This window comes from Actinokineospora sp. UTMC 2448, from assembly GCF_024760565.1.
GTDB lineage: Bacteria > Actinomycetota > Actinomycetes > Mycobacteriales > Pseudonocardiaceae > Actinokineospora > Actinokineospora fastidiosa.
Window position 1 is genome coordinate 4403668 of the sequence record NZ_CP031087.1, and the last position, 56259, is coordinate 4459926.

Below are 56259 nucleotides of genomic sequence, written 5' to 3' on the forward strand. Positions count from 1 at the left end.
ACTCCAGCACGGGCCGCAGCAGATCGAGCTCCACCGGGAACAGTGACGTCCCCGCCCGGGCCTCGGCGAGCAGTTCGGCGTACTCGCGCACGTGCTTGCGGGAGGCGATCTCCCACGCGGCCCGGTTGTCCATCACGCCAGGTGGGCGCCGAGGCGGGTCAGGCCGTCGACGATCTTCTCCTCGGACAGGCCGGAGAAGTTGAGCCGGGCGTGGTTGTGCTCGGGCTCCCCCGCGAAGAACGACGCCCCCGGCACGTACGTCACCCGCGCCTTGGGCAGCGCCGTGTCGCGCATGAACGCCGTGGTGTCGAAGCCCTCCGGGAAGGTCAGCCAGGTGAACAGCCCGCCGGTCGGGGTGGTGAAGCGGGTGGTGTCGGGGAACGCGTCGGCCAGGGTCTTCAGCATGAGGTCGCGCTTGTCGCGGTACACCGCGCGGACCGAGGCGATGTGCGCGTCGATGTCGTACCGGTCCAGGTACAGCGACACCGCGGCCATGTTGAGCGTGCCGCACTGGGTGTCGGCGGCGAGCTTCAGCAGGGTGAGCTTGTCCAGGATCTCCGGGCTCGCGACCGCCCAGCCCAGGCGCATGCCGGGCGCGAGGATCTTGGAGAAGCTGCCCAGGTGCAGCACCCGGCCCTCGGTGTCCAGGCTTTTCAAGGTGGGCAAAGCCTCGCCGTCGTACCGCAGCGCGCGGTAGGGGGTGTCCTCGACGACCAGCAGGTCGTACCGGTTGGCGAGGTCGATCAGCGCGCGCCTGCGCTCCAGGCTCATCGTCACGCCGGTCGGGTTCTGGAAGTCCGGGACGGTGTAGAGGAGCCTGGCGCGCGGCGACTCCGCCAGCACCCGTTCCAGGTCCGCCGGGTCCATGCCGTCGTCGTCGGTGCGCACGGGCGCGTACGTTGGCTCGAGCGGGTTGAACGCGATCAGCGCGCCCAGGAACGTCGGGTTCTCCGTGACCACGGTGTCGCCCGGATTGAGCACGAGCTTCCCCGCGAGGTCCAGGCCCTGCTGCGCGCCCTGGATGATCAGCACGTCGTCGGCGCCGCACGCGATCCCGTCGCGCGCGAGCCGCCGGGCGACGTGCTCGCGCAGCGAGGACAGCCCGTTGGACGGGCAGTACTGCAACGCCGACGGGTCGCCCGCGAGCAGTTCGTCGTAGACGGCGCGCAGGTCGTCGGTCGGGAACAGCGCGGGATCGGGGTAGCCGCCGCCGAAGGAGATGATCGCCGGGTCGGCCCCGTGCCGCAGCAGGTCGCGGATCGCGGAGGGACCCACCCGACTCATCCGGTCTGCGTACCGCACCGACCCTCCTCGCAATCGCATGGTCCGCCATGCCTTGTGGCTTACGTTCGCCAGTCCTATAGTGCCGATCGACATGGCAAATGACAAGCACGAGCCGGTACCCCGGCTCGACGACACGGACGTGGCCATCCTCAAGTACCTCGCCGAGGACGCCCGGCTCTCCCAGCGCGCGATCGCCCGCGGGGTGGGCATGTCCCCGCCCGCGGTCGCCGACCGCATCGCCAGACTGGAGTCGCTGGGGGTCATCGAGGGCTACCGGGCCCGGATCAACTACGGCCTGCTCGGGCGCGCCCTGACCGTCGTCGTGGGCGTGGCCTCCGAGCGCAGCGACAACCAGCGCGAACTGGCCCAGCAGGTGGTGGAGATCCCCGAGGTCGAGAGCGTCGACCTGGTGACCGGCGCGCTGGACCTGCAGGTGCGGCTGCGCGTGCGCGACCAGGCCCACTTCAACGAGGTCTATTTCGACCGGCTGCTCGCCCTGCCCGGCATCCGCCACACCGAGACCGCGCTCGTGCTCTACGCCTACACCCCCGACAACTTCGCCGACCGCGTCCTGACCAGCCTCACCCCACCGGAGGAACCGTGACCGAGCACTTCAGCACCGAGGCCAAGGGGACGCCGACCGCGCCCGGCCGGTACGTGACCGTCGGCGACATCGACCCGGTCGAGTTCGTCGAGGGCCTGGCGTTCCGGCCCGTGCTCGGCCAGAGCGCCATGGCCAACTTCGTCAGCTTCGAGCCCAACACGACCGCGCCGTTGCACGTCCACGAGGAGGAGCAGATCACGATCGTGGTCGAGGGGGAGTTCGAGTTCACATTGGACGGTGAGACGCGGACCATGCGCGCGGGTGACGTCGCCGTCATCCCGCCGTGGGTCCCGCACGGCGCGCACACGAAGGACACCACGTGCAGGCAGATCGACGTGTTCACCCCGCCGCGCACGTCGCTGCTCGACCACGCCCGCAAGCAGGCCGAGAGCTGACGATGCGCGCGATCCAGGTCAGCCGGTTCGGCGCCGAGGACGTGCTCGTCCCCACCGACCTGCCCCTGCCCGAGCCCGCGGCGGGGCAGGTGCGCGTGCGCCTGCACGCCGCGGGCGTCAACCCGGCGGACACCTACGTCCGCACCGGGCAGTACGCCTTCTTCACCCCGCCGCTGCCCTACACGCCCGGCTTCGACGGGGCGGGCGTGGTCGACGCGGTCGGCCCCGGCGTCACCTCGGCGGCGCCGGGCGACCGCGTGTTCGTCAGCGCGCTCGGCCGCTCGACGGGGACCTACGCCGAGTACGTCGTCGCCGACGAGCCCGACGTGCAGCCCCTGCCGGACTCGCTGTCCTACGCCCAGGGCGCCGCCGTCGGCGTCCCCTGCGCCACGGCGTGGCGGGCGCTGTTCCAGAAGGCCGTCCTGCAGCCCGGCGAGACCGTGCTGATCCACGGCGCCAGCGGCGGCGTCGGCATCCCCGCCACCCAGCTCGCCCGCGACGCTGGCGCCACCGTCATCGGCACGGCGGGCACCTGCGCGGGCGCGGACCTCGTGCTGGCCGCGGGCGCGCACCACGTCCTCGACCACACCTCCCCCGGCTACCTCGACAAGCTCGCCGCGCTCGCCCCCGCGGTGGTCGTCGAGATGCTCGCCGACGTGAACCTGGCCAAGGACCTGGAGATCATCGCCCCGCGCGGGCGGATCGTCGTGGTGGGCAGCCGCGGCAGCCTGGACTTCACGCCGCGGCTGACCATGCGCAAGGAGGCGACGATCCACGGCACCGCGCTCTGGAACGCCACCGCCGAGGAGTCCGCCACCGCCCTGCGCGCCATCGGCGCCAAGCTCCGCTCGGGCGTCCTGCACCCCATGGTCGGCACCGAACTCCCCCTCGACGCCGCCCAGGAAGCCCACCGCCGCGTCCTCGCGCCGGGATCACTGGGCAAGATGGTGCTGAACACCGCCTAGCCAGCGAGGTGGTCGCGGAGGCGGGCGTGCCGGAACTGGTAGACCCCGCCCGCCTGCCGCAGGACACCCCTGCGGTGGGCGTCGACCAGGAAGCCCATCACCGGCCAGGGCAGCTTCCCGGTGAGCGACAGCCACGTCCGCGCCACCAGCCACGGGCCCCAGACGGTGACGAACAGCATCCAGATCAGCAGTCCGAGCACCGCCATGGTGGCGATGCCGAGCACCCAGAGGCCGCCGGGGAAGACGACCGCGAACGGCGTGCCGAACGCGGGCTCCATGGCCAGCCGGAGCATCAGCCAGAACACCGCCGAGCCGCCCACGCCCACCGCGAGCCCCTGGCGCAGCGCCGTGCGCCGGTCGGTGCGCAGCAGGTCGGCCGGGCTCGTGGTCTCGGTGGGGGTGACCGGGACGCCGAGCGCGCGGACGAAGGAGACCACGAACCACAGCGCCGCGCCGCAGAACAGCCCGGCGGCCAGACCGACCAGCAGCACCCCGCCGTCCCGCCCGGACAGCGACGCCACCACGCCGAAGAGGAGCCCGCCGACGGTCCAGACCGCGAACCAGGCCAGGTTGCGCCAGGTGGTCAGGCTCCGCAGGAGCCGCGCGCCGATCTGGCGCGCCCGGCCCCGCATCCGGAGTCGGACGCGGGCGGGGGTGAGCCGGATGCCGCGGCCCTGGCCCACGATCAGCCCGCCCGCGATCCCGGTGGCCGCGCCCGCGATCAGGGTGGCGACCAGCCACGCCTGCCTGCCGCCGCCGTCGGGCCAGTGCCCGGCCCAGCCGGGGAACCCCGCGCCGAGCCAGGTGGCCGCGGTGATCACCAGGCCCGCCACCGCGCCCACGACGGTCCTCGGCACGGCGGTGACGAGCCGCCACCAGGCGATGTCCTGGGTGCGCAGCCGGAGGGAGTGCCTGGCCAGGAAGGCGAGGTGCCGCCGCGCCCTGACCGCGGTCGCCTCCGTCAGGTCGTCGGAGTAGACCGCGGGCACGAACCCCGCGAGCAGGCGGTCCTCGATCAGTTCCCGCGTGGTCCGGGTGTCCGGGCTGGACACGGCCAGCAGCTGGGCGGGATCGGCGGCGGTGTCGCTGAACACGGCCCGGGCGAGCGCGACCATCAGCGGGGTCGACAGCACCTCGGACAACGCGCTGTCGATGCCGGACCGCCGGGCGTGCGCGAGCACCGGATGCCACTTCGTCCTGGTGTCGCGGCCTTTGCGGGTGGTCAGCGGCAGGTAGCCAGCGACGTCGTCGATCGTGAGCCGGTCGAGGCGCACGACCGCGGCCGAGGCGAGCGGGTCGGCGGCGGCGACGGCGGCGCGGAACTCGTCCGGCCTGCTGGTCAGCAGGAACCGGTCGCCCGGCAGCACGCCCCGGTTGATCCGGGTGACGACCGCCCCCCGGATGCCCTCGGGCACCTCGTCGAGCCCGTCGAGCACCGGGAGGACCAGGCGGTCGGCGAGCAACCGGGCGGCGAGCGTGCCGCCGCTGTCGTCGGCCGCGCTCAGCATCGGGTAGTCGGCGATGAGCTGCTCGGCGAGCCAGTCCCGCAGGGAAGCGCTCATCGGGTCCCACGAGCCCAGCGGGAAGATCACCGGCACCGGATCGCCAGGGGCGCGCTGGTCGAGCAGGGTCAGGGTGAACCGGGACGCCAGGATCGTCTTGCCCGCCCCGGCCGCGCCGAGCACCACCAGCCGACCGGACGGCACGCGCCCGAACACCGCGACGATGTCGTCGCGGCCCGCCAGGTCCAGCGGCGAGTCGTCATCGTGCGCGCGGTTGATGTTCTGCCAGTGGTCGGTGGTGTCGTCGTCGACGACCGACCAGCGGAACGGCAGCGGGAACGGGTCGTGGACCCGGCGGATGCGCTCCTCGGTCTCCCACTGGGCGCGCACGGCGTTCGCCAGGACGTCGGCGACGGCCCCCGGCGCCACCGGCCGCCTCTCCTGCGGCGGGGCCGAGATCAGCATGGCGACCAGGGTGACGCAGGCGGTCACCATGCTGATGACGCTGGCGACCTTGTCGCCCCGGTCCAGCTCGCCGTCGGGAAGGAGCAGCAGCAGGATCGCGGCCACCGCGACGCAGAACACCACGACGCTGACGACGCGCACCTTCCGCCACACCGCTGACCGCCGCACCCGTCCGCCTCCGCTCCGGCATCCGGTGATCATCATGCCGGACGCGACGCCGAGGGCGGGCGCGATCAGGTGGAGGCGCCGCCGCCCGGGACGACCAGGCCGGTCTCGTAGGCGAGGACGACGGCCTGGGCGCGGTCGCGCAGCGCCAGCTTCGCGAAGATGCGCGCCACGTGCGTCTTGACCGTGGCCTCGCTGAGGGTCAGGTCGGCGGCGAGTTCGGCGTTGGAGCGGCCGCGGCCCACCAGCGTCAGCACCTCCCGCTCCCGGGGCGTCAGCACGGCCAGGTCGGCGGGCACCGAGGGCGGCTCGGCGGCGGCGAAGCGCTCGACGAGCCTGCGGGTGATCGTCGGGGCCAGCAGCGCGTCGCCGGTGTTGACCAGGCGGACGGCGGCGACGAGGTGTTCGGGGGTGACGTCCTTCAGCAGGAAGCCGCTCGCCCCGGCGGCGAGCGCGGAGTAGACGTAGCGGTCGAGGTCGAACGTGGTCAGCATGAGCACGCGGCAGTCAGGGGCCGTGGCCAGCACCTGCCGGGTGGCCGCCAGCCCGTCGAGGTTGGGCATGCGGATGTCCATCAGGACGACGTCCGGGCGCAGGTCGCGGACCAGCGACACCGCCTCGACGCCGTCGGCGGCCTCGCCGACGACGTCGATGCCGCCGGAGGCCAGGATCATCCGGAAGCCGGTGCGCACGAGGGCCTGGTCGTCGGCGATCACCACGCGGGTCACGGGCGCTCCAGCGGTATCCGCGCCCGCACCCGGAACCCGCCGCCGACGCGCCGCCGCGCGTCGAGGTCGCCGCCGAAGACCCGCACGCGCTGCCGCAGGCCGAGCAGGCCGCGGCCCTCGTCGGACTCCGGACCGGGGGCCCGGCCGCCGGAGAGCGCGCTGGGGCCGCTGTTCAGCACTTCCACGCGCAGGTAGTTGTCCGCGTACCGCACCGACACCTCGGCCTTCGCCCCGTCGCCGTGCTTCAGCGCGTTGGTCAGCGCCTCCTGGATGATCCGGTAGGCGGTCAGGTCCACCCCGGACGGCAGCGGCCGGGGCTCGCCGGAGACCCGGACCTCCACCGGCAGCCCGGCGAAGGCGATCCGGTCGACCAGCGGGCCGAGCCCGCTCAGTCCGGGCTGCGGCGACAGGTCGGCGGGCTCGGAGCCGTCCGCAGGCGGGGCGAGCACGCCGAGCAGGTGGCGCAGCTCGGTCATCGTGTCCCGGCCCGCGGCCTCGACGGCCAGCAGCGCGGCCGCGGCCGACGACGGCTCGGCGTCGAGCACCCGGCGGGCCGCGCCCGCCTGCACCAGCATGACGCTGACGTTGTGGCTGACGATGTCGTGCAGCTCCCGCGCGATGCGGGCGCGCTCGGCGTCGACAGCGCCGCGCGCGGCGCTCTCCCGCTCCCGCTCCAGCAGCCAGCCGCGCTCGCCCATCGCCTCGGCGAAGGCCCGGCGGGCGCGGACGAGCCGCACCGCCAGCACGGCGGCGACCAGCACCGCCGCCCCGGCGACGACCCATCCGCTCCCCACCGGGCCGACTCTGCCACCGGGGCCGTCGCCTCCGCGTCAACCCGGCGCGTACATCCTGGGGATGACCCGTCGGCCGGGTTACCCCCGCCGACCGATGCCCGACCCGCCCCGCCGAGCCCAGGATTGCCGATCGTGACCAGTGATGACAGCGCCGTCGTGGAACTGACCGACGTGCGCAAGGAATACAGCGACTCCGTCGCGCTGGACGGCCTCTCGCTCACCATCCGCGCCGGGGAGGCCGTCGCGGTGATGGGCCCGTCGGGCAGCGGCAAGTCGACCCTGCTGAACATGGTGGCCGGGCTGGACCGGCCCACATCGGGGTCGGTGGTCGTCAACGGGGAGGACCTGGGCAGGCTGAGCGAGACCGGGCTGGCCCTGTACCGCCGCAGGCGCATCGGCATGATCTTCCAGTTCTTCAACCTGCTCGACGACCTCCCCGCCCTCGACAACGTCGCCCTGGCCGCGCAGCTGACCGGGACCTCGCCCGCGCAGGCCCGCAGGCGGGCCCTGGAACTGCTCGACGAGCTCGGCATCGCGGGCAGGCGCAACGTCTACCCGGCGCGGCTCAGCGGCGGCGAGCGGCAGCGGGTCGCCGTCGCCCGCGCGCTGATGAACCGCCCCGCCCTGCTGCTGGCCGACGAGCCGACCGGCGCGCTGGACAGCCGGGCGGGCGAGCAGGTGATGGACCTGCTGCTCGACCTCAACCAGATCGGTCAGACGCTGCTGCTGGTGACCCACGACGAGGGCCTGGCCACCCGGTGCGCGAGCAGGCTCGTCGAGGTCGTCGACGGCCGCGTCGCCCGCGAGTCGCGCCTGGAGCGCACGCCGTGAGCGCCGTGTGGCGGGTCGCGCGGGCCGCGGCGCGGCGGCGCAGGCTGCAGACGATCGTGATCGGGGTCGTGGTCGGCGTCTCGACCGCGACGATGGTGCTGGCCCTCGGGCTGCTGACCTCGGCGTCGGCCCCGTTCGACCGGGCGCACCAGCAGCAGAGCGGCGCGCACCTGGTCGCCGTGTTCGACGGCCCGGGCGACGGGCTCGCCGAGACCGCGGGGCGTCCGGCGGTGGCGGCGGCCGCCGGGCCGTTCGCCCAGGTCACCGTGGACGTCGCGATGACCAGCCGGATCGGCATGCCGCTGACCGTCGCGGGCCGGGCCGACCCCGGCGGCGCGGTGGACCGGCTGACCGTGTGGCAGGGCCGGTGGGCGGACGCGCCGGGCGAGATCGTGCTGAACGAACCTCCCGGCGAGCACGGGCCGTGGTCGCTGGGCGAGCGCGTCGACGTCGCGGGTGGCCGGACGTTCACCGTCGTCGGATTCGCCTACTCGGTGAGCCGCTCCGCCGACGCCTGGGTGACGCCCGCCCAGATGACGGCGCTGAACCCGGACAGCGCGCAGATGCTCTACCGCTTCACGGCCGCGGGCACGGCGGAGGAGATCGCCGCGGCCGAGACGGCGGTGACGGCCGGGCTGCCGCTGCTGGGCACGCAGTCCTACCTGACGCTGAAGCAGGAGGTCGCCGCGGAGACGGCCGTCTACATCCCGCTGCTGATCGTCTTCGGCGTCCTCGGCATGGCGGTGGCCGTGCTGATCGTGGCCAACGTGATCAGCGGCGCCGTCGTGGCCGGTTACCGGCACATCGGCGTGCTCAAGGCGCTGGGCTTCACCTCGAACCAGGTGCTGGCCGTCTACCTGCTGATGGTCACCGTCCCGGCCGTCGTCGGCTGCGTGCTCGGCGCGGTGCTCGGCCACGTCACGGCGGTGCCGCTGCTGGCCGACGCGTTCGCGGGCTTCGGCACGACGGAGATCGCGATCGACGCGTGGGTGTACGCCCTGGCCGCGCTGGGGATGCCCGCGGTGGTCGTCGTGACGGCCCTGCTCGCGGCGCTGCGGGCGCGCGGGCTCTCGGCCGCCCAGGCGATCAGCGCGGGCAGCGCGCCCTCGGTCGGCCGGGCGCTGGCGGTCCAGCGCGTGCTCAGCGGGGCGCGGCTGCCGCGCTCGGTCAGCCTCGGCCTCGGCGTGCCGTTCGCCCGGCCCGCGCGCAGCGCGCTGACCCTGGCGGCGATCGTCCTCGGCGTCATGACGGTGACGCTGGCGAGCGGGGTGACCACGTCCGTCACCTCCTACCGCGCCGCCGTCGAGCCGCCGACCGAGAACCGGGTCGAACTGCTCGCCGCGCCCCCGCGCGGATTCCCGGGGCCGCAGCGGCTGCCCGAGCCGACCCTGAGCGACGCCGAGGACGAGGCCCTGCTGCGCTCGCTGCCCGGCGCGGCCGCCGTCGCCGCGGTGGCCCGGCTGCCGGTCGGGGTGGTCGGCGGGGACCCGGCCGAGGTCTACTTCCACCGCGGCGACCGCGACCTCGGCCCGGTGGTCCTGTCCGGACACTGGCCCGCCGCGCCCGACGAGGTGGCCGTCCCGTCCCGGTTCCTCAACCAGCGCGGGCTGTCCCTCGGCGACGCGATCACGGTGGAGTTCGACGGCGACCGCACCCGGCTGCGCGTCGTCGGCGTCGTGCTGACCAACCCCGCCGACGAGGTCTACGCGTCCTGGTCGGCCCTGACGGCGCTGGCCCCCGGCACCCGCGCCCACTCCTACCTGGTCGAGCTGCGGCCCGGCGCCGACCGGCAGGCCTACGTCGACGCGGCCGCCGATGGCGACCCCGGCCTGACGCCGATCCCGCCGGACGAGGGCGGGTCGAGCCAGGCGGTGGTCCTGATCGGCTTCGCCACCCTCATGACGCTCGTGCTGGCCGCGGTCTCGGCGCTCGGCGTGTTCAACACCGTCGTCCTGATCAGCCGCGAGCGCCGCAGGGACCTGGGCATGCTCAAGTCGATCGGGATGACCCCGCGCCAGGTCACGGTGATGATGGTGACCTCGATGGGCGTGCTGGGCGTCGTCGGCGGCCTGATCGGCCTGCCCCTCGGCGTCGCGGCGCACGCGCTCATCGCCCCGGCCATGATGCGCGCTGCCCAGGCCGACGTCCTCGACATCGTCATGGACGTCTACCACGCGCCGCTGCTGGCCCTGCTGGCGCTGGCGGGCGTCGTGATCGCGGTGCTGGGCGCCTACCTCCCGGCCCGGGGCGCGGGCCGGGCGACGATCGCGGAGGTCCTGCACACCGAGTGACGCGTCACAGCAGCCGGACGGCGTAGGGCTCCAGTCCGCCCCAGCGGACCGGGGCCACCCGGACCCGCGAGCCGCTGTACGGGGCCTCCACCATCTGCCCGTCGCCGAGGTAGAGGGCCACGTGGTGGATGCGGCCGCGGGTGGACCAGAACAGCATGTCGCCGGGGCGCATGGCCGACAGCGGGACCTTGCGGCCGTAGGTCGCCTGGTAGCCGGAGTAGTGCGGGAGCCGGATGCCCACGCCAGCGAAGGCGTAGATCATCAGGCCGCTGCAGTCGAAGCCGATCTTGTTGTAGTCGCCGTGGGAGTCGGCCACGCCGCCGTCGCGGATGCCGCGGGTCGGGCCGTGGGCGTTGCCGCCGCCCCACGCGTACGGCACGCCGAGCTGGGACAGGGCGCGGTCGATGACCACCTGCACCGAGCCGCTGGCGGGCGCGCTCGGCGGGGCCTGCACGGAGACGGGGCGGGGGGCGTTGGCCGCGGCCTCCTCCCGCCGCTTCGCGGCCAGCCACTCGTTGTAGCGCTCGCGCTGGGCCTCCAGGCCGCCGACCTTGGCCTGGGCGGCCACGAGCTGGCGCTCGTAGTCGGCCCTGGCGGCCTCCAGCTCGGCGGTCCTGGCCTCGGCGTCGCGGCGGGCCTGCTGAGCGCTGGCCATCGCCGAGTCCGCTGCGGCCTTGGCCAGCTCGGCGTCGGCCTCGGCGCGCTCGGCCTCGGCGAGGGCGGCCCTGGCCAGGGAGTCCTTGTTGGCCTGGACGGTGCGGGCGCGCTCCATCCGCTCCAGCGCGTCGAGGCCGCTGCCGCCGACGGCGTTGAGCAGCTGGGCGCGGGCCAGCAGGTCCTCCGGGCTGGACGCGCCGATGTAGGCCGAGATGGAGCCGACCGTGCTGCCCTGCTTGAAGCTGCCCGCGGCGAAGTCGTCCAGCGCCTGCCGGGCGTCGGTGACGGCGCGCGCGGCGCCCTCGGCCTCGCGCGCGGCTGCCTCGGCGTCGGCCCGGGCCTCGCGCGCGGCGTCCTGGGCGGTCTGCAGGTCGACGAGGGCCTTGTTGGCCTCCTCCATCCGGGCCTCGACCTCGGCGTGCAGGTCCATCAGCCGGGCCTCGGCGCGGGCGAGCTGGTTGGTCAGCCGCCCGACCTCGCCCGCCTTGTCCCGCGCCTCGCGGCGGCCCGCGTCGATGTCGGACTGGCTGGGGTTCGGCGGTGGCGGCGGGACGGCGACCGCGGCGACCGCGGTCGCGAACACCAGCAGCAGCGCGACGATCACGCTCCGCACGACCCACCTCCTCCGTCCTCAGGGGACTTTCCGACTGTGCCACTTCGGACACATCCTGACCAGTCGTAACAGCGGGAACACGCGTCGCTCCGGCCACTTTGTCCCCGAATCACACGGTCAGTAGTCCCCGGGTCCGGCGCCCGGCGACCACCGTTCACCCGAAAGCGGTAACGCCGGACGACCGGACCTGCGAGGATGGTCGCCGTGCCCAACCCACGCGCCATCGCCGCCATCGGCATCGCGGGCCTGCTGACGGCGATCGTCGGCATGTGCCTGCCGTGGCTGCGCTCCGGCGCGGTCCTGCGCGACAGCTTCGAGTTCGCCGGGGTGATCCAGACCCTGGGTTTCCTGCGCGGCCAGGCGCTGGAGTGGCTGCTGATGGTGTGGTACGGGCTGATCCCGGCGATGGTCCTCGGCGTCGGCCTCTACCTGGTCTCCCGCCGGGCGGCCGCAACGTTCCTACTGCTCGTGGCGATAATCCTCGGAACCATCGCGGGCGTCGCGCGCGTCGAAGCGGGCAGTGGCCCGGTCGGCGTCGCCGAGGTGGGCCCGACGGTCACGGTGATCGGGGCCGCGCTGGTCATGGCAGCAGCGCTGGGCACGCTATTCGGCGGGCGCGGACGCGCACGCGAGAACGCAGGAGGGGAACGGTGACGTATCCAGGCCAGGGCGGGCAGTGGCCGCCGAACGACCCGTACGGGCAGGGTCAGGGGCAGCCGCAGGGCTACCCGCAGCAGGGGGGCTACCCGCAGCAGGGCTACCCGCAGACCGGGCCGCAGCCCGCTCAGCCGGGCTACCCGCAGACCGGACCGCAGCCGACCCAGCAGTACGGCTACCCGCAGCAGCAGTACGGCGGGGCGTACGGACACCAGGAGCCCCCGCGCAAGTCGCGCAAGGGCGTCATCATCGGCGTCGTCGTCGCGGTGGTCCTCGCCGCGGCGGGCGTCGGCGGGGCGGTCTTCTTCCTGAACCGGGGCAGCAGCGTCGCCGCGGGCGCGCAGGACCCGACCAGCGCGGCGACCAACCTGGTCACCGCGATCGGCCAGGGCGACGTGGCCGGGGTGCTCACCGGGCTGGCCCCGGCCGAGCGGGACCTGATGTCCGCGCTGAACTCCCAGACCACCGAGGAACTGGTGCGCCTGGAGATCTACAAGCCCGGTGTCGACCCCAACAAGATGACCGGCTTCGAGCTCAAGGCCGAGAACCTCAAGTTCGACGACGCCGCCGCGGAGAAGGTCAACGACCGCATCACGATCACCAAGCTGATCGGCGGCACGGTCACGATCACCTCGGACATGAGCCAGCTGCCCTACACCGAGGAGTTCATCGAGGCCGCGTTCCCGCGCGGGATGGACGCCCGGCCGCAGACCGAGACGGTCGACATCGCCAAGGAGGTCGCCGACAACGGCGGCGAGCCCATCCGCATCGCGACGGTCAACGTGGACGGCGAGTGGTACCCGTCGCTGTTCTACACGCTGGCCGACTACGCGCTGCTGGCGGAGAACCTGGAGTGGCCGAAGCAGGCCATCCCGGCCAACGGCGCCGACAGCCCGGGCGACGCGGTGCGCCAGCTCGCCGACGCGGCCATGGCCGCCGACCTCGAGCGCGTGATCGAGCTGCTGCCGCCGGACGAGATGGGCGTGCTGCACGACGTGGGCCCGGTGCTGGTCGAGCAGGCTGGCCAGCTGGACCCGGCCCCGGCGCGGATCGTCAACCTCGTGACCGAGACCGCCGACGTCGACGGCGGCACCAAGGTGCTGCTCAAGGAGCTCGAGGTCGAGGCCGACGGCCAGACGGTCAGGATCACCAAGGACGGCGAGTGCTACGCCGCCGAGGTGCAGGGCGAGCGCCAGCAGCTCTGCGCGGACGACCTCGCCGCCGAGATCGGCGGCCAGGGCATGCCGCCGGAGGTCGAGAAGGCGCTGACCGGCCTGGTCAAGGGCATGATGGCCAACACCGGCGTCGTGACCGTCGAGGTCGACGGCAAGTGGTACGTCAGCCCGATCCGGTCGCTGACCGACGTCATGGTCACCGCGCTGCAGAGCCTGGAGGCCGAGGACGTGCGGGCGCTGCTGGAGATGGCGAACGGCTAGTCCGACGAGCCCAGCGCGAGGACCCCCGGGGTGCGCCCCGGGGGTCCTCGCGCGTCCTGGATCACACTCCCGGCCCGGCGTGGCGGCTTGAAACGTAATACAGGACAAGCGTACTGTTTGGGGCAGCAGGGGGTTGCTGCGGGCCGCGGCCGGGTACGCGAGACTCACCCCCGTCGATCCGAACCGACATGCGCCGCCACTGGAGTTGGACGTGACTACACCGAGCAAGGACAGCTTCGGCGCCCGCGCCACGCTGAAGGTCGGGGATGCCTCCTACGAGGTCTTCCGCCTGGACGCGGTCAAGGGAGCCGAGCGCCTGCCGTACAGCCTGAAGATCCTGCTGGAGAACCTCCTGCGCACCGAGGACGGCGCGAACATCACCGCCGACCACGTCCGCGCGCTGGCCGAGTGGGACCCGGCGGCCGAGCCGTCGACGGAGATCCAGTTCACCCCCGGCCGGGTGGTCATGCAGGACTTCACCGGCGTGCCGTGCATCGTCGACCTGGCGACCATGCGCGAGGCCGTGACCCAGCTCGGCGGCGACCCGGCCAGGGTCAACCCGCTGGCCCCGGCCGAGCTCGTCATCGACCACTCGGTGATCGCCGACATCTTCGGCCGCCCCGACGCCTTCGAGCTCAACGTCGACCTGGAGTACGAGCGCAACAAGGAGCGCTACCAGTTCCTGCGCTGGGGCCAGACCGCCTTCGACGAGTTCAAGGTCGTGCCGCCGGGCACGGGCATCGTCCACCAGGTCAACATCGAGCACCTGGCGCGCGTGGTCATGGTCCGCAACGGGCAGGCCTACCCCGACACGCTGGTCGGCACCGACTCGCACACGACCATGGTCAACGGCCTGGGCGTGCTCGGCTGGGGCGTCGGCGGCATCGAGGCCGAGGCCGCCATGCTGGGCCAGCCGGTGTCGATGCTGATCCCGCGCGTGGTCGGCTTCAAGCTGCACGGCGAGCTGCCCGCGGGCGCCACCGCGACCGACCTGGTGCTGACGATCACCGAGATGCTGCGCAAGCAGGGCGTGGTCGGCAAGTTCGTCGAGTTCTACGGCTCCGGCGTCGGCGCTGTCCCGCTGGCCAACCGGGCCACCATCGGCAACATGAGCCCGGAGTTCGGCTCCACCGCGGCGATCTTCCCGATCGACGACGAGACCATCGAGTACCTGCGCTTCACCGGCCGCTCGGCCGAGCAGGTCGCGCTGGTCGAGGCGTACGCCAAGGAGCAGGGCCTCTGGCACGACCCGGCGGTTGAGCCGGTCTACTCCGAGACGCTGGAGCTGGACCTGGCCACCGTCGTGCCGTCCATCGCGGGCCCGAAGCGCCCGCAGGACCGCATCGAGCTGACCGACGCCAAGAGCGCGTTCCGCGCCGCGCTGGGCAGCTACGCCACCGCGGGCCCGGAGTCCGGTGTGGACGAGGCGGGCAAGGAGTCCTTCCCGGCCAGCGACTCCCCCGCCGTGTTCGACGGCGACGGCGGCGAGGGCGCGCCGTTCGACTACCACTCGGCCGCGCGGGGCGCGCAGGGCCGCGTCTCCAAGCCGACGCGGGTCACCGTGGACGGCGCGGAGTTCGAGCTCGACCACGGCGCGGTCGCCATCGCGGCGATCACCTCGTGCACCAACACGTCCAACCCGTCGGTCATGATCGGCGCGGCGCTGCTGGCCAAGAAGGCCGTGGAGCGCGGGCTGGAGCGCAAGCCGTGGGTGAAGACCACGCTGGCGCCGGGCTCGAAGGTCGTCATGGACTACTACGAGCGCGCGGGCCTGATGCCGTACCTGGAGAAGCTGGGCTTCCACCTGGTCGGCTACGGCTGCACCACCTGCATCGGCAACTCCGGCCCGCTGCAGGAGGAGATCTCCGCCGCGGTGCAGGAGTCGGACCTGGCAGTGGTGTCCGTGCTGTCGGGCAACCGCAACTTCGAGGGCCGGATCAACCCGGACGTGAAGATGAACTACCTGGCCTCGCCGCCGCTGGTGGTGGCCTACGCGCTGGCCGGGTCGATGGACATCGACATCACGACCGAGCCGCTGGGCACCGGGTCGGACGGGCAGCCGGTCATGCTGTCGGACATCTGGCCGTCGCCGCAGGAGATCTCCGAGGTCATCGCCTCGGCGATGTCGGCGGAGGGCTTCGCCTCCAGCTACTCCGACGTGTTCGCGGGCGACCAGCGCTGGCAGTCCCTGCCGACGCCGACCGGCAACACCTTCGAGTGGGACGCGGAGTCGACGTACGTGCGCAAGCCCCCGTACTTCGACGGGATGCAGATGGAGCCCGCCCCGGTGGTCGACATCGCGGGCGCCCGCGTCCTCGCCCTGCTGGGCGACTCGGTCACCACCGACCACATCTCCCCGGCCGGTGCGATCAAGCAGGACTCGCCCGCGGGCAAGTACCTGACCGAGCACGGCGTGGAGCGCAAGGACTTCAACTCCTACGGCTCCCGGCGCGGCAACCACGAGGTGATGATCCGCGGCACGTTCGCCAACATTCGGCTGCGCAACCTGCTGCTGGACGACGTCCAGGGCGGCTACACCCGCGACTTCACCGCGGGCGGCGAGCAGGCGTTCATCTACGACGCCGCGCAGAACTACGCCGCCGCGGGCATCCCGCTGGTGGTCCTGGCGGGCAAGGAGTACGGCTCCGGCTCCTCCCGCGACTGGGCGGCCAAGGGCACCTCGCTGCTGGGCGTGCGCGCGGTGATCGCCGAGTCCTTCGAGCGCATCCACCGCTCGAACCTGATCGGCATGGGCGTCCTCCCGCTGCAGTTCCCGGCCGGTCAGACGGCGGAGTCCCTGGGCCTGGACGGCACCGAGACCTACGACATCACGGGCATCACGGCGTTGAACGACGGCGCCACCCCGCGCACGGTCAAGGTCACCGCCACGAAGGCCGACGGCTCCACTGTGGACTTCGACGCGGACGTCCGCATCGACACCCCGGGTGAGGCCGACTACTACCGCAACGGCGGCATCATGCAGTACGTCCTGCGGAAGATGGTCTCCAACTAAAGACGCGCCATGACGTCGGGGCCGCTCCTCCTGGGGGCGGCCCCGGTGTCATTCGTCCTCCATCGGCAGATCGGCAAGACGATCACGCAGGTCGGTGGCGCGGTAATCGCAGAACGAGTCGTAGATGCGCAGCGCCTCCGACCAGTGGGCCCGGGCGCTACGCACGTCCCCGAGACTCCGCTGAGCTGTGCCCAGCGTGTCGAGGGTGGCCGCGATGTCCGGAAGGTAGGCATAGTCCGCCGAGATCGCGAGGGCGTCCTCACACGCGCTGATCGCCCCGGTGTGATCGCCCAGGCACGACCGGACGCGGGCCAACTGGTTGAGCGTGAAGACCTCGCCCTCGCGGTCGCCCGCCTGGCGCCGCAGACGCAGACTGCGCTCCGCGTGGCTCAGGGCCTGGCGGTGGCGGCCCAGTCCCATCAAGGCGCTGCTGACGTTGCAGTGCACAAACGCCTCTTGACGCCCGGTGTCGGTTCCCCGGCTCAGGGAGACGGCAGGGAGCAGGTAGTCCAATGCGTCGGCGAAACGATTCCGCCGTAGGGACACCATTCCTAGATCATTGCGCGCGTACGCCTCCAGGTAGGGGTCTCCGACTTCGCGAGCCAAGGCCAGCGCGCCGAGCAGGTCGCCGAGCGCGTCCTGCCAACCTGACCGCTGCAGACGTGCCCAGCCGGAGCGGGTCAAGAACCAGGCGTGGCTGGCGGGATCACCCGTCCGCCCCGCGGCGGCGATCCCCAAGGAGAGCATCTCGAACAACTCGTCCCAGTACGCGTGATGGTAGAAGAACGTCTCGACGGCGTGTACCAGAGACAACACCAGGACATCCCGCTCGTGGGCGCTGGCGTGGCGGACTACTGCCATGAGGTTCTGCCGTTCCATGGTCAACCACGCCGTGGCGGCGCCCCGGTCGGCCAACGGGATCAGCTCCACCGAAGAGTTCCCCGGGTGTGCGCGCCAGCGAACGTACGCGGGATAGAGAAGCCGGTCTGCCATGGCGGCCATCCGGGCATACCACGACAGGACGCGGCCGATCGCCTCGTCACATGCACCGGGCGGATCATCGTGGCGCGCGCGGTCGCGCGCGTACTCGCGAAGCAAGTCATGCAACTCGTAGCGATCTCGCGCGCGCTGTTCGACCAGATTGACCGCGGCCAGATCGTCCAGGAGTCGCCGCGCCTGGCCGGTCGACACGCCGCCGATCGCGGCGGCCGCGTGCAGGCTGATCCCGGGCCCGGGATGCAGGCCGAGGCCGCGGAACATGGCCGCCTGCTCTGCGGTAAGCCGCCGATACGACCACCCGAAAACCGCGGACACGTCTGAGGCCTCGTCGGTCGGCGTGCGCAACACACCGAGCCTGTCGACCCTCATCTCGTCCACCACATCCGCAACCCGGAGATGAGGGCGGCCTGCGATGCGGCTACCCGCGATGCGCAGGGCCACCGGCAGTAGGCCGCAGAGCCCGGCGAGTTCGGCCACCGCCGGGGCCTCGGCCGCGGCGCGGCGCCGACCGATGGCCAGACTGATCAGCTCTGCGGCCTCCGTCGGCGTCAGCGGCGCCAAGGTGAGGCGGTGCGCGTGCTGCCCGCTCACCAGGCCGGTGAGACTGTCCCGGCTCGTCACCAGGACCAGGCTGCCGGGGCTTCCTGGCAGCAGCGGTCTAACCTGTCCAGCCGAGTTGGCGTTGTCCAGAACTACCAACACGTTGCGTTCGGCCAGTAGTGACCGGTACAGCCCGGCCCGGGCCTCCACAGTCGTCGGGATCTGCTCAGGTCGTGTGCCCAGCGCCCGGAGGAACCCGTCCAACACCTCGCCGGGGCGTGCCGGTCGCCCCGGGCCGTATCCGCGGAGGTCGGTATACAGCGTTCCGTCGGGGAAGGCGGCCTGCACCTGATGTGCCCAGCACAGCGCCAAGGCGGTCTTGCCGACACCGGGTAAGCCCTCGACCGCGGAGATCACCATCGTCCGGCCGTCGCGGCCGCCCGCCGTCGCGAACAGGGCGTCGAGCTTCGCCACCTGTTCTGACCGGCCCACCAGGTCCGGTACGGCCATCGGCAGCTGTCGAGGCACTGGCAGGTGGTCGTGGGTCAAGACCAGGTTGTGAATCGAGCCCGTCTGCACCACGGGTCCGATGACTGAGCCGACCACCTCGTTGCGAACACCAGGTTCAGGCACGGACGCGAGTCTGCCGGCGGTCTCTATCCCTCGGAGGGTTATCGCACTCGCCGATTCGACCATGCCTGCCGTTGCAGTCGGGTCAGGCGTGGGGCCACCGACTCAATCCGCGGCGTCCTGAGGTGGAGCGGGTTTGACGTCGATCAGCGTTTCGATGGCGATGCCGCGCTGCGCCAGGCAGTGGCGCATCCATCGCTGTCCGGCGGCGCCTCTGGTCTGCCACGTCCACTGGAGTGCGGACACGAGGTCGTCGCCGGGGACGAGGGTGTCGCAGAGGTCGGCCAGGAGCCGGATCTGTTCCAGGTAATCCGCGTCGGGGAAGGAGTCGTGGCAGTGGGCCTCACGGCGGTAGGCCATCGCGCGGATGTGCAGGATCGCTTGGTGGGTGATCCACTTTCTCGCCTGCTCCGCCCGCTTGCGTCTTCGCACGTCACCACGCTTCCGCTACGTAGGTGTCGAAGTCCTTGGGGGCGCGGCCGGTGACGCGGTGGACGGTGTCGGTGGGGGTGCCGTCGCCTTGGGCCTGGAGGGCGGTGAAGGCGGTGATCTCCTGGTCGATCTGCTCGGCTGGCAGGCCGAGGGCGGACATGGCCGTGCGGTAGGCGTCTGGGGTGTCGTGGAAGGTGATGGTGCGGCCGGTGGCCTTGCCGATGCGTTCCAGGGCGTCGGCGAAGGACAGGGCCTCAGGGCCGGTGATCTCGTAGGTGTGGCCAGCGTGGCCGTCCTCGGCGAGGGCGGTCACGGCGACGGCGGCGATGTCGTCGGCGTCGATGAAGGGGAAGCGGGTGTCGCCGAGGGGGACGGCCAAGGCGCCCGCGTCGACGGCCGGGCGGAAGACGCCCTCGTCGAAGTTCTGGTTGAACCAGTCCGGGCGGATGATGGTCCACTCCGCGCCCGAGTCGCGCACTGTGCGTTCGGCGGCCTGGAGACGCTCGTCGCCCATGACCTCGATGGCCCGGCTCGACAGCAGCACGATCCGCTCGACGCCCTGGTCGACGGCCTGGCGGACGAAGGCAGGGTCGACGGGCAGTTCGTGCGGGGCCATCAGGTACAGCCGGGACGCCCCGGCGAGCGCGGGCTCCCAGGTGGCGGGGTCGGACCAGTCGAAGCGCACCGCGCCGGACCGCGACGCGGGGCGGACGGGGAGGGCGCGGGCACGCAGGCCCGCCACGACGCGGCGGCCGGTGGTGCCGCTGGCGCCGAGGACCAGGATGTCGTTCTTCGCCATGCCCGCCACCCCATCACAGGGCACCGACAATCGCCCGACCACGCCGCTGTCCCACCGCACGCGGCGACGCCTCCAGGGCCTACGGGCTGACGACCGGGATCACCGGCCGTCCCGCCCACACCGCAACACCTCCAGCACCACGCCGTGCCGACCGGAACCACCCACACACCGCAATACCTCCAGCACCACGCCGCGCCGACCGGAACCACCCATCACCCCGCCAACACCTACACCACGCCGACCAGGACTATCCGCCCGCAACGCCTCCGGCGCCTACTCCGTAACGACCGGAACCGCCCGCCGCCCCACCCACACACCGCAACACCCCCGGCAACTACGCCGCGCCGACCGGAACCACCCATCACCCCGCCAACACACCGCAACACCTCCAGCACCTACGCCGTGCCGACCAGAGTCGCCCGCCGTCTCGCCCACACCCGCAACACCCCCGGCGCCCTACCTCGTAAACGACCAGAACTACCCACCGCCCCACCGACCGCACCTACACCGTGCCGATCAGAACCACCCGCCGTCTCACCCACACTCGGCGGTGGCGGGCAGCAGGGCGACGTCGGCGTCCCCACTCCTCCACGGTCACGCCGGTCGGGCGCACGACGGCCGGAAGGAGGCGCGCGCCACATCCCCGGCTCGCGCGCATGCCCGCCCCCGTACGTTGGGGCCGGAGGTCTCATGTCCTGGACGGTTATCGCACTCGCGGGGTCGATCATGCTGGCCGCCGCGGTGGTGCAAGGCGCGGTGGGCTACGGGCTCAACCTGATCTCCGGGCCGCTGCTCGCGCTGCTGGACCCCGTGTTCGTGCCCGTCCCCATCCTCTTCGTCGCCTGCGTGCTCGCCGCCGCGCTCAGCCTGCGGGAGCGGCGGGCGATCGACTGGCGCGGGGTCGGGTGGGCGATGGTGGGCAGGCTGCCGGGCAACCTGCTGGGCCTGCTGGCCCTGGTCCTGCTCCCGGTGACCGGGTTCAACCTGGTCATCGGCCTCACCGTGCTCGCGTGCGTCGTGCTGTCCGTGGTCACCTGGCGGCCCAGGGTGACCCCGCCGGGGCTGGTCGTGGCGGGCACGGCGTCGGGGGTGTTCGGCACGGTGAGCGCGATCGGCGGGCCGCCGATGGCGCTGCTCTACCAGAACCAGGCGGGCCCGACGGTCCGCGCGACGCTCAACGCGTTCTTCCTGCTCGCCGCCGTCTCGTCGGTCGCCACGCTCGCGTTCGCCGGGCAGGTGCGCGGCGAGCACCTGGTGGCCGCCGCGGCGCTGGTCCCGTTCATCGTCGTGGGGTTCCTGATCTCCGGACCGGCGCGCAGGCTCGTCGCCGGGCCGCGGCTGCGGGTGGCCGTGCTGGCGATCGCGGCGGCCAGCGCCGTGCTGCTGATCATCCGCAGCGTCGTCTGAGCCCGGCGCGGGAGCGGGCGGCGGGCCGCCCGCTCCCGTGTGGACTACTCCGCCCGGGACAGCGACAGGGCGAACCGGTTCTCCGCGTCGGTCCACCAGCGGTGCACGGTGAAGCCCGCGGTGGCCAGTTCCTCGGTGATGCCGTCGCGGCGGAACTTCGCGGAGGTCTCGGTGCGCAGCTCCTCCCCCTCGGCGAAGTCCACGGTCATGCCCAGCTCGGCGATCTCCACCCGCTGCGCGCGCACGGACCGCAGGCGCATCTCGATCCACTCCTGCTCGGCGTCCCACACCGCGACGTGCTCGAACGCCTCGACGTCGAAGTCCGCGCGCAGTTCCCGGTTCAGCACCCGCAGGACGTTGCGGTTGAAGTCGGCGGTCACGCCCGCGCCGTCGTCGTAGGCCCGCACGAGCGTGTCGCGGTCCTTGACCAGGTCCGTGCCCAGCAGCAGCCACTCCCCCGGCAGCAGCGTCCCGCGCAGCGCGCCGAGGAACTTGGCGCGCTCGTCGGGCAGCAGGTTGCCGATCGTGCTGCCCAGGAACGCCACCATGCGCGGCGGCTCGCCCGGGACCAGCGCCAGGTGCTCGGTGAAGTCGCCGACCACGCCGCGCACCTCGGCCAGCGGGTACTCCTGGCTCAGCGCCGCCGTCGCCTCGCGCAGCGCCGACTCCGACACGTCCAGCGCGACGATGCTGCGCAGGGAACCGGCGTCGCGCAGCGCGGTGAGCAGCAGGCGGGTCTTCTCCGACGAGCCCGAGCCCAGCTCCACCAGCGTGTGCGCGCCGGTCGTCGCGGCGATGTCGGCGGCGTGCGCGCGCAGGATCTCGGCCTCGGCGCGGGTCGGGTAGTACTCGGGCAGGCGGGTGATGGCGTCGAACAGCTCGCTGCCCCTGGCGTCGTAGAACCACTTGGGCGGCAGCGACTTCGGGGACGCCGCCAGCCCGGAGCGCACGTCCGCGGCCAGGGCGCGGGCGGCGTGGTCGGCGGGCAGGTGGATCTCCACGGTGGGGGACACGCGGTGGCCTTCCGGCTCGGGCAGTGCGGTGATCCGCACGTCGGGATGGGGGTCGAGGGTGGCCGTCACCAGCATGCGGTCCGCGACGGGCGTCCACAGCGGCGAGTCGTCCCCCGGCTCCGAGGCGATCACGACGGCGTCGTCGGCGCGGAGCACGGACAGGGAGTGCCACCAGGTCGTCGCGGCCATCGTGCGGCCGTCGGTCAGCAGGAGGTTGAGGCGGGAATCGGGGGCGCGGGCGATGACGTCCGCGACCACCGAGGACAGCGCGTCGGCGAGCGTCGCCCCGGCGCGCAAGCGGTTGCGCACCAGGACCCAGAGGAACGCGCTGTCCGTGGGCGCGTCCATGGTCATCAGGTCGACGGCGGGCAGGGTCGAGGCGAGATCGGCGACGCTGTCCGGCCAGCCCGCGACGACGCCGTTGTGGCTGAACAGCCAGTCGCCCTCGGTGAACGGCGCGCACGCGGTCTCCACGACCGGCATGCCCACCGTCGCCGAGCGGGCGGCGGCGAGCACGGACCCGCTCGACGTGGCCGCGGCTAGCGACGCAAACGAGGTGTCCGTCCACATCGGAACCGCGCGGCGGTAGCGCACGACGCCCGACGGCGTGTGCCAGCCGACGCCGAAGCCGTCGGCGTTCACCGTGCCGCCGCGCCGCATGTCCGTCGGGGCCCAGGTCTGGCGCAGCAGCCCCGACGGCGGGTCGAGCAGCAGGCTGGACAAGGGCACGGCGGGGCCGAGGTACCCCAGGTGGCGGCACATGATCAGGGCCGTTCCGCGTCGCGGGCGCAGCGGAACCCGGCGAAGATCTGCCGCCGGATCGGGTGGTCCCAGTTGCGGAACGTGCCGCGCACGGCCGCCGCGTCCGTGCCGAACGAGCCGCCGCGCAGCATCTTGTAGTCGCCGCGGAAGAACACCTCGGAGTACTCCTTGTACGGGAACGCCCGGAAACCGGGGTACGGCAGGAAGTCCGAGTCGCACCACTCCCAGACGTCGCCGATCAGCTGCCGCACGCCCAGCGGGGACTCCCCCGCCGGGTACGCGCCGACCGGCGCGGGCCGCAGGTGCCGCTGGCCCAGGTTCGCGTGCTGCGGCCCGGGATCATCGTCACCCCACGGGTACCGGCGGGAGCGCCCGGACGCCGGGTCCCAGCGCGCGGCCTTCTCCCACTCGGCCTCCGTCGGCAGCCGCTTGCCCGCCCACTTCGCGTAGGCGGCGGCCTCGTGGAAGCACACGTGCACCACCGGCTCGTCGAGCGGGACCGGCTCCACGACGCCGAAGCGGGTGCGCACCCAGCGGTCGCCGTCGCGCTCCCAGAACCGCGGCGCGCTCAGCGACGCCTTCATCCGGTGCGCCCAGCCGCTCTCCGACCACCAGCGCGGGTCGTCGTAGCCGCCCGCGTCGATGAACGCCAGGTAGTCGCCGTTGCTCACCGGCACCGTGTCGATCCAGTACGGCGCGAGGTCCACGCCGAACGCGGGCCGCTCGTTGTCCAGCGCCCACGGCTCGGCCGACGTGCCCATGGTGAACGGTCCACCCGGGACGAGCACCTCGCGCGCGGGCAGCGGCGCGGCGGGCGGCGGCGGCTCGGCGTGCAGCACCGGCGTGCCCTTGCGGAGCTGGTGGGTGGCCAGCATGGTCTCGTCGTGCTGCTGCTCGTGCTGCACGATCATGCCGAAGGCGAACGCCCGCTCCACCAGCGGACGACCCTCCAGCGGGGACGTCTCCAGCACGTCGAGCACCTTGTCGCGGACCTCGCGGACGTAGCCGCGGGCCTCGGCCGGGTTGAGCAGCGGCAGCGACGGCCGGTCGGCGCGCGGGTGCTGGAAGGCGTCGTAGAGGTCGTCGATGTCGTGCCGGACGGGCTCGCGCCCGCCCACGTCCCGCACCAGCCACAGCTCCTCCTGGTTGCCGATGTGGGCGAGGTCCCACACCAGCGGGGACATGAGCCTGGAGTGCTGGCGGACCAGGTCGTCGTCGTCCACGGCGTCGGTGAGCAGGGTGCTGCGCTCGCGGGCCCGCCGCAGGTCCTCGGCGACGCGCTCGCGCAGCCGATCAGCCTGGATGCGCTCCGTGCTGGTCATGCCGGCCTCCCAAGGGTCGTGAGTCGATCGGCCGTGCGCGTCAGCCGGGCGGTGACCGCCGCGGCCGCGCCCGGCGGCAGGCCCAGCGCGGGCAGCGCGCGCAGGCCGAGGTCGATGACGGTGCGCGCGGCGTCGGCCGAGGGGCGGTCGGCGAGGCCGAGCCGGGCGGCGGGCAGCCACCGGTCGGCGACCGGCTCGCACGCGGCGACGACCGCCTCGACGGTCGCGCGGTCGGACATCAGGGCGGCCAGCAGCGCCGCCGGGGTGATCCAGTCGCCGCCGTGCTGGGCGTCGAGGTAGCGGACCTCGAGGTAGCCGTGCGGGCGGACCGGGGGGAACAGGGTGGAGATGTGGTAGTCGAGGTCGGTGGTGGTGGGCACGGTGGGCAGCGCGCCCGCGATCCAGTCGGCGAAGGTGACGCCGCTCGGCGCGTCCCAGGCGCCTTCTTCCCTGCGCACGCATAACAGGGGCGTGTCGAGGACGTGCCGGGCCCAGGTGCCCACGGGGTCGTCGGTGATCGGGACGGGTCTGCTGCGCGCGGGGTCGACGCCGAGGACGGCGCGGGTGCGGGTGGACGCCCATCCGGTGACCTGTCCGGACAGGACGGGCGAATTGGCGAACAGCGCGACGAACACGGGCCCCAGCGAGCTGACCGCCGCCCAGCGGACCGCGACGTCGCCGGGCTGGCCGACGTCGATGCAGACCTGCAGGCCCGCGGTGGCGCACATCATCGTGATGCCGTCGGGGCCGATCGGGGCGAAGGCGCGCTCCATCGCCGCGTAGCGCGGGGTGTCGAGCAGGCGGATGGGGGTGCGGAACGCGTCGGTGCCGCGTTCACCGAGGGTGAGGCCGACCTCGTCGAGCCGCAGGCAGAGCGTGCGGTGGTCGGCGGTGACCGCGTCGATGAGGTCGCCGAGGTGGGCTGCGGGCTGGGAGGAGATCTCGACCTGCCCGCCGGGTTCGAGGGTGACGGCCGAACCGGCCGGGAGCGGGAGATGGGGACTGTCGGGGCGCAGGGTGCGCGGGGTGTGGGGGCCCAGGGCGGCGGCGAGGGCGTCGGGGTCGAGCGGCCGCCGGGGATCGTCGCGGTGGTGGACGGTCCATTCCAGCTCGACGCCGGTGAGGCGCGGTGGGCCGTGTTTGAAGCACACCGAGGCGACGTAGGCCTCCGCCTCGACCCTGGCCCGCAAGCGCCGCCCGTCGGGCTGGGCGGCTTCGCGGAGTGCGGTCACGTGCGTGGTCCCTTTCTGGCGAGAATCGCTGTGCCGTAACATCACCGCTTTGCGGCCCGTCCGACGCTACACGCGGGGACCGACAGTCGCAGCCGTCCTCGGGGGACGTGATACCCAATACGTACGTACGGATTGCTTCTTCCGCACCCGGCTGCCACGATCGCCCCATGCCACGGGTAAGCCAGGACCACCTCGACGCGCGCCGCCGCCAGATCCTCGACGGGGCCCGCTCCTGCTTCGCCCGCCACGGCTACGAGGGCGCCACGGTGCGCAGGCTCGAGGAGGCCACCGGCCTGTCCCGGGGCGCGATCTTCCACCACTTCCGCGACAAGGAGTCGCTGTTCCTCGCCCTCGCCGAGGACGACGTGCTGCGGATGACCGAGGTCGTCGCCGAGCAGGGCCTGGTCCAGGTGATGCGCGACCTGCTGGCCGTGCCCCCCGGCAACGGCGACAGCCCGGCCGACTGGCTGGGCACCCGGCTGGAGGTCTCCCGGCGGCTGCGCACGGACCCGGAGTTCCGCGCCCGCTGGGCCGAGCGCTCCGAGCAGCTCACCGTCGCCACCCGCAACCGCCTGCTGCGCCAGCGCGAGGCAGGCAACCTGCGCGACGACATCGATGTGACGGTGCTCACGGCCTTCCTGGAGCTGGTCCTGGAGGGCCTGGTGAGCCACATGGCGATGGGGCTGCCCGCGGAAAACCTGGGGCCGGTGCTGGACCTCGTCGAGGAGAGTGTGCGCAGGCACCGTCGAGGAGGGTGATGCGCGCGTACCTGGGGGCGGCGACCTGCGCGCGGGTCGCGGACGAGATGGTCGGCGTCGCGGTCGTCCTGCTGCTGCTGGGGCGGACCGGCGATCCTCTGCTGGCGGGCGCGATGGTGACGGCGTACACCCTGCCGTCGGTGGTGTCCGGGCCGCTGTTGGGCGCTTGGCTGGACCGCACCGCGCACCGGCGTGCGGTGCTGGCGCTCGGCGGGGTGCTGCTGGCGCTGTCCTGCGTCGGCATGGTGGTGACGAGCGGCTGGCCGCCGTACGCGCTGGCGGCGCTCACCGGCTTCGCGCTGCCGTTGACCAGCGGCGGCTATTCGAGCCTGGTGCCGCACCTGGCCGCCGACCTGACCCGGGCCAACGCGCTGGACGCGGCGGTGTTCAACCTCGCCGCCATCGCGGGCCCGGCCCTCGCGGGCGCTCTGGCCGCCCTGGTGTCCCCCGAGGCGGCGGTGCTCGCGATCGCGGTCCTCGCGGCGCTCGGCGCGGCGCTGACCGGTCTGCTGCCCGCGATGCCGCCCACGCGGGCCGACCGGCCGGGCCTGCTGTCGACGGTCCGCGCGGGCCTGGCCCATCTGGTGCGCACCCCGCCGCTGCGCGGCGCGACCCTCACCACGGTGCTGAGCCTGGGCTCGGTGGGCATCCTGGCGACGGCGATCCCGCTGTGGACGGCGGAACTGGGGGCGGGCCGGGAGGCGGCGGGCGCGGTGTGGGCGGTGCTGGAGGCGGGCTGCCTGGCCGCGACCCTGCTGCTCGGCAGGCGGCTGCTCGGACGGCGGGTGGACGTCGTGGTGTACGGGTGCGTGGCGGCGTACGGGGCCATGCTGCTGACCTGGCCATTGACCGACTCGCTCACGGTCCTGCTGGTGCTGGTGCTCGTGACGGGCTTCGCCGAGGGCCTGGCACTGCCCGGGATCATGGCGGTCCGCCAGCGCCACAGCCCGCCGGAACTGCTGGCCCAGGTGGCCACGACCGGCGCCAGCCTCAAGATCGCCGCGTTCGCCGTCGGCGCGACCGCGGGCGGCTGGCTGGTCCCGGCGGCGGGCCCGGGCACGGCGATCGCGGTGGTGGCCGCGACCCAACTGGCGGCGGCGGGGCTGGGTGCGCTGGCGGGCTATTCGCGTCCTAGTCCGGTGGCGGCGTAGCTGGATTACCAGCCTGCTTCCACCTCTTCGGGCTCGCCCCGGCGTCGCCTTTCGACCGCGCGCTCGAGTGACCGGGTATCGACACCCCGCTCGCGAAGCCCACGCCCCAACTCACTGCCGGACAGCACCGCGAGCCCGCACTAAGCACACGCTAAATGCCCACAAAGAGTCGCTGACGATTAGCGGGGCAGCCAGCGGAAAGGCCGGATCGGACCCAGCCGCCGAAAGGGGTATGGGGGTAGGCGGCTAGTCCGCTGACGTTCCCAGCAGGTAGCCCGCCCAGTAGGCGTCCAGGGGGACCAGGTCGTAGTCGCGGCACTCGGGGAGGTCCGCGCCGCTGATGCGGACCGTGCAGCCGCCGCGTTCCAAGGGGAGGTTCCGCAGCAGCAGGGACCACTGCCAGACGCCGGTGGCGTCGCGTCTCGCGCCCGTCGTGCTGGCCGGGTAGGGGGCCTCGACGATGTGCACGATGGCGTCGCCCGGGGTCGGGCGGGTGGCGCCGTGGCACTGGTCGATCTCCACCAGGAGCCTGCCGCCGTCGGCGGGCTGGAACAGGGTCACCAGGCGGAACCGGTGGCCGCCCAGGTCGTCGCGGACGCCCAGGACGCGGCGGGTCCGGTTCTCCACCACGACGCGGCACGCGTCCTCCGGCGCGTCCACGGGTTCGAGGGTCATCCGCATGTGACTCGTCTACCACCACCGGCGACGCGCTGTCGGGAAGAAGACACCGGGTCACCCGGACGCCTTAGACTGTGCCGGTTCACGCCGGTTCGTGCCCGGTTCCCGGGCTCCTACCGGGCTCCGCCGGTGCCCGGCAGGCCGACCATCCGCCGAGGAGTGACCCCCGACATGCGCGAGGCGCAGTCCCCCGGTCGCAGTAGCGAGCCGGGAGAGAGTCCCGGCTGCCATACCGGTCCGGAAGCCGAGCGGGGTGCTCGGTGACCGGAGTCCTGTTGAGCGTGCTCGGCCTGCTGGCGGTGACGGTGCTGACCGCGGGCACCGCGCTGTTCGTCGCCGCCGAGTTCTCCCTGACGACGCTGGAGCGCACCCAGGTCGACCAGCACGCCGCCACCGTCGGCGACCGGCGGGCGCTGGCCATCCAGAAGGCGCACCGCACCCTGTCCTTCCAGCTCTCCGGGGCGCAGCTGGGCATCACGATCACCACGCTGGTCACCGGCTACATCGCCGAGCCCGCGATCGCCGAGCTGATCGAGCCCGCCTTCACCGCGCTGGACGTGCCCCGGTCGGTGGCAGGCCCCATCGCGCTGGTGATCGCGCTGACGCTGGCCACCGCGCTGTCGATGGTGTTCGGCGAGCTGGTGCCCAAGAACCTGGCCATCGCCCGGCCGCTGCCCACCGCGCGCGCCGTCACCATCCCGCAGATGGCGTTCACCTCGGCGCTGCGCTGGCTGATCCACGGCCTCAACGGCGCGGCGAACTGGGCGGTCCGCGGGCTCGGCGTCGAGCCGCAGGAGGAGCTGCGCTCGGCGCGCTCGCCGCAGGAGCTGGGCGGCCTGGTCCGCTCCAGCGCCGCGCTGGGCACGCTCGACACCGAGACCGCGGCGCTGCTGAGCCGGTCCCTGGTCTTCGGCGACCGGGTGGCCGCCGAGCTGATGACCCCGAGGGTGCGGGTGCGGGCGCTGCGGGCGGACGCGGCCGTGCCGGAGCTGATCGAGCTGGCCCGCGCGTCCGGCCACTCCCGGTTCCCCGTGCACGGCGGCGACCTCGACGACGTGCGCGGCGTGGTCCACGTCAAGCAGGTGTTCGCCGTGCCGCAGGCGCAGCGCGCCACCACCCGGGTCGGGTCGCTGGCCCGGCCGGTGCTGACCGTGCCGGAGACCCTGGAGGGCGACGCGCTGCTGGAGCGGCTGCGCGGCACCGGCCTGCAGGTCGCCATCGTGGTCGACGAGTACGGCGGCACCGCGGGCCTGGTCACCCTGGAGGACCTGGTCGAGGAGATCGTCGGCGACGTGCGCGACGAGCACGACCGCGGCGAGGTCGCCCCGGTGCGCAGGCTGGGCCGGGAGAGCTGGCTGGTCTCGGGCCTGCTGCGCGACGACGAGCTGGCCGAGGCCACCGGCTTCCGGATGCCCGAGGGCGAGTACGAGACGCTGGGCGGGCTGGTGCTCACCCGGCTGGGCCGCATCCCGGCCGTCAACGACGAGCTCAGCGTCGACGGCTGGCGGATCACCGTGCTGCGCATGGACCGCCACCGGGTGGCCGAGCTGCGGCTGGCGCGGGGGGCCGAGGCGTGACCGACGTCCTCGCGCTCGGCGCTACCGTGCTCCTGCTGCTGGGCAACGGCTTCTTCGTCGGCGCCGAGTTCGCCATCATCACCGCCCGCCGCGACCGGCTGGAGGCGCTCGTCCGCGACGGCCAGCGGCGCGCGGCGACCGTCGTCGAGGCGGGCAGGCGGCTGCCGCTGCTGATCGCGGGCGCGCAGCTGGGCATCACGGTGTGCTCGCTCGGCCTGGGCGCGCTGTCCGAGCCCGTCATCGCCCACCTGCTGGAGGCGCCGCTGAGCGCGCTGGGGATGCCGTCGGCTGTGGTGCACGGCATCGCGTTCGCCATCGCGCTGGGCGTCGTCGTCACCCTGCACACGGTCATCGGCGAGATGGTGCCGAAGAACCTGGCCATCGCCGGTCCGGAGCGCGCGGCGATGGCGCTGGTGCCCGCCCACTACGCGTTCTGCCGCATGGTGCGCCCGGTGCTGGCGCTGTTCACCTCGGTGTCGACGTGGCTGCTCGGCCTGGGCAACGTCGAGCCCAAGGACGAGGTGGAGAACGCCTACACCCACGACGAGCTGGCCACGCTGATCGCCGAGTCCCGCCGCGAGGGCCTGCTCGACGCCCCGGAGCACCGGCGGCTGGCCCAGACGCTGTCCTCGGTCGGCCGGACGGTCGCCGAGGTCATGGTCCCGCTCGACCGGATCACCATGGTGGCGCACCCGCCCACGGTCGGCGACATCGCCGCGGCGGTGTCCGACACCGGTTTCTCCCGGTTCCCCGTGCGCCGCGGCGACGGCGGGCTCGACGGGTACGTGCACGTCAAGGACGTGCTCGACCAGGTCGACGCGGACCCGGCGACGGTGGTGCGGGTGCGGAACCTGCCCGAGGTGCCCGCCGACTCGCGCCTGGACGACGCGCTGGCCGCGCTGCGCCGCGCGCACAGCCACCTGGCCAAGGCGGTGGCGGCGGACCGTACCGTGGTGGGTGTGGTGGCGTTGGAGGACCTGGTCGAGGAGTACGTCGGCCGGGTGCGCGACGGGACGCACGTGCGCAATGACTGAGGTTCTGCCCGAGGCGGTCTGGCACGGGCGGCGGGCGGCGCACGTGGCGTTCGTGCGCCGCTGGACGGGGCCGCACCTGGCTCGGCGGCAGCGCCGCGAGAAGCACCCGGTGCTGGACTTCCTGTTCACCTACTACTCCCACCGGCCCGCGCGGCTGGAGCGCTGGCACCCGGGGCCGGGGGTGGTGCTGGCGGGCGACTCGGCGCGCGAGTACCTGGAGTTCCCGGGGTACGTCGAGGTCGCGGGCGGGGTGGCGCTGGACCCCGAGCTGCCCGAGCCGCGGCGGCGGACCGCGGAGTTCGTCCGCGCCCTGCTGTCGGCGACGCGGTCGCGCCCGCCGCGCCTGGGCTGCTTCGGACTGCACGAGTGGGCGATGGTCTACCGGGCGCCGGAGACCCGGCACGCCTGGCCGCTGCGGCTGGGCCCGGACGGCACGGACGCGGTCGTCGAGTCCTCGACGATCCGGTGTGGACACTTCGACGCCTACCGCTTCTTCACCCCGGATGCCCGCCCGCTCAACACGTTGTCGCCCACCCGGGAGTCGCAGGTGGACAATGAGCAGCCGGGGTGCCTGCACGGCAACATGGACCTGTTCAAGTGGGCCTACAAGCTGGACCCCTACACGCCGTCCGAGCTGACCGCCCGGTGCTTCGCGCTCGCCGTCGACATCCGGGAACTGGACATGCGGGCGAGCCCGTACGACCTGGCGGACCTGGGCTACTCCCCCGTGCGCATCGAGACCGAGCGGGGACGGGCGGAGTACGTGCGGGCCCAGGCCGCCTTCGCCGAGCGCGCCGCGCCACTGCGGAGCGCGCTGATCGAGCTGTGCTCGACACTGCTCGACGCGACAGCATCTCGCTGATCAAGCCCAGGATTGACACCGGCGCCGTGCTGGGACTTCAATCCGCATGAGGTCCAGACCAATTCCCCCTGCCCCCTGCGGACCGGCAGCGTCCCGCGGCCGGCGCAGGTCCCCACCGGGAGGCCCTGTGCGTACCCGAAACCGCGTGCTCGCGTGTGCGAGCACAACCCTGATCGCGTGTGCGAGCGTGGTGGCCGCGCCCTCGGCGCACGCCGCGAACCTGCTGACCAATCCCGGATTCGAGGCCGGGAACCTGACCGGGTGGTCCTGCTCCGGCGGCAGCGGGTCCGTCGTCGGCAGCCCCGTCCACAGCGGCACCAAGGCCCTCGCGGCCGCCGCGACCGCGAGCACCAACGCGCGCTGCGCGCAGACCGTGTCCGTGCAGCCGAACACCGCCTACACCCTGTCCGGTTGGGTGCGCGGCGCCTACGTCCACCTGGGCGTGACCGGCGGGACGGCGGCGTGGACGCCCTCCGCGTCGACCTACACGCGGCTGTCGGTCTCCTTCACCACGGGCGCGTCGCAGACCAGCGCCGAGGTCTACCTGCACGGCTGGTACGGCCAAGGCACCTACAACGCCGACGACATCAGCCTCGACGGGCCCGGCGGCGGCGATGACGACGAGGCGCCGACCGCGCCCGCCAACCTCCGGGTCACCGGCACGACGTCGAGCAGCGTGGCCCTGGCCTGGAACGCCGCGTCCGACAACGTGGGCGTGACCGGGTACGACGTGTACCGCGACGGCACGCTCGCCACCTCCGTGACCGGCACGACCGCGACCGTGGGCGGCCTGTCGCCGAGCACGGCGTACAGCTTCACCGTCCGGGCGAAGGACCGCGCGGGCAACACCTCGCCGGACTCGGCCGCGGTGCGGGCGACGACGCAGCCCGGCGGCGGCGGTCCGGGGTTCGTGCAGGCAGCGCCGTACCTCTACCTGGGCTGGGGCAACCCGCCGAGCGCCACCGAGGTGATGCGGGCGACCGGGATCAAGTGGTACACGATGGCGTTCATCCTGGCCCAGAACGGCTGCAACCCGGCGTGGGACAGCCAGCGGCCCCTGCTCGGCGGCGTCGATGAGACGACGATCAAGGCCATCCGCGCGGCGGGCGGCGACATCGTGCCGTCCATCGGCGGGTGGAGCGGCAACAAGCTCGGCCCCAACTGCGCCACCGCCCAGGCGCTCGCGGGCGCGTACCAGAAGGTGATCGACGCCTACGACCTCAAGGCCATCGACGTCGACATCGAGAACACCGACGAGTTCGAGAACCCGGCGGTGCAGGACCGCATCCTGACCGCGTTGAAGATCGTCAAGCAGAACAACCCCGGCCTGCGCACGATCCTCACCTTCCCGACGCTGCGGACCGGCCCCAACTCCTGGGGCAACCGGCTCATCGAGCAGGCCAAGGCGCTGGACGCGGGCATCGACAACTGGACGATCATGCCGTTCAACTTCAGCGGCCACGACGACATGTACGGCGCGACGATCAGCGCGACCGAGGGGCTCAAGGCCAAGCTCAAGTCCGTGTTCGGCTGGTCGGACGCGGAGGCGTACGCCCACATCGGCATCTCGGGCATGAACGGCAGCAGCGACGTCGGCGAGGTGACCACGCCGCAGATCTGGACGCAGATCCGCGACTGGTCCAACGCCCACCACATCGGCAGGCTGGCGTTCTGGTCGGTCAACCGCGACCGGCCGAACTGGGAGTTCACCCGCATCACGGCGGGCTTCACCGGCTGATCCGGCTCGTGCGGCGGCGCCCCTTCCTCGGGAGGGGCGCCGTCTCGTACGTCAGCTGACGTACGCGGCGTACGGTGAGCTGCGTAGGTAGGTGTCGCTCCACAGCGGACGCGGCGAGGTCGGGCGGTCCCTAACCTCGGAGAGGTCCGATTCCCGCAGTCCGAGGAGCCCCCTTGCCCGCCGTCGTCGCCGCCGCGTTCACCTGGATCGCCATGCTCTCCTTCGGCGGCATCCTGGTGGAGACGATCGTCATCTACCCCAACGTCTTCCACGACCCGCCCGCCTCGCTCGCGTCCGCTGTGGACTTCTTCACGGTCACGGGCCCGGCGGACCTGTTCCCGCCGCTCGGCGCGGCGACCGGCATCGCCGCCCTCGCCGCGCTCGCGCTGGCCTGGCGGACGCGGGCGCGCTGGTGGTTCGCCGCGGCGCTGCTGTGCCTGGTGGTCGGCGAGTTCCTGTTCTCGATGCTGTTCTTCTGGCCGCGCAACGACATCATGTTCGAGGAGGGCCTGGCCGTGCACACGGCCGAGGTCTTGCGCCGGACGGCGGTGGAGTTCGAGACCGGCCACTGGGTGCGCCTGGCGATGAGCGCCGTCACCGCCACCCTCGGTTTCGTCGGCCTGCTCCGCCTGTGGCGGGCCCCGGCCGCCTCAGCGGCGTCCGGCCACCCCGGGACGGCGTCATGAGGGCGCGGCTGGGGCTGTCGCCGCTGGTCGTGGTCCTGCTCGCGGTGCTGGGCGTGCCCCGGGTGGTCGCGCACGACCTCGCGCTCGTGGGGCCGGGTGTCAACGCGGTGCTGGTGTTCGCGCCCCCGCTGGTGTGGCTCGCGGTGGTCATGGCACGGCGGGTCCCCCATCCGCTGTTGACGTTGACCGTGGTCGGGGTCTGTCACGGCGTGCTGTTGGCCGTCACCCATCAGCTGTTGTGGGGGCACGCCTTCACCGAGGCGCCCGCGCTCGGGGGCGCGCTCGCGGGGGCGCTGTCGCCGGGGGCGGAGGCGGCCGTGTTGCGGGTGTTCGCGGTCATCAGCAGCCTGGTCACGGGCACGGCGGTCGGCGCGGTGACCGGGGCGGTGGCGTGGGCGCTCGGCCGGGTGAGGAGGACGTCCTGAGAGACAGGCTGGTCGACGCGGGCCTCGGCGGGCTGGTGCTGGCCGCGGTCGTCGTCGCGGTGGCGGTGAACGTCGGGGACTCCGCGCCCGCGCACCCGGCGGCCTACGCCCTCGGGCCGGTGCTCGGGGCGCTCATGCTGGTGCGCAGGCGGTGGCCGGTGGCCGTGCTGCTCGCCAGCGCGGCGGCGCTGCTGGTGTACTACACGCTCCCGTTCCCGCCGGTCGGCCTGGCCGTGCCCGTCGCGGCGGCGCTCTACACCGCCGCCGAACAGGGGCGGACGCGCTGGGCGGTCGCCACCGCGGTCGGTCTGCTCGCGATCTCCACCGTCGTGCGGGCCATGGAGGGCGACGACCTCGGCTACCTGTTCGGCTTCGCGTTCACCACCGACGCGGCGCTCATGACGAGCGTGATCGCCGTCGGCGACGGCGTGCGCTCCCGTCGGCGGCAGGCCGAGGCGGCGGCCCGCGAACGCGAGCGCGAGGCCGCCGCCCGCGCCGAACGCGAGCGGCTGCGTATCGCGCGCGACCTCCACGACCTCCTGGCCCACACGGTCACCGTCATCTCGCTGCACGCCGACGTCGCCAGGGAGGCCATGGACGACGACCCCGCGACGGCCCGCGAGTCCCTGGCGGCGGTCCGCTCCGCCTGCGGCGACGTGGTGCGCGAACTACGCGCGACCCTGCGCGCCCTGCGCTCCACCGACGACAGCAGCCCGCTGCCGGGCCTCAGCAGGCTCGACGCGCTGACCGCCGGGCTGGACGTGGACCTCCACACGACCGGGACCCCGGTCCCCCTCCCCGCCGTCGCCGACCACACGGCGTACCGGGTGCTCCAGGAAGCGCTGAGCAACGTCCGCAAACACGCCGGGACGACCCGGGTGGACATCACCGTGGACTACCGCCCCGACGCCCTGCGCCTGCACATCCGCGACCACGGCCGAGGCGCGGCGGGCGGGGGCGCCGGGTGGGGCATCATCGGGATGCGCGAGCGGCTGGCGTTGCTGGGCGGCACGCTGCGGATCGACGCCCCGGCGGGCGGCGGCTTCGCGGTGTCCGCCGAGATCCCGTTGGAGGGCGGATGATCCGGGTGGTCGTGGTCGACGACCAGGCCCTGGTGCGGACCGGGTTGCGGGCGTTGCTGGAGCGCGCGCCCGACATCGTGGTCGTCGGGGAGGCCGACAACGGCGACGCGGGGATGGCGGTGGTCCGGCGGGAACGGCCGGACGTGGTGCTGATGGACATCCGCATGCCGGGCGTCGACGGGATCACCGCCACCCGCCGGATCGGGGCCGATCCCGAGCTGGCGGACGTGCGGGTGATCGTCCTGACCACCTTCGACACCGACGAGCACATCATCGACGCCCTGCGCGCGGGCGCGGCGGGGTTCCTGCTCAAGGACACCGGCCCGGACGACCTGCGCGCCGCGGTCCGGGTCGTCGCCGCCGGGGAGTCGCTGCTGTCGCCCGCGGTCACCCGCCGGGTCATCCGGGCGGCGACGAGCAGGCACGTCCCGGACACCGCCGCACTGGCGGGCCTCACGCAGCGGGAGCGGGAGGTGCTGGCCGAGGTCGGCGCCGGGCGGTCCAACGACGAGATCGCCGCGCGGCTGACGATCAGCCCGGCGACCGCGCGGACGCACGTCGGCAGGCTGCTGGCCAAGCTCGCCGCGCGCGACCGGGCCCAGCTGGTGGTCCTGGCCTACGAGACCGGGCTGGTCGAGCCCGGCGGCCCGCGCTGAGGGTTCCGGTCGCGCTCGCGCCCGGGCGGAATTTCCCTTCCGCCCGGGCGCCGGAATCAACACCGCGAATCGGACATGAAATCCATCGAGATAATCACCCGTTCGCACCAGGGTTCTCGCCGCCGAGCGTCCGCACCGCGGCGCGGCCCGTTTCCAGCAGGCTCGGGAATAGCTCATAGGCGTTGATCTGGCTGTAGTACATGCCGTCCTCCGTTCGGTAGACGACCAGTTCGTGGTATTCGATGAATACGGCCCAGCGCACGACCGGACCGGGGTCGCACCTGTCGTTGACGACCAGCAGGCGGTCCTGGTAGATCTCGGCGTCGAGCGAGGGAACGCAGCGGCCCGAGCCGGTCGTCGCGCTCGCCGACAGCGGCGCGGCCGCGCAGGTGATCGCGGCGGCCGCCGCGGCGGCGGCGAGTATTCGTCGCATTCGGACACCTCCGGAAGACAATGCGGTACTGGCCGCTCGACATTAGCAAGAAGCGATGGGCATCACAGCACTTGATCTTGTCGATCATCGTCAGTACGGTCGGTGACAGGGCGATGTCGACGCCCGGGGAAAACCGACTTCGCGGACAGCCGATTTTGTGCTGCGCAGAATCACACTGAGGGGAAGCGAAGCATTCATGAAAGAAAACAGCGGGTTAACGCGCCGCAGACTCCTGACCGGCGCGATGGCCGCGGGCGCGGTCGCCGTGGTGGGGACCAGCGGCGCGCTGCTGGTCAACGCGGCGGGCGGCGCCGCCGCGGCCACCGTCGCCGACCAGTTCGACGAGGTCTACCGGGGCCGCCACATCCACGGCGGGGTGGTCGACGCCCCCGGGATCGCGCCCCAGGACCTCATCTACATCGACGACGACCTGCTCCACGTCATGCGCAACGCGGACGGGACGGTCAGCACGTCGATCAACCACTACCAGTCCTTCGACTCGCTGAGGACGGCAGCGCAGGCGGCCGTCGACACCCTCGGCGACCTCCGCCCGGTGCCCGCAGGCGTCGCACACCACTGAGGGAGGGGAACCGATGGGAATCCGCAAGAACCAGGCGAACCTGACCGCGACCGAACGCGCGAACCTGGTCAACGCGCTGTTGCAGCTCAAGGCGAACGGCGGCTACGACCAGTTCGTCCGCGAGCACATCGACCGGGGCAACGCCGACAGCGACTTCAGCGTGCGCGTCGGCCACCGCTCCCCCAGCTTCCTGCCCTGGCACCGCAAGTTCCTGCTGGAGTTCGAGCGCGCGCTGCAGGCGATCGACCCGACGGTCAACCTGCCGTACTGGGACTGGACCACCGCGGGCGCGAGCTCGTCGCTGTGGGCGAACGACTTCATGGGGCCCAACGGCACGTCGTCGCTGAACTGGCGGGTGAACTCGGGCCCGTTCGCGCAGAGCGGCGGCAACTGGACGCTGACCGTGCGCTCGGACTCCGCCAACTACCTGCGCCGCAACTTCGGCAGCTTCGGCACCACGCTGCCCACCGCGACGAACGTCAGCTCGGTGATGGCCCTCTCCACCTACGACACGTCGCCGTGGAACAGCCAGTCCACCAACAGCTTCCGCAACTACCTCGAGGGTTTCCGCGGCCCGAACCTGCACAACCGCGTGCACAACTGGGTCTCGGGGACCATGGCGGGCTTCGGCTCGCCGAACGACCCGGTCTTCTGGCTGCACCACTGCAACGTCGACCGCCTGTGGTCGCAGTGGCAGGCCCGCTACCCGACCCAGACCTACATCCCGACCGCGGGCACCACCAACGTCAACGACATCGATGAGCCCATGGACCCGTGGTTCGGCGACGCCACGCCGCGGAACATGCTCGACCACAGCGCCTGGTACACCTACCAATAGCGCACGACGCGGGCGGTGAACCCACCCCCCGGGGCGGTTCACCGCCCGCGTCGGCGGGCCCGGTCAGGCGAGGCGGGCGCAGGAGTTGTCGCCCGCCACCCGGAACCTCATCCGGTTGCGGGTCTCGGAGCCGTAGATCCCGTCGACCGTCACGCCCGCGCCTGCCTGCACGGCCTTCACCGCGGCCTCGGTGCGCGGCCCGAAGTCGCCGTCGACGGCGATGTCGCCGACCCGCTCACCGGTGTAGGGGGAGGGCATGCGCATGTTGGTGTAGCACCTGACCAGCGTGTGCTGGAGCTGGCGCACGATCGTCTCGTTGGCGACGAGGCCGCGGCCGATCAGGCAGTTCAGGCTGCCGCCGCTGGAGGCGGGCACGATGACCTTGGCGCCCACGCCGGTCACGGTCACCACCTTCGAGCACAGCGGCGTCGCGGCGGCGGCCGGTCCGGCCGAGACGACCACCCCCGCGGCGGCCGCGGCCACGACGGCGGCGACTGTGCCGATCCGCTTCACCTTGCCTGCGAGCATTCCGATGACCCCCATCAGTAGTGGTAGCAGGAGACGCGGTCCGGCGTGAGGAACCGCATGCGGTCGCGGGTGTTCGGGCCGTAGATCCCGTCCGCCGCGGTGCCGATGTGGCGCTGAACGGCCTTCAGCGCGGCGATCGTGCGCGGGCCGAAGTAGCCGTCGGCGGTCAGCTCGCCCACCTTCTCGTCGGAGTACGGCGAGGCCAGGTCGAGGCCCGCGTAGCACCGGCGCAGCGTGAACTGGAACCGCGACACGACGGTGCGGTTCGCGGCGAAGTCCCGGCCGATCTGGCAGCTGACGCTGCCCTTGAGCGTCGGCACCATGATGTCGTGGCCCGAGCGCGTCATCTCCGTCAGCGTCGTGCAGGGCGCCAGTGTCGCCGCCGAGGCGGGCGCGGCCGTGGCGGCCGCGATCGCCGTCCCCAGCGCGGCGGCGGCCAGTCCGGCCGCGCACCGGCGCGCGAGTCGTGAGGTCATCGAGTCCCTTCCCCCTTGGCAGATCACCGCCGCATGGCGCGGCGGGCATGACCGCGCGTGGCGCGGCAGGCACGACTGTAGGAATCCCGCGCCCACCGCGGTGTCCGGCGATCGCCCTACACCGGGGGCGTGCTCCCACTCAGCTCCTCCAGCGTGATGAGCCCGTCGTCGAGCGCCCGGGTGACCAGCTCGCTCTTGGTGCGGGCGGCCCGGCCCGCGTTGGCGTACTTGATCCGCACCCGGGTGATGTGGGTGTCGACGGTCTTGGCGGTGATGTTGAGCTTGGCCGCGACGAGTTCCTTCGACGACGAGGAGAACCAGGCGCGCAGGACCTCAGTCTCCCGGGGCGACAGCCTTGGCCTGTCCGGGCTGGTGTCGGCGACCAGCGCCCCGGACAGCGACGGGCCGGTGTACGGCGCGCCGCCCGCGGCGGCCCGGACGGCGGGGACCAGGTGCTCGGGCCCCTCGCGCTTGGTGAGGTAGGCGAGCGCGCCGAGATCGATGCACTTGATCACGGTGGCGTCGTCGGCGTGCTGGGAGTAGACGACGACGCGCCTGCCGCTGTCGACGAGCCTGCGCAGCTCGCCGAACTCCGGTTTGCGCGGCGTCAGCTCCAGGTCGAGGATCACCACGTCCGCCGCCGCGCCGGGCCCGGTCCAGACGTTGGCGAGGCGGCCGTCGGCGTCGATGAGCGCGATCGGCGGGTCGGCCCGCTCGCACCAGTACCGCACGCCCGCGGCGATCGCCGCGTGGTCGTCGACGATCACCGCGGTGATCAGCTCCCCGGTTGCCATCGGGCCTCCATCCAGACGGTCCCCCCGGCGCCGTGCGCCTCCACCCGCACCCCCGGCGTGGCCGGTTCGGGCACTTCGACCTCGCCGCAGTCGGCCACGACGCTGACAGACACCAGCTCGGCGCTGCCGACCACGGCGACCCGCGCCCGCGACTCCGCGGTGGCCAGCGCGGTGAGCGCCGCCTCGGTCAGGTCGCGCCGGACGGCCCTGGGCAGCGCGGGCAGGCTGCCGCGGGCTTCCAGCTCCACCTCGACGCCCTTGCGGTCGGCCACGTCGGCGCAGTGGCGCAGCTCGTGCAGCAGCGGGTTCGCCACGGTGTCCGCCTCGGCGAACAGCCGCCGCATCCGGGCGGCCTCGATCGCGCACCGCCGCCGCACCCCGGCGTCGTCGGGGGTGAGCGAGCCGTCGGCGAGCCCTTCCAGCAGCGGGACGGCAGTGTCGGACAGCTCGGCGAAGCGCTGGGCCCTGCGGCGGTGGGACTCCACCGCGACGGCCTCCTCGGTCCGCACCCGGGCCAGCTCGTCGGCCGCGGCTGCGGCGGCCGCGCCGATGCCGCGCAGCACGACGGCCACCACGGCGATGCAGAGCGGGAACCCCACCACGGTCACCGATCCGGTGGCGAAGCGGGCCAGCGCGGCGCGCGTGACGTCCTCCAGCACGAGGAGGTCGAGCAGCGCCAGCGACTCGTGCGCGACCAGGAACACCACCATGGAGCGCAGCGGGCGCTCCAGCAGCACCGCGGCGCCCACCCAGTTGGCCGCGCCGAAGGCCCAGTCGACGGAACTGGCGGTGTGCCCGTCCAGCGTCGTGTAGGACAGCGCCGCCGCGGCCAGCACGATGAGGACGGCGGGCCCGCGCATCGCCCCCCACGACCGCCGCCGGACCACGAGCACCGCTTCCGCGGCGAGCACGGCCGCCAACACGGCGAAGGCCGCGAACTGCGCCTGCGGCACGGGGAAGCGGTGCAGGTTCCGGACCAGACTGGACAGGCTCAGTCCACAGAGGATGACGGCGGTCAGCACGAGCATCGCGACCCGCAGGCCGTGCCGCAGCTGGGCCTGGGTCCGCTCCGCCAACCCGTCGCTCACGCCCGCCATCGCAGGCACACCACCGTTCCCGAGCCCGGGGCGGAGTCGACCGTGGCGGTTCCGCCGATCCGCTCCAGCCTCCCGCGCACGGACTCACGCAGCCCGCGGCGGGTCGACGGCACGTCGTCGACGGCGAAGCCCACCCCGTCGTCGGCGATCTCCAGCCGCAGCGCGGTCGCGTCACCGCGCAGCCGCACGGTCGCCCGACCGGTGCCCGCGTGCCTGCGCACGTTCGTCACGGCCTCCCTGGCGGCGTCCGCGATCGCCCTGGCCACGGGAAACGGCAACGCCAGCCGCTCGGGCACGTCGAACTCGACGGTCAGGTGCGCGGTGTCGACGTCAGCCCGCAGCAACTCGACGAGGTCGGCGCGCTCCGGCGTCGGCCCGCCGCTGGAGCGCAACCGCTCCAGGTCGCGCCGCGCCTGCCCGGCCAGCCACCCCGCCCCCGACGGCACCCGCCCGACCCCGACCATCAGCAGCGTGGTCGCCGCGGTGTCGTGCAGCGCCGTGGCCAGTTCCCGCTCATCGGCACGCACCGCCGCCGCCACAGCCGCCTCCCGCCGCGCCCGCTCCGCCACCACCGCCATCCCGTCCGCCCGCCGCGCCGCCCGGGCGACGAGCACCCAGGCCACCCGGGACAGTCCGGCGACGACCAGCATCCACACCTGCGTCCGCACCGAGTCCAGACCGGCCGCGCTGAGCACCGCGAGCATCCCGCCCGCTGCCGCCAGCGCCGCCGCGCCGCCCGCGACGAGCGGGGTGTGCCACTGCCAGGTCACGCAGGCGAAGGTGAGCAGCAGCCGCAGCCAGCCGGTGTTGGTGTCCTCGACGGCCTCGGTCCAGAAGACGCTCAAGCACACGCCGACCAGCACCGCGACGTCCACCCCGACCGGGATGGGCTGGCCACTGCCCCGCAGCCGCCACGCGCAGGCGACGGTCCACGCGGCCGCGACACCGACCGCCACCGCGGTGGCCGAAAGGTTCTCCCCCTCGGCGCGGAACAGGGCGATCGCGCAGATCGGCGGCAGCGTCGCCAGCCGGACGGTGGCGGCGTGGCGGCGGCCGAACCGCCACAGCAAGCGCACGGCTTCCCCCGCCACCGGCCACCTCACCCGTCCGTGAATCGATCCCGACAATACCGGCGGCGGGTCCGCGGGCGGCGCGGTTCGGGGGTTTTCTCAGAAGACGACCACCGCGCACGTCCCGATGAAGGCGAGTTGCACCAAGGCGCGCAGCGGCAGCGGCATCGTCTTGATGCCGCCGCCCGCGCGGGCGGCGCGGATGTTCGCGGGGAACATCGCGACCAGCAGTGCCGCCAGGCAGGCGGCCGCGATCTTCGCCGTGGACGGCACGAGCAGGCCGATCGCGCCCGCGATCTCCAGCACGCCGGTGAGGGTCACCAGGGCGGCGGGGTTGGGCAGGGCGGGCGGGACCATCGCGATGAGGTGGGTGCGGCGCGGTTCGGTGAAGTGGGCGCTGGCGGTCAGCAGGAACATGGCGGCCAGGCCGAGTCGGGCCGCGTGCGGCCACGAGTCGAGCCAGTCCACCCCGACCAGGCCCGCGAGCCGGGCCAGCGCGGTGACGGCGATGAGGACGACGAGTGGTGCCATGGAACGCCTCCCAGAATCTTGACAGCGACAAGATAGGTCGGCGCTCCGAATCTTGTCAATGACAAGTTCGCCCGGCAGGATGGCGGCATGGCCAAGAGCACCTACCACCACGGGGACCTGCGGGCGGCGCTGCTCGCGGTCGCCGCCGAGCAGATCGCCGCGGGCGGGGTCGACTCGGTGTCGCTGCGCGAGCTGGCCCGGCGGGCCGGGGTGTCGCACGCCGCGCCCGCCCACCACTTCGGCGACCGGCGCGGCCTGCTCACCGAGCTGGCCGTCGAGGGCTTCGGCCTGCTGGCCGACGCGCTCGCCGCGGCGCCGGACCTGCGGGAGCGCGCGATCGCCTACGTCCGCTTCGCGCTCGCGCACCCCGGGCACTTCGAGGTGATGTTCCGGCGCGACCTGCTGCGCCCGGACGACCCCCGACTCGCCGACGCACGCGCGCGCTCCGGCGAGTACCTGCGGTCGGGAACGGCCTCCCCGCCCGCCGCGCTCGCGGCGTGGTCGCTGGTGCACGGGTTCGCCTCCCTCTGGCGCGAGGGCGCGCTGGCCGGGTCCGCGCTCGCCACGGACTCCGACCCGCAGGCCCTGGCCCGGCTGATGGTCGGCGCGGTCCGCTTCGAGTGAAGCGCGGGAAAAGCGCGGGGAAAGCGGCCCGCGACAGGGTTCCGCCCACACCGGCCGCACGGGCCGGGGGGATGGGAGGACCCATGACCAAGCTGACACGGATCGGCCTGCCGCTGGTCGCGGCGCTGGGGATGGTCGTGCCGGGCGCGGCGGCCAGCGCGGAGGGGGCCGGGGCCATGGCGATCACCACGAGCGTGATCAACTGGCCGCCGGACTGCGGCAACGCGGTGAAGTCCTACGACGGCGGCGCCCTGGTCTGCTTCAACCCGACCGGCGAGCACATGTTCGTCTGCGACACCGACGGCGACGGCGCCCACCCGGAGGCGCTCTACCGCGGCAACCACGACTCCTCATGGGGCCGCAAGAAGCACTACGGCGGCGTGGGCACGTGCCTGGACGTCAACTTCACGATGGCCGAGGACACCTTCATCCAGTACCAGCCGCAGAACTGGGACGGCAACCTGCTGGTGAGCCGGGGCCCGACGACGGGCTGGATCAGCGCGCGGGGGTGATCCGTTCCGGCCCCACATCACGGACCGGACGGGCACACTGACTCCCCATTAGGGGGAGATCATGCTGATTTGTGTGCTCGGACCGATGACCGCGGGTGGGGCCCCGCTGGCAGGCCGATTACAGCGGACGCTGCTCGGCATGCTCGCGGCCAACGCCAACCGCCCCGTGACGGTCGACGCGTTGGTGGACGCGTTGTGGCCGGAGCCGGACCCGAGGGCCCGGCAACGGCTGCAGCTGCACGTCCACAAGCTCCGCCGGGAACTGGTCGGGGACCGGCTTTCCCACGGCCCGGCGGGATACACGCTGCGGACGCTGCCCGGGGAACTGGACGCCGAGCGCTTCGAGTCGCTCGTCGCCGAGGCGCTCGGCGTCCAGGACCCGGCGCGGCGGGCGCGGCTGCTGCGGGACGCGGTGGCCCTGTGGCGGGGCACGCCCTACGAGGGGTTGGACGTGCCCGCCCTGGCCGCCGAGGCGCGGCGGCTCGACGAGCGCAGGCTGGCCGCGCTGGAGGAGCGCTACGACGCCGAGATCGCTCTGGGCGGGCACGCCGAGGCCGCGGTCGACCTCGCCGCGCTCACCCGCGAACACCCGCTGCGCGAACGGTTCCACGGTCTGCTGATGGTCGCGCTGTATCGGGGCGGGCGGCAGGCCGAGGCGCTGGAGGTCTACCGACGGGCACGCGCGACCATGGTCGAGGAACTGGGCGTCGAACCCGGCCCCGGGCTGCGGGCGGTCGAGGCGGAGATCCTCGCGGGCGAGACGGCCCGGCCCGCGCAGCTGCCGCCCGACGTCACCGTCTTCGTCAACCGCGCGGCCGAGCTGGCCGAACTCGACAGCGCCCCGCTGGTGGCGATCACCGGCACCGCGGGCGTGGGCAAGACCGCGCTGGCCGTGCGCTGGGCGCACCGGGCACGCGAGCGGTTCCCGGACGGACAGCTCTACGTCGACCTGTGCGGTTACGCCACCGTGCGCCCGCTGTCCCCTGACGAGGTCCTCGCCGGGTTCCTGCGCGCGCTGGGGGCGCAGGGCGCGGCGATCCCCACCACCCGCGCCGAACGCCTGACCCGGCTGCGGTCCCTGGCCTCGGCGAAGCGGCTGCTCGTCATCCTGGACAACGCCGTCGACGCCGACCACGTCCGCCCGCTGCTGTTCGCGGCCGCCACGGTCGTCACCAGCCGCGATTCGCTGGCGGGCCTGGTGGCCAGGGAGGGCGCGCACCGCGTCGTGCTCACCCGGCTGGCCGCGGACGACGCCGAGCGGCTGCTCGCCCGCCTGGTCGGCGGGAACGCCCCCGCCGGGCTGGCCGAGCAGTGCGCGCGGCTGCCGCTGGCGCTGCGGGTGGCCGCCGAACTCGTGCGCTTCCACCCGGCGGCGGCCGCGCGGCTCAGCGGCGAACGCGCGCTCGACCTGCTCGACGCTGGCGGCGACCCGGCGACCGCGGTGCGCTCGGTGTTCTCCTGGTCCTACCGGCACCTGCCCGCCGACGCCGCCCGCCTGTTCCGGCTGTGCGGGCACGGCGTCGGGAACGCGGCCGAGCCCGCCGCGCTCGCCGCCCTCGTCGACCTGGGCGAGCGCGAGACCGTGCGCGCGCTGGCCGTGCTGGTGCGCGCGCACCTCGTCGAGCAGGTGTCCGACGGCCGCTACCACCTGCACGACCTGCTGCGCGAGTACGCCGCCGAGCTCGCCGACCCCGGCGAGACCGAGGCGGCCGTGAGCCGCCAGGTCGAGTGGTACACGCGGACGGCGGAGGCCACGGCCGACCGCGGCTGGCTGGGACGCGAGGTGGCCGCGCTGGTCAAGTGCGCCGAGCTGCGGCCCGCGGTGGCGGGACGGCTGTCGACGGCGCTGTGGCGGTTCCTGGACGACCAGGGCCGCGTCGCGGAGGCGCTGGCCCTGCACACCCGCGCCCTCGCCATGGCCGACGACCCGGAGGACCGCGCGCGGTTCGCGCTGCGGATCGGGATCGCGCACCTGCGCATGGGCGACCACGACACGGCCGAGCGGTTCTTCACGAGCGCGCGGAACCACCCCGTGCTCGAATCAGCCGCGCTGAACAACCTCGCGATGCTGTGCACCGAACGCGGCGACTACCCCGGCGCCGCCCGCTTCCTCGAAGCCGCGCTCGCCCTGTGCGGCGACGGAGAGGGCGCGCGTCGGATGGTCTACCTGACCAACCTCGGCGAGCTGCGGGTCCGCCTGGGCAGGCTGGCCGAGGCCGAGCCCGTCCTGCGGGCGGCGCTGGCGATGGCCGAGGACCTCGGCGACCGCGGCTGCGCGGCCCTCGCCTTGTGCCACATGGCCCACCTGCACCTGGAGACCGGCCAGCACGACCGCGCGGCCGCCGAGCTCGACGCGACGCTGGCGCTGGCCAGGCAGACCCGGAACCTGCCCGTGGAGGCCGAGGCCACGATGCACCTGGGCACGCTGCGGAGACGGCTGGGCGACCGCGACGGCGCCGTCGCGCACTTCCACCGGGTGCTGGAGCTGGCCGAGCTGACCGGCCAGCGCGAGCAGGCCGACGTGACGCGCAGGCGGCTCGCCGAGATCGGCGCGTCCTGACTCAGGCGTTGAAGTCGTCCGGGTTCGGGCCGGTGCGCCGTCCGTTGTCCAGAGTGGACAGCTCGCGCAGGTCGTCGTCGGTCAGCTCGAAGTCGAAGACGGCGAGGTTGGCCCTGATCCGCTCGGGGGTGACCGACTTCGGGATGACGATGTTGCCCAGCTGGACGTGCCAGCGCAGCAGCACCTGCGCGGGCGAGCGGCCCAGGCGCTCGGCGATCCGCGCGACCACCGGGTCGCCGAGCAGCTCGCCGGAGGCCAGCGGGCTCCACGCCTCGGTGGCGATGTGGTGCTCGGCGTGGAACGCGCGCAGCTCGGCCTGCGGGAGGTTGGGGTGCAGCTCGATCTGGTTCACCGCGGGGACCACGTCGGTCTCGGCGAACAGGCGCTCCAGATGCTGCTGGTGGAAGTTGGACACCCCGATGGAGCGGGCGCGCCCGTCGGCGCGGATGCGCTCCAGCGCCCGCCAGGTGTCCACATAGGAGTCGCGACCGGGGGCGGGCCAGTGGATCAGGTAGAGGTCGACGTAGTCCATGCCGAGCCGGTCGAGGCTCGCGTCGAAAGCGCGCATGGCCGAGTCGTAGCCCTGCTCGGAGTTCCACAGCTTGGTGGTGACGTGGACCTCCGACCTCGGCAGCCCGGACTCGGCGATGGCGCGGCCGGTGCCCTGCTCGTTGCCGTACACCGCGGCGGTGTCGATGGCGCGGTAGCCCGCCTCTAGTGCGGTGGCGACCGCGGCGCGCACCTGGTCGTCGGGCACCTGCCAGACGCCGAAGCCCACCTGCGGGATGGTGGCGCCGTCGTTGAGGGTGACGTGGGGAACCATGGTCGTCCTTCGCGCTGCCGGTCGGATCCTTCCGCCAGGTACCCAACCCGCGCGCCCGCCGAAACCTTCCCCACCGGAAAGGATTGCGCCGCCCCGGGTCCACCCGATACGGTGCGTGACATGACTGCCGGGTCGGCCTGTGGCCGCGAGTGGATCGGTGACCCGGCCCTGACGTGATCAGGGCCCCTCCCACCCCCGTGTTCCGTCGAGGACACCAGTGGGGAAGGGAGGTGAAACACATGATCCCCAAGGTTGGCGAGGTCTTCGTCGGCACCGCCGTCGAGGTGCGGCCGTTCGGCACCTTCATCGAGCACCCTGAGGGCGCGCACGGCCTGCTGCACGGCGAGACCGCCGAGGTGGGCGCGCGCGTGACGGTGCGCGTGCTGGACGCCGACGTCGAGAACCGGCGCTTCAGCCTGGCCAGGGCGTGAGCCGAGCGGGTCTCCGGCAGCCGTACACTGCCGGAGACCCGCGCTCAGTCTGCCACCGGCGCGCGCCCGGCGCACCGTCCACACCGGCCTACAGCGCGTCCACGCTGTCGGTGATCGCCTTCAGGTGCGGCTTCAGCGCGGCCAGCTCCCCCACCGACGTCGCCAGCGCGGACAGCTCGGGCTGCAGGTCGCGCCAGAGTTCGGCCACGACTCCCGCGGAGTCGCCCTTCTTGCTGCGGGCCTGCGTGGCGATCTGGCTCAGGCCGAGGTCGGTCATCGCCCGCCGGGGCACCTTCTCGGCGTGCGCGCGCAGCACCTCGCGCACCCGGTCGACGTGGTCGGCGAGCCGGGTCATCGGGTCGGCGGCGGCGTGCGCGGTGATGTTGCCGGTGATGGTGGTCGGGCCGCCGCTCTGGATCACCGCCCCGACCACCTGTCCGTCCACGGTCAGCTCGTTGTGCACCCAGCGCGGGTTCTCCACGTCCCTAGCCCTTCACGTCGATGTCGCCGGTGGTGTTGTTCATCCCCATGGTGATCGGGCCGGTCATCGACCCGCCGATGTGGACGCTGTTCTGCACGATCGCCTGCGCCTGCTGCTCCAGCGACGCCCGCAGGTAGCCCGCCTCGGCCAGCAGCGCGCTGACCGCGCGGATCGCCCGCGTGTGCAGGATCTTCAGGTAGCGGTCGACGTCGAGGCGCTGGAAGTAGTTGCGCACGTTGGTGTCGGCGGCGAACTCGCGCAGGCTGCTCAGCGAGCCGTACTTGTCCGGGTTCACCATGCCCCGCTCGACCTTGATGGGGCGCAGCACGGTGAACAGCCGGGTCACGTTCCCCGGCAGGTCGCCGGGGAAGGCGGCCAGGTCGACCAGCGCCTGCCGCAGCGCCCGGCCGACGTTGTGCCGCCGGGTGTCGATCTCGCGGTACTCGGCCTTGATGGGCCGCAGCACGCACGGCGTCCACTCGATGTACAGAGTGGACTCGTTCATCGCCACGTGCAGGTACACCGACAGGATCAGGTCGTGGTCCCAGGTCAGCACCGTGAAGCGGCGGAAATGGCGCGCCCACTCGACCGGCTCGTCGCGCAGCGCGAGCGCCCGCTCCTTGGAGATGTGGGTGTACGGGCGGGAGTGCTCGTCCTGGATGAACGGCCTGCCCTCGTCGGTGCGCAGGTGCTCGACCAGCTCGTCGGAGCTGATGGCCACCATGTCCTCGGTGGCGAGCCGGGCGAAGCGGCCGCTCGGCGAGAGCGGGCCCGACTCGCGCAGCGCCTCGATCTCCTTGCTGATGCGTTCCAGCAGCCGCGCGGTGGACAGCGACTGGTGCTCGGCCGCGTGCGGGTTGCGCTCCAGCGGGATCGCCATCGACCACGGCCGGTGCGGCGCGCCCGCGCCGACGAACGGGTCGTAGCCGCGGTGCACGACCACCGGGACCACATCGGTCGCGCCCTGCTCCGTCGGCGCGAGGAACACGTCGGCGGACAGGTACCGCTGCTTGATCATCTCGGTGAGCGTCGGGCTGAACGACAGCAGCTGCGAGTCCAGCCGCGCCGACGGCGACGGCTGGTGGCCCGTGCGCCGCTGGAACCGCCGGGTGATCAGCCGGTTGATCACGATCCGGTTGGCCGCGAACACCGCGAACAGCGGGACGACCACGAGCAGCGCGGTCGGGTCCAGCTCCCAGTCGCTCTCCTCCAGCCCGATCGCGACCGTCACCACCAGGGCGAGGAGCACCAGCACCGCGAAGGTGAGGCCGACCCTGCCGCGCGGGCTGTCCCCGCCGAGCCGCATCCGGTAGTTCGCCCGCGCCAGCATCGCCAGCCTGCCGCTGCGGGTTATCAGCACCGGCAGGGCGACGAACAGCCACACCAGCAGCCAGAACGGCCACAGCAGCGCCAAGAGCACCGCGATGACCAGCGTCACCGCCGCCACCAGCCGGATGCGCACCCGGGCCTCCACCGCCTCGGCCAGCACCGCCCCCGGGTCGATGCCCGGCGACGGCGCCGTCGCCCTGGTCCGCTCGACCAGCATCTCGGCGACGGCGCGGTCGGCGTAGTCGGGGTTCAGGTGCGCGGCCGCGCACAGGTAGCGGGTGCTGTCGTCACGATCGGGGACGGCGGCCGCGACCCTGGGGATGCTGTCGGTGCGCTCGTCGTGGACGACCATCGACGCGGTCCTTTCACAGAGCGGAGCACTGTGGGTACGGACCGCAACCTAGCGCGTCACCGCGCCGACGATCGTCCGCGACAGGGTTTTGTCACCTCATTGTCCTAGTCGAGCGCTTTCCCGGTCAGGCGTACGCGTCCAGGGGCGGGCACGAGCAGACGAGGTTGCGGTCGCCCTTGGCCCCGTCGATGCGGCGCACGGGCGGCCACACCTTCGCCGACGACGAGCCGGTCGGGAAGGCGGCCTCCTCGCGGCTGTAGGGGTGGTCCCACTTCGCCGCGATGCTCGCCGCGGTGTGCGGGGCGTTCACCAGTGGGTTGTCGTCGGCGGGCCACACCCCGGCCGCCACCTTGTCCACCTCGGACCGGATGGCGATCATGGCCGCGCAGAAGCGGTCCAACTCGGCCAGGTCCTCGCTCTCGGTCGGCTCGACCATCAGCGTGCCCGCCACCGGGAAGCTCATGGTCGGGGCGTGGATGCCGTAGTCGGCCAGCCGCTTGGCCACGTCGTCCACCGTGATGCCGGTGGCCTTGGTGAGCGGGCGCAGGTCCAGGATGCACTCGTGGGCGACGTAGCCGCCCTTGCCGGTGTAGAGCACCGGGTAGTGGTCGTTGAGCCTGCGGGCGACGTAGTTGGCCGCCGCGACCGCGGTCAGCGTGGCGCGCTTGAGCCCCTCGGCGCCCATCATCCGCACGTACGCCCAGGAGATCGGCAGGATCGACGCGCTGCCCCAGGGTGCCGCGCTGATCGGGCCGACGCCGGTCTCCGGGCCCGCGGCAGGCTGCAGCGGGTGGTTGGGCAGGAACGGCGCCAGGTGCGCGCGGACGCCGATCGGGCCCACGCCGGGGCCGCCGCCGCCGTGCGGGATGCAGAAGGTCTTGTGCAGGTTCAGGTGCGAGACGTCCGACCCGAACTTGCCGTAGCGGGCGAGGCCGATGAGGGCGTTGAGGTTGGCCCCGTCGACGTAGACCTGGCCGCCCGCGTCGTGGACCAGCCCGCAGACCTCGCGGACGGTGTCCTCGTACACCCCGTGCGTCGACGGGTAGGTGATCATGATCGCGGCGAGGTCGTCGCGGTGGGCGTCGATGGTGGACCGCAGGTGGTCCATGTCGATGTTGCCCGCGTCGTCGCACTTGACGACGACGACCCGCATGCCCGCCATGACCGCGCTGGCGGCGTTGGTGCCGTGCGCGCTGGACGGGATCAGGCAGACGTCGCGCTCACCGTGGCCCTGGCTGCGGTGGTAGGCGCGGATGGCCAGCAGGCCGGCGAACTCGCCCTGGCTGCCCGCGTTGGGCTGGATGCTCACCGCGTCGTAGCCGGTGACGGCGGCCAGCCAGGCCTCCAGGTCGGCGATGACGCGCAGGATGCCCTGGGCGTCCTCGACGGGCGCGAACGGGTGCAGCTCGGCGAAGCCCGGCCAGGTGATGGGCTCCATCTCGGCGGTGGCGTTGAGCTTCATCGTGCACGAGCCCAGCGGGATCATGCTGCGATCCAGCGCGACGTCCTTGTCCGAGAGCGCGCGCAGGTAGCGCAGCAGCGAGGTCTCCGAGTGGTGCGTGGAGAACACCGGGTGCGTCAGGTACGCGGACGTGCGCAGCAGGCCCTGCGGGAGCGCGTCGCCGGTGCCCGCGTCGAGGGCGTCTGCGTCGGCGTCCACCCCGAACGCCTTCCACACCGCGGCCAGGTGGGCGCGCGTGGTGGTCTCGCCGGTGGCGATGCCGACGTGGTCGGCGTCCACCTGCCGCAGGTTGACCTCCAGCTCGCGGGCGCGGGCCACGACGTCGGCCGCCCTGCCGGGGACCCGGGCGACGACGGTGTCGAAGAAGCCGTCGTGGACGATCTCGACGCCGCCCGCGCGCAGCCCGGCGGCCAGGACGGCGGCCATGCGGTGCACCCGGGTCGCGATGGCCTTGAGGCCGTCCGGGCCGTGGTAGACGGCGTACATCGAGGCGACGACGGCCAGCAGGACCTGCGCGGTGCAGATGTTGGACGTGGCCTTCTCGCGGCGGATGTGCTGCTCGCGGGTCTGCAGGGCCAGGCGGTAGGCGAGGTTGCCGTCGGCGTCGGTGGACACGCCCACCAGGCGGCCGGGGAGCTGGCGCTCCAGGCCCGCGGCGACGGCCATGTACCCGGCGTGCGGGCCGCCGAAGCCCATGGGCACGCCGAAGCGCTGGGTGGTGCCGACGACGACGTCCGCGCCGATCTCGCCGGGCGCGCGCAGCACGGTCAGGGCGAGCAGGTCGGCGGTGACGGCCACCTTCGCGCCGCGGGCGTGCGCGTCGGCGATGAGGGCCGCGTGGTCGACGACCGCGCCGGACGCGCCCGGGTAGGACAGCAGGACGCCGAAGAAGTCGCCATCGGGCAGGCCCTCGGCCAGGTCGGCGACGACGATCTCGATGCCCAGCGGCTCGGCGCGGGTCTCGACCACGGCGATGGTCTGCGGGAAGGTGTCGGCGTCGACGACGAACCGGTTCGACTTGGACCGTCCGCCCCGGCGCAGCAGGGTCATGGCCTCGGCCGCCGCGGTCGACTCGTCCAGCATGGACGCGTTCGCGGTGGGCAGGCCGACCAGCTCGGCGACCATCGTCTGGAAGTTGAGCAGGGCCTCCAGCCTGCCCTGGCTGATCTCCGGCTGGTACGGCGTGTACGCGGTGTACCAGGCCGGGCTCTCCAGCACGTTGCGGCGGATGACCGGCGGGGTGACCGTGCCGTAGTACCCCAGCCCGATCATCGGGTGCAGCGTGCGGTTGCTCTCGGCGAGGGCGCGCAGCTCGGCCAGCGCCTCGGCCTCGGTGGCGGGCGCGGGCAGGTCGAGGCGCAGGCCGTCCTCGCGGATGGCGGCGGGCACGGCGTGCTCGGCGAGCTCGTCCAGCGATCCGGCGCCGACGGTGTCGAGGATGCGGGCCAGCTCGGCGGGCCGCGGGCCGATGTGGCGGTCGGCGAAGGGGGTGCCGTGCTCCAGCGCGGCGAGGGGGATGCGGTCGCTCATCGGCAAAGCTCCTCAGGCGGGGCGTCCGGGTCGGGCCGACGGTACGGGTGTTCCGTCGGCCCTCCCCCTCTGTCCGTGCCCGACCGGGCGCCTGAGAGCTTCGTCCGCCGCGGCGGACTTGCACCTTCGGCGGGGCTCGACCGGGGGTACCCGGGCAGCCCGCTTTCCAGAGGTGTCTCCCCCATGCGGTCCTGGGTGCCTGAGAGGTTCCGGGGAGGATTTGCTCCTTCGGCGCCGACCTGACCTGGTGGGGCCGGTCGGACTCTCCCGCGCGGGATCGGCGACGCGCTGAGTCTAGCCCTAATCGGATGACATCCCGGTCCACCGGTGGCGGTGGCGGGCGTCACACCGCGGTCACCCGGCGGATCGCGCCTTTCTGCGCTGGGTGAGTTCGTCGTCGGTGATGACGGCGCCGTCGACGCGCTCGGCGGGGAACTCGTGGATGGTGCCGGTGATCTCCCGGATCGCGCCGCTGACGGCGATGCCGAAGACGCCCTGGCCGCCGCGCAGCAGGTCGACGACCTCCTCGGGCGAGGTGCACTCGTAGACCGTGGTGCCGTCGCTGAACAGGGTGATCCTGGCCAGGTCGCGCACGCCCCTGCGGCGCAGGTGGTCGACGGCGACGCGGATGTTCTGCAGGGACACGCCGGTGTCGAGCAGCCGCTTGACCACCTTGAGGACCAGCACGTCCTTGAACGAGTAGAGGCGCTGCGACCCGGACCCGTGGGCGCTGCGGATGGTGGGCACGACCAGGTCGGTGCGCGCCCAGTAGTCGAGCTGGCGGTAGGTGATGCCCGCGATCTGGCACGCTGCCGGGCCGCGGTAGCCGACCAGCTCGTCCGGGAGCGAGGAGTCGGGGAACAGCTCGCCCTGCTCCGCGTCGTCCGCGTGCTCCCCCATAGCGGAACCGTGCTCCAACACGCCTGCCTCCCCTCGACCGGCCTGTCGACCGGCGAACGAGACCGCTTCCGTTCCGCTAGGTGGGAACGCCTCGGCCGCGCCACTCGCGCCGGTGGGCTCGCACACCGGCGCGAATCGGCTCGTCTCCGACGGTAAGACGCCCCCGCCCGGGGGTCAACGCGACGCGCGGAGGGCGAACGAACCGCAAGGTGAGAGATGGGTTATCCCACCCCACCGCCCTCAGGACCACCACGCACAGCCGTAACCCGGTGTCACCAACGCGACAACCCCACGGCGACGACACCAAGGCGACGACACCAAGGCGACGACACCAAGGCGAGACCACCGAAGCCAGCCACGCTGGGTCAGGAACCCACCGCACCGTGGGGGTCCGGGGGGTCGCCCCCCGGGCAGGCACCGGTAGTCGACCTCGGCCCGCGCTTTCCGCGGGCACACCTCGGCCCAAATACGTCGACTACGTATCCGCTCCGCGGAAGTCCTCCGGCGAGACGGAGTCGAGGAACTCGCGGAACTTCTCGACCTCGTCCTCCTGCTCGTCGGGGATGACCAGGCCCGCTTCCTGCAGGACGGAGTCCTCGGCGTGGATGGGCACGCCCACCCGCAGCGCGAGCGCGACCGAGTCGCTGGGGCGGGCGGAGACGCGGATGTCCCCGTCGAACACCAGCTCCGCGTAGAAGGTGCCTTCCCGCAGGTCGGTGATGCGCACCTGCTCCAGTTCCCGGCCGAGCGCGCCGATGACGTCCTTGAGCAGGTCGTGGGTCAGCGGCCGGGCGGGCCGCACCCCCTGCTGCTCCAGCGCGATCGCGGTGGCCTCCACCGACCCGATCCAGATGGGCAGGTATCGGTCGCCTTCGGTCTCCCGCAGCAACAGGATCGGCTGGTTGGCGGGTAGCTCCACCCGCACGCCCACCACACGCATCTCACTGCTCATCGGGCTCGCCTCCCTCCGCTCGCTGGGGCACCGGCGTCCCGTATCACCGAGCATCGCTTATCGCCTGGCTCCGACGCTACCCGCCAAGGGCGGCCGATGCCCGACAATCCGGCACCGGGCTCGATCACTGGCCGGTCACCCGCCGCAGTCCGGACTTGACCAACAGCGTATGCAAACCCACCGACAGCCCCGTCAATTCCCGGGCCTGCTCCGCGGCCCTGCGCTGGTCGCGTTGCCGGTACAGCGGCGCGACCACCTGCTCGAGCAGGCCGAGCTCGCGGTCGGCCGCGGCCCGGAACGCGCGCAGGTGCCTCGGTTCGAGGCCGTAGCCGCCCAGCGCCGCGGCGATCCGCACGATCTGGACGCCGTCGGGGTCGTAGCTGCCGTTGTCGTCGGGGCGCACGAGGCCGTACTGCTCCAGCTCGGCCAGCAGGGCGGGCGCGACGCCGGTGTGCGCGACGACCTCGTCGCGGCCGAGCCGGTCGGCGGGCGCCGCCCTGGGCGCGGCGGGCAGGGCCGCGCCGGAGTCGAGGCGCTCGCGGATGACCTTCAGCGGCAGGTAGTGGTCGCGCTGGGCGGCCAGCACGAAGCGCAGGCGGGCGACGTCGGCGTCGGAGAAGCGGCGGTACCCCGCCGCCGTGCGCTCCGGGCTGACCAGGCCCTCCGCCTCGAGGAACCGGATCTTGGAGATGGTGACGTCGGGGAACTCCGGGCGCAGGCGCGCGAGCACCGCCCCGATGGTCGCCCCGTCCCGCGTCGGTCGCCCGACCGCCGTCATGCCCGCTACGCGCCTGCGCTGGGGCCGGTCAGGAAGACGAGGCGGAACTTGCCGATCTGCACCTCGTCGCCACCGGCCAGCACGGCCTGGTCGACCGGCTCGCGGTTGACGTAGGTGCCGTTGAGGCTGCCCACGTCGATGACCACGAACTCCCCGCCCTCCCGGCGGAACTCCGCGTGGCGGCGGGAGACGGTGACGTCGTCGAGGAAGATGTCGCTGTCGGGGTGGCGCCCGGCGCTGGTGGTGTCCCGGTCCAGCAGGAAGCGCGAGCCCGCGTTGGGGCCGCGCTTGACCACGAGCAGGGCCGAACCGTGCGGCAGGGCGTCGACACCAGCGACAGCGGGCTCCGGGGCGGGGGTGGGCCCGCCCTCGTTGAGGAAGTCGGCCCGGAAGACCGAGGTCCGCTCGGGAGACTGCTCCGGCGGGATTCCGGGCCCGTCGTTGGTGCTCACGTGAGCTCTCCTCCTGCTGGGTCGACTCCGTTGAACAGTGCCAACGTACCGTGCGCGATCAGCAGTGGTGAGGGTGGCTCCCCCGTCCGGCGGGAGATCGTCTCAAGATCGCAACGCGGCGCGGGTCTGGACGAGGTAGAGCAGACCCGACCACAGGAACAGCAGCCCGCCCCAGATCGCCAGCGCGTAGGCGAAGGGCCGGGCGATCTGCGCGGCCGTCGAGCCGCCCTGGGCCAGCAGGAGCAGCGGGAAGGCGTACATCAGGTTGAAGGTCGCCGCCTTGCCGATGTAGGTGACCTCCGGCGGGCCGAACCCGCGGCGGCGCAGCAGCGCGATGCAGCAGGCGACCAGCAGGTCCCTGGCCACCAGGGTGGCCGCGACCCACCAGGGCACGATGTCGCGGACGACGAACGCGACGATCGTGGCCAGGGTGTAGAGGCGGTCGGCGGCCGGGTCCAGGAGCATGCCCAGGCGCGAGGTCTGGTCCAGCCACCGGGCGATCTTGCCGTCGAGCCAGTCGGTGACCCCGCTGAACACCAGGAT

General features: G+C 73.1%; 54 protein-coding genes, 1 pseudogene and 1 riboswitch (2 of these 56 cut by a window edge). Of the genes and pseudogenes, 25 read left to right on the top strand and 30 right to left on the bottom strand.

The genetic code is table 11. The features are described from left to right. Both Actkin_RS20020 and Actkin_RS20025 read right to left on the bottom strand, forming a co-directional pair. Positions 1 to 133, bottom strand: the 5' end (the start) of a protein-coding gene (locus Actkin_RS20020; protein WP_258903785.1) for a class I SAM-dependent methyltransferase. Its footprint begins 605 nt before the window's first position; only the first 133 of its 738 coding nucleotides appear in the window; it begins with the start codon at positions 131 to 133; the stop codon falls past the left edge of the window. Continuing rightward, positions 133 to 1302 carry an aminotransferase-like domain-containing protein gene (locus Actkin_RS20025; RefSeq protein ID WP_258903786.1) on the bottom strand — a complete coding sequence of 390 codons (1170 nt, stop codon included), beginning with the start codon at positions 1300 to 1302 and terminating at the stop codon, positions 133 to 135. The genes Actkin_RS20020 and Actkin_RS20025 overlap by 1 nt, the downstream gene beginning before the upstream one ends. A gap of 73 nt (positions 1303 to 1375) precedes the next feature. Here Actkin_RS20025 and Actkin_RS20030 point away from each other — a divergent pair, with 73 nt between their 5' ends. From Actkin_RS20030 to Actkin_RS20040, 3 genes are read left to right on the top strand one after another with little or no spacing between them, the layout of a single operon-like run. Continuing rightward, on the top strand, positions 1376 to 1888 hold the full coding sequence (locus Actkin_RS20030; protein WP_258903788.1) for an Lrp/AsnC family transcriptional regulator: 513 nt from the start codon (positions 1376 to 1378) through the stop codon (positions 1886 to 1888). Further along, positions 1885 to 2283 (top strand): cupin domain-containing protein, encoded by a 399-nt coding sequence (locus Actkin_RS20035; RefSeq protein ID WP_229786925.1) that lies wholly within the window; start codon positions 1885 to 1887, stop codon positions 2281 to 2283. The genes Actkin_RS20030 and Actkin_RS20035 overlap by 4 nt, the downstream gene beginning before the upstream one ends. 2 nt (positions 2284 to 2285) lie before the next feature. Beyond that, positions 2286 to 3248, top strand: coding sequence for an NADPH:quinone reductase (locus Actkin_RS20040; protein WP_258903789.1), 963 nt, complete (start codon positions 2286 to 2288; stop codon positions 3246 to 3248). On the opposite strand, the gene Actkin_RS20045 is transcribed toward Actkin_RS20040, so the two are convergent. From Actkin_RS20045 to Actkin_RS20055, 3 genes are all read right to left on the bottom strand, one after another. Next, a complete protein-coding gene (locus Actkin_RS20045) occupies positions 3245 to 5383 on the bottom strand; it encodes an NACHT domain-containing protein (RefSeq protein ID WP_258903790.1) in 2139 nt (712 codons plus the stop codon). The two genes, Actkin_RS20040 and Actkin_RS20045, sit on opposite strands and share 4 nt — an antisense overlap. Positions 5384 to 5448: 65 nt before the next feature. Next, positions 5449 to 6108 (bottom strand): response regulator, encoded by a 660-nt coding sequence (locus Actkin_RS20050; protein ID WP_189211047.1) that lies wholly within the window; start codon positions 6106 to 6108, stop codon positions 5449 to 5451. Further along, positions 6105 to 6902, bottom strand: coding sequence for a sensor histidine kinase (locus Actkin_RS20055; protein ID WP_229786926.1), 798 nt, complete (start codon positions 6900 to 6902; stop codon positions 6105 to 6107). The genes Actkin_RS20050 and Actkin_RS20055 overlap by 4 nt, the downstream gene beginning before the upstream one ends. A gap of 132 nt (positions 6903 to 7034) precedes the next feature. Here Actkin_RS20055 and Actkin_RS20060 point away from each other — a divergent pair, with 132 nt between their 5' ends. After that, complete coding sequence (locus Actkin_RS20060; protein WP_189211048.1) at positions 7035 to 7733, top strand: ABC transporter ATP-binding protein; 699 nt, start codon at positions 7035 to 7037, stop codon at positions 7731 to 7733. Then, positions 7730 to 10024: an ABC transporter permease gene (locus Actkin_RS20065; protein ID WP_258903791.1), complete on the top strand. Its 2295-nt coding sequence runs from the start codon at positions 7730 to 7732 to the stop codon at positions 10022 to 10024. The genes Actkin_RS20060 and Actkin_RS20065 overlap by 4 nt, the downstream gene beginning before the upstream one ends. Before the next feature lie 4 nt (positions 10025 to 10028). On the opposite strand, the gene Actkin_RS20070 is transcribed toward Actkin_RS20065, so the two are convergent. Then, a complete protein-coding gene (locus Actkin_RS20070; RefSeq protein WP_258903792.1) occupies positions 10029 to 11294 on the bottom strand; it encodes an NlpC/P60 family protein in 1266 nt (421 codons plus the stop codon). 204 nt (positions 11295 to 11498) lie between these two features. On the opposite strand from Actkin_RS20070, the gene Actkin_RS20075 reads away from it, so the two are divergent. The 3 genes from Actkin_RS20075 to Actkin_RS20085 all read left to right on the top strand — a co-directional run bounded on the left by Actkin_RS20075 (position 11499) and on the right by Actkin_RS20085 (position 16400). After that, the gene (locus Actkin_RS20075; RefSeq protein ID WP_189211051.1) at positions 11499 to 11948 is read left to right on the top strand and encodes a hypothetical protein; all 450 of its coding nucleotides are present in this window, start codon (positions 11499 to 11501) and stop codon (positions 11946 to 11948) included. Then, positions 11945 to 13387 carry a flagellar basal body protein FliL gene (locus tag Actkin_RS20080; protein WP_258903793.1) on the top strand — a complete coding sequence of 481 codons (1443 nt, stop codon included), beginning with the start codon at positions 11945 to 11947 and terminating at the stop codon, positions 13385 to 13387. Before Actkin_RS20075 ends, Actkin_RS20080 begins: the two co-directional genes overlap by 4 nt. Positions 13388 to 13598: 211 nt before the next feature. Next, positions 13599 to 16400, top strand: coding sequence for an aconitate hydratase (locus tag Actkin_RS20085; RefSeq protein ID WP_258903795.1), 2802 nt, complete (start codon positions 13599 to 13601; stop codon positions 16398 to 16400). A 48-nt stretch (positions 16401 to 16448) separates the two neighbouring features. Here the strand turns inward: Actkin_RS20085 and Actkin_RS20090 are convergent, their stop codons facing one another. The 3 genes from Actkin_RS20090 to Actkin_RS20100 form a co-directional block, all read right to left on the bottom strand. After that, positions 16449 to 18572, bottom strand: coding sequence for an ATP-binding protein (locus tag Actkin_RS20090; RefSeq protein WP_258903797.1), 2124 nt, complete (start codon positions 18570 to 18572; stop codon positions 16449 to 16451). A 102-nt stretch (positions 18573 to 18674) separates the two neighbouring features. Then, positions 18675 to 19001 carry a hypothetical protein gene (locus Actkin_RS20095; protein ID WP_258903798.1) on the bottom strand — a complete coding sequence of 109 codons (327 nt, stop codon included), beginning with the start codon at positions 18999 to 19001 and terminating at the stop codon, positions 18675 to 18677. 1 nt (position 19002) lies between these two features. Continuing rightward, positions 19003 to 19800, bottom strand: coding sequence for an NAD(P)H-binding protein (locus Actkin_RS20100; protein ID WP_258903799.1), 798 nt, complete (start codon positions 19798 to 19800; stop codon positions 19003 to 19005). Positions 19801 to 20490: 690 nt separating this feature from the next. Between Actkin_RS20100 and Actkin_RS20105 the strand changes: the two genes are divergently transcribed. Then, on the top strand, positions 20491 to 21207 hold the full coding sequence (locus Actkin_RS20105) for a sulfite exporter TauE/SafE family protein (RefSeq protein WP_189211056.1): 717 nt from the start codon (positions 20491 to 20493) through the stop codon (positions 21205 to 21207). A 44-nt stretch (positions 21208 to 21251) separates the two neighbouring features. Here Actkin_RS20105 and egtD read toward each other — a convergent pair whose 3' ends face one another. From egtD to egtA, 4 genes and pseudogenes are all read right to left on the bottom strand, one after another. Beyond that, a complete protein-coding gene (gene egtD, locus Actkin_RS20110) occupies positions 21252 to 22220 on the bottom strand; it encodes an L-histidine N(alpha)-methyltransferase (RefSeq protein ID WP_258907961.1) in 969 nt (322 codons plus the stop codon). Between the two features lie 21 nt (positions 22221 to 22241). Continuing rightward, positions 22242 to 22982 (bottom strand): annotated as a pseudogene (gene egtC, locus Actkin_RS20115) (ergothioneine biosynthesis protein EgtC); the annotation flags it as partial. A gap of 2 nt (positions 22983 to 22984) precedes the next feature. After that, complete coding sequence (gene egtB / locus Actkin_RS20120; protein ID WP_258903800.1) at positions 22985 to 24304, bottom strand: ergothioneine biosynthesis protein EgtB; 1320 nt, start codon at positions 24302 to 24304, stop codon at positions 22985 to 22987. Continuing rightward, a complete protein-coding gene (egtA, locus tag Actkin_RS20125) occupies positions 24301 to 25578 on the bottom strand; it encodes an ergothioneine biosynthesis glutamate--cysteine ligase EgtA (protein ID WP_396122772.1) in 1278 nt (425 codons plus the stop codon). The genes egtB and egtA overlap by 4 nt, the downstream gene beginning before the upstream one ends. Positions 25579 to 25703: 125 nt before the next feature. Here egtA and Actkin_RS20130 point away from each other — a divergent pair, with 125 nt between their 5' ends. Both Actkin_RS20130 and Actkin_RS20135 read left to right on the top strand, forming a co-directional pair. Further along, entirely contained in the window at positions 25704 to 26294 is a 591-nt protein-coding gene (locus tag Actkin_RS20130; protein WP_189211060.1) for a TetR/AcrR family transcriptional regulator, read from the top strand. Further along, on the top strand, positions 26294 to 27445 hold the full coding sequence (locus Actkin_RS20135; RefSeq protein WP_258903801.1) for an MFS transporter: 1152 nt from the start codon (positions 26294 to 26296) through the stop codon (positions 27443 to 27445). Before Actkin_RS20130 ends, Actkin_RS20135 begins: the two co-directional genes overlap by 1 nt. A gap of 246 nt (positions 27446 to 27691) precedes the next feature. Here the strand turns inward: Actkin_RS20135 and Actkin_RS20140 are convergent, their stop codons facing one another. Continuing rightward, the gene (locus Actkin_RS20140; protein WP_258903802.1) at positions 27692 to 28120 is read right to left on the bottom strand and encodes a hypothetical protein; all 429 of its coding nucleotides are present in this window, start codon (positions 28118 to 28120) and stop codon (positions 27692 to 27694) included. Between the two features lie 263 nt (positions 28121 to 28383). Here Actkin_RS20140 and Actkin_RS20145 point away from each other — a divergent pair, with 263 nt between their 5' ends. The 8 genes from Actkin_RS20145 to Actkin_RS20180 all read left to right on the top strand — a co-directional run bounded on the left by Actkin_RS20145 (position 28384) and on the right by Actkin_RS20180 (position 36183). Then, complete coding sequence (locus tag Actkin_RS20145) at positions 28384 to 29700, top strand: hemolysin family protein (RefSeq protein WP_258903803.1); 1317 nt, start codon at positions 28384 to 28386, stop codon at positions 29698 to 29700. After that, the gene (locus Actkin_RS20150) at positions 29697 to 30734 is read left to right on the top strand and encodes a hemolysin family protein (protein WP_258903804.1); all 1038 of its coding nucleotides are present in this window, start codon (positions 29697 to 29699) and stop codon (positions 30732 to 30734) included. Before Actkin_RS20145 ends, Actkin_RS20150 begins: the two co-directional genes overlap by 4 nt. Further along, positions 30727 to 31596: a 3-methyladenine DNA glycosylase gene (locus Actkin_RS20155; RefSeq protein ID WP_189211065.1), complete on the top strand. Its 870-nt coding sequence runs from the start codon at positions 30727 to 30729 to the stop codon at positions 31594 to 31596. The genes Actkin_RS20150 and Actkin_RS20155 overlap by 8 nt, the downstream gene beginning before the upstream one ends. 127 nt (positions 31597 to 31723) lie before the next feature. Further along, the gene (locus tag Actkin_RS20160; RefSeq protein ID WP_258903805.1) at positions 31724 to 33334 is read left to right on the top strand and encodes a carbohydrate binding domain-containing protein; all 1611 of its coding nucleotides are present in this window, start codon (positions 31724 to 31726) and stop codon (positions 33332 to 33334) included. A gap of 173 nt (positions 33335 to 33507) precedes the next feature. Then, entirely contained in the window at positions 33508 to 34020 is a 513-nt protein-coding gene (locus Actkin_RS20165; RefSeq protein WP_258903806.1) for an anthrone oxygenase family protein, read from the top strand. Next, positions 34017 to 34445: a hypothetical protein gene (locus Actkin_RS20170; RefSeq protein ID WP_258903807.1), complete on the top strand. Its 429-nt coding sequence runs from the start codon at positions 34017 to 34019 to the stop codon at positions 34443 to 34445. Before Actkin_RS20165 ends, Actkin_RS20170 begins: the two co-directional genes overlap by 4 nt. Beyond that, complete coding sequence (locus Actkin_RS20175) at positions 34412 to 35527, top strand: sensor histidine kinase (RefSeq protein ID WP_258903808.1); 1116 nt, start codon at positions 34412 to 34414, stop codon at positions 35525 to 35527. Before Actkin_RS20170 ends, Actkin_RS20175 begins: the two co-directional genes overlap by 34 nt. Further along, positions 35524 to 36183 (top strand): response regulator, encoded by a 660-nt coding sequence (locus Actkin_RS20180; protein WP_258903809.1) that lies wholly within the window; start codon positions 35524 to 35526, stop codon positions 36181 to 36183. Before Actkin_RS20175 ends, Actkin_RS20180 begins: the two co-directional genes overlap by 4 nt. Positions 36184 to 36277: 94 nt before the next feature. Here the strand turns inward: Actkin_RS20180 and Actkin_RS20185 are convergent, their stop codons facing one another. Continuing rightward, the gene (locus Actkin_RS20185) at positions 36278 to 36616 is read right to left on the bottom strand and encodes a tyrosinase family oxidase copper chaperone (RefSeq protein ID WP_189211070.1); all 339 of its coding nucleotides are present in this window, start codon (positions 36614 to 36616) and stop codon (positions 36278 to 36280) included. A 196-nt stretch (positions 36617 to 36812) separates the two neighbouring features. Here Actkin_RS20185 and Actkin_RS20190 point away from each other — a divergent pair, with 196 nt between their 5' ends. Both Actkin_RS20190 and Actkin_RS20195 read left to right on the top strand, forming a co-directional pair. Next, complete coding sequence (locus Actkin_RS20190; RefSeq protein WP_189211071.1) at positions 36813 to 37196, top strand: tyrosinase family oxidase copper chaperone; 384 nt, start codon at positions 36813 to 36815, stop codon at positions 37194 to 37196. A gap of 13 nt (positions 37197 to 37209) precedes the next feature. Continuing rightward, the gene (locus Actkin_RS20195) at positions 37210 to 38034 is read left to right on the top strand and encodes a tyrosinase family protein (protein ID WP_189211072.1); all 825 of its coding nucleotides are present in this window, start codon (positions 37210 to 37212) and stop codon (positions 38032 to 38034) included. 63 nt (positions 38035 to 38097) lie between these two features. Here Actkin_RS20195 and Actkin_RS20200 read toward each other — a convergent pair whose 3' ends face one another. The 6 genes from Actkin_RS20200 to Actkin_RS20225 all read right to left on the bottom strand — a co-directional run bounded on the left by Actkin_RS20200 (position 38098) and on the right by Actkin_RS20225 (position 42530). Beyond that, positions 38098 to 38577 (bottom strand): peptidoglycan-binding domain-containing protein, encoded by a 480-nt coding sequence (locus Actkin_RS20200; RefSeq protein WP_258903811.1) that lies wholly within the window; start codon positions 38575 to 38577, stop codon positions 38098 to 38100. Beyond that, positions 38577 to 39038: a peptidoglycan-binding domain-containing protein gene (locus Actkin_RS20205; RefSeq protein ID WP_189211074.1), complete on the bottom strand. Its 462-nt coding sequence runs from the start codon at positions 39036 to 39038 to the stop codon at positions 38577 to 38579. Before Actkin_RS20205 ends, Actkin_RS20200 begins: the two co-directional genes overlap by 1 nt. Positions 39039 to 39154: 116 nt before the next feature. Then, positions 39155 to 39832 carry a response regulator transcription factor gene (locus Actkin_RS20210; protein ID WP_258903812.1) on the bottom strand — a complete coding sequence of 226 codons (678 nt, stop codon included), beginning with the start codon at positions 39830 to 39832 and terminating at the stop codon, positions 39155 to 39157. Continuing rightward, a complete protein-coding gene (locus Actkin_RS20215) occupies positions 39814 to 40920 on the bottom strand; it encodes a hypothetical protein (RefSeq protein WP_189211076.1) in 1107 nt (368 codons plus the stop codon). The genes Actkin_RS20210 and Actkin_RS20215 overlap by 19 nt, the downstream gene beginning before the upstream one ends. Further along, entirely contained in the window at positions 40917 to 42020 is a 1104-nt protein-coding gene (locus Actkin_RS20220) for a sensor histidine kinase (RefSeq protein ID WP_258903813.1), read from the bottom strand. Before Actkin_RS20220 ends, Actkin_RS20215 begins: the two co-directional genes overlap by 4 nt. A 78-nt stretch (positions 42021 to 42098) precedes the next feature. Continuing rightward, positions 42099 to 42530, bottom strand: coding sequence for a DoxX family protein (locus Actkin_RS20225; RefSeq protein WP_189211078.1), 432 nt, complete (start codon positions 42528 to 42530; stop codon positions 42099 to 42101). 87 nt (positions 42531 to 42617) lie between these two features. On the opposite strand from Actkin_RS20225, the gene Actkin_RS20230 reads away from it, so the two are divergent. The 3 genes from Actkin_RS20230 to Actkin_RS20240 all read left to right on the top strand — a co-directional run bounded on the left by Actkin_RS20230 (position 42618) and on the right by Actkin_RS20240 (position 46226). Further along, on the top strand, positions 42618 to 43154 hold the full coding sequence (locus tag Actkin_RS20230) for a TetR/AcrR family transcriptional regulator (RefSeq protein WP_258903814.1): 537 nt from the start codon (positions 42618 to 42620) through the stop codon (positions 43152 to 43154). Between the two features lie 83 nt (positions 43155 to 43237). Further along, complete coding sequence (locus Actkin_RS20235; RefSeq protein ID WP_258903815.1) at positions 43238 to 43666, top strand: hypothetical protein; 429 nt, start codon at positions 43238 to 43240, stop codon at positions 43664 to 43666. Positions 43667 to 43751: 85 nt separating this feature from the next. Beyond that, the gene (locus tag Actkin_RS20240) at positions 43752 to 46226 is read left to right on the top strand and encodes an AfsR/SARP family transcriptional regulator (RefSeq protein ID WP_258903816.1); all 2475 of its coding nucleotides are present in this window, start codon (positions 43752 to 43754) and stop codon (positions 46224 to 46226) included. Between the two features lies 1 nt (position 46227). Here Actkin_RS20240 and Actkin_RS20245 read toward each other — a convergent pair whose 3' ends face one another. Continuing rightward, positions 46228 to 47049: an aldo/keto reductase gene (locus tag Actkin_RS20245; RefSeq protein WP_258903817.1), complete on the bottom strand. Its 822-nt coding sequence runs from the start codon at positions 47047 to 47049 to the stop codon at positions 46228 to 46230. A gap of 239 nt (positions 47050 to 47288) precedes the next feature. Between Actkin_RS20245 and Actkin_RS20250 the strand changes: the two genes are divergently transcribed. Then, on the top strand, positions 47289 to 47480 hold the full coding sequence (locus tag Actkin_RS20250; protein ID WP_189211081.1) for a hypothetical protein: 192 nt from the start codon (positions 47289 to 47291) through the stop codon (positions 47478 to 47480). An 88-nt stretch (positions 47481 to 47568) separates the two neighbouring features. Here Actkin_RS20250 and Actkin_RS20255 read toward each other — a convergent pair whose 3' ends face one another. The 8 genes from Actkin_RS20255 to Actkin_RS20290 all read right to left on the bottom strand — a co-directional run. Continuing rightward, positions 47569 to 47961, bottom strand: a complete 393-nt coding sequence (locus Actkin_RS20255) for a hypothetical protein (protein ID WP_258903818.1) — start codon at positions 47959 to 47961, stop codon at positions 47569 to 47571. A gap of 4 nt (positions 47962 to 47965) precedes the next feature. Then, positions 47966 to 49642: an AbeC-like domain-containing protein gene (locus Actkin_RS20260; RefSeq protein WP_258903819.1), complete on the bottom strand. Its 1677-nt coding sequence runs from the start codon at positions 49640 to 49642 to the stop codon at positions 47966 to 47968. 124 nt (positions 49643 to 49766) lie between these two features. Continuing rightward, positions 49767 to 52634 carry an aminomethyl-transferring glycine dehydrogenase gene (gcvP, locus tag Actkin_RS20265; RefSeq protein WP_189211084.1) on the bottom strand — a complete coding sequence of 956 codons (2868 nt, stop codon included), beginning with the start codon at positions 52632 to 52634 and terminating at the stop codon, positions 49767 to 49769. A 176-nt stretch (positions 52635 to 52810) separates the two neighbouring features. Then, a riboswitch (glycine riboswitch) is annotated at positions 52811 to 52914 on the bottom strand. 74 nt (positions 52915 to 52988) lie between these two features. Then, positions 52989 to 53534: a MerR family transcriptional regulator gene (locus Actkin_RS20270; RefSeq protein ID WP_189211085.1), complete on the bottom strand. Its 546-nt coding sequence runs from the start codon at positions 53532 to 53534 to the stop codon at positions 52989 to 52991. Between the two features lie 475 nt (positions 53535 to 54009). Next, positions 54010 to 54486, bottom strand: coding sequence for a bifunctional nuclease family protein (locus tag Actkin_RS20275; protein WP_189211086.1), 477 nt, complete (start codon positions 54484 to 54486; stop codon positions 54010 to 54012). 124 nt (positions 54487 to 54610) lie between these two features. Continuing rightward, on the bottom strand, positions 54611 to 55264 hold the full coding sequence (locus Actkin_RS20280) for a transcriptional regulator FtsR (RefSeq protein ID WP_189211087.1): 654 nt from the start codon (positions 55262 to 55264) through the stop codon (positions 54611 to 54613). A 5-nt stretch (positions 55265 to 55269) separates the two neighbouring features. After that, positions 55270 to 55716 (bottom strand): glycogen accumulation regulator GarA, encoded by a 447-nt coding sequence (garA, locus tag Actkin_RS20285; RefSeq protein ID WP_189211088.1) that lies wholly within the window; start codon positions 55714 to 55716, stop codon positions 55270 to 55272. Positions 55717 to 55818: 102 nt separating this feature from the next. Then, positions 55819 to 56259 carry the 3' portion of a cardiolipin synthase ClsA gene (locus Actkin_RS20290; RefSeq protein WP_229786929.1) on the bottom strand. Its footprint extends 126 nt past the window's final position, so only the last 441 of its 567 coding nucleotides appear in the window; its start codon lies beyond the right edge, outside the window — the gene reads right to left on this strand; it ends in the stop codon at positions 55819 to 55821.

Bases quoted from the DNA above. Each gene is read 5' to 3' on its own strand.
- Actkin_RS20030 (WP_258903788.1), top strand. From the start codon at position 1,376: ATGGCAAATGACAAGCACGAGCCGGTACCCCGGCTCGACGACACGGAC.
- Actkin_RS20040 (WP_258903789.1), top strand. From the start codon at position 2,286: ATGCGCGCGATCCAGGTCAGCCGGTTCGGCGCCGAGGACGTGCTCGTC.
- Actkin_RS20100 (WP_258903799.1), bottom strand. From the start codon at position 19,800: ATGGCGAAGAACGACATCCTGGTCCTCGGCGCCAGCGGCACCACCGGC.
- Actkin_RS20105 (WP_189211056.1), top strand. From the start codon at position 20,491: ATGTCCTGGACGGTTATCGCACTCGCGGGGTCGATCATGCTGGCCGCC.
- egtB (WP_258903800.1), bottom strand. From the start codon at position 24,304: ATGACCAGCACGGAGCGCATCCAGGCTGATCGGCTGCGCGAGCGCGTC.
- egtA (WP_396122772.1), bottom strand. From the start codon at position 25,578: ATGTTACGGCACAGCGATTCTCGCCAGAAAGGGACCACGCACGTGACC.
- Actkin_RS20130 (WP_189211060.1), top strand. From the start codon at position 25,704: ATGCCACGGGTAAGCCAGGACCACCTCGACGCGCGCCGCCGCCAGATC.
- Actkin_RS20135 (WP_258903801.1), top strand. From the start codon at position 26,294: ATGCGCGCGTACCTGGGGGCGGCGACCTGCGCGCGGGTCGCGGACGAG.
- Actkin_RS20140 (WP_258903802.1), bottom strand. From the start codon at position 28,120: ATGACCCTCGAACCCGTGGACGCGCCGGAGGACGCGTGCCGCGTCGTG.
- Actkin_RS20155 (WP_189211065.1), top strand. From the start codon at position 30,727: ATGACTGAGGTTCTGCCCGAGGCGGTCTGGCACGGGCGGCGGGCGGCG.
- Actkin_RS20170 (WP_258903807.1), top strand. From the start codon at position 34,017: ATGAGGGCGCGGCTGGGGCTGTCGCCGCTGGTCGTGGTCCTGCTCGCG.
- Actkin_RS20180 (WP_258903809.1), top strand. From the start codon at position 35,524: ATGATCCGGGTGGTCGTGGTCGACGACCAGGCCCTGGTGCGGACCGGG.
- Actkin_RS20185 (WP_189211070.1), bottom strand. From the start codon at position 36,616: ATGCGACGAATACTCGCCGCCGCCGCGGCGGCCGCCGCGATCACCTGC.
- Actkin_RS20190 (WP_189211071.1), top strand. From the start codon at position 36,813: ATGAAAGAAAACAGCGGGTTAACGCGCCGCAGACTCCTGACCGGCGCG.
- Actkin_RS20195 (WP_189211072.1), top strand. From the start codon at position 37,210: ATGGGAATCCGCAAGAACCAGGCGAACCTGACCGCGACCGAACGCGCG.
- Actkin_RS20200 (WP_258903811.1), bottom strand. From the start codon at position 38,577: ATGGGGGTCATCGGAATGCTCGCAGGCAAGGTGAAGCGGATCGGCACA.
- Actkin_RS20205 (WP_189211074.1), bottom strand. From the start codon at position 39,038: ATGACCTCACGACTCGCGCGCCGGTGCGCGGCCGGACTGGCCGCCGCC.
- Actkin_RS20210 (WP_258903812.1), bottom strand. From the start codon at position 39,832: ATGGCAACCGGGGAGCTGATCACCGCGGTGATCGTCGACGACCACGCG.
- Actkin_RS20225 (WP_189211078.1), bottom strand. From the start codon at position 42,530: ATGGCACCACTCGTCGTCCTCATCGCCGTCACCGCGCTGGCCCGGCTC.
- Actkin_RS20230 (WP_258903814.1), top strand. From the start codon at position 42,618: ATGGCCAAGAGCACCTACCACCACGGGGACCTGCGGGCGGCGCTGCTC.
- Actkin_RS20235 (WP_258903815.1), top strand. From the start codon at position 43,238: ATGACCAAGCTGACACGGATCGGCCTGCCGCTGGTCGCGGCGCTGGGG.
- Actkin_RS20240 (WP_258903816.1), top strand. From the start codon at position 43,752: ATGACCGCGGGTGGGGCCCCGCTGGCAGGCCGATTACAGCGGACGCTG.
- Actkin_RS20245 (WP_258903817.1), bottom strand. From the start codon at position 47,049: ATGGTTCCCCACGTCACCCTCAACGACGGCGCCACCATCCCGCAGGTG.
- Actkin_RS20250 (WP_189211081.1), top strand. From the start codon at position 47,289: ATGATCCCCAAGGTTGGCGAGGTCTTCGTCGGCACCGCCGTCGAGGTG.
- Actkin_RS20260 (WP_258903819.1), bottom strand. From the start codon at position 49,642: ATGGTCGTCCACGACGAGCGCACCGACAGCATCCCCAGGGTCGCGGCC.
- gcvP (WP_189211084.1), bottom strand. From the start codon at position 52,634: ATGAGCGACCGCATCCCCCTCGCCGCGCTGGAGCACGGCACCCCCTTC.
- Actkin_RS20270 (WP_189211085.1), bottom strand. From the start codon at position 53,534: ATGGGGGAGCACGCGGACGACGCGGAGCAGGGCGAGCTGTTCCCCGAC.
- Actkin_RS20275 (WP_189211086.1), bottom strand. From the start codon at position 54,486: ATGAGCAGTGAGATGCGTGTGGTGGGCGTGCGGGTGGAGCTACCCGCC.
- Actkin_RS20280 (WP_189211087.1), bottom strand. From the start codon at position 55,264: ATGACGGCGGTCGGGCGACCGACGCGGGACGGGGCGACCATCGGGGCG.